This is a genomic window from Rhodospirillaceae bacterium (genome assembly GCA_040219235.1).
Classification (GTDB): Bacteria; Pseudomonadota; Alphaproteobacteria; order Rhodospirillales; family Rhodospirillaceae; genus WLXB01.
Genome location: JAVJSV010000008.1, coordinates 1 through 57,299, shown reverse-complemented (window position 1 = coordinate 57,299; position 57,299 = coordinate 1). Strand labels below are relative to the sequence as shown.

General features: G+C 49.3%; 57 protein-coding genes. 24 read left to right on the top strand and 33 right to left on the bottom strand.

Going from position 1 to position 57,299, the window contains the following annotated elements:
• Positions 1–52: 52 nt before the first annotated feature.
• On the bottom strand, positions 53–640 hold the full coding sequence (locus RIC29_03465; protein MEQ8733956.1) for a glutathione S-transferase family protein: 588 nt from the start codon (positions 638–640) through the stop codon (positions 53–55).
• Between the two features lie 318 nt (positions 641–958).
• Here RIC29_03465 and RIC29_03460 point away from each other — a divergent pair, with 318 nt between their 5' ends.
• Entirely contained in the window at positions 959–2,032 is a 1,074-nt protein-coding gene (locus tag RIC29_03460) for a VOC family protein (GenBank protein ID MEQ8733955.1), read from the top strand.
• A gap of 122 nt (positions 2,033–2,154) precedes the next feature.
• Positions 2,155–3,180 (top strand): amidohydrolase family protein, encoded by a 1,026-nt coding sequence (locus RIC29_03455; GenBank protein MEQ8733954.1) that lies wholly within the window; start codon positions 2,155–2,157, stop codon positions 3,178–3,180.
• A 3-nt stretch (positions 3,181–3,183) separates the two neighbouring features.
• On the opposite strand, the gene RIC29_03450 is transcribed toward RIC29_03455, so the two are convergent.
• The gene (locus RIC29_03450) at positions 3,184–3,954 is read right to left on the bottom strand and encodes a helix-turn-helix domain-containing protein (GenBank protein MEQ8733953.1); all 771 of its coding nucleotides are present in this window, start codon (positions 3,952–3,954) and stop codon (positions 3,184–3,186) included.
• 207 nt (positions 3,955–4,161) lie between these two features.
• Between RIC29_03450 and RIC29_03445 the strand changes: the two genes are divergently transcribed.
• Complete coding sequence (locus RIC29_03445) at positions 4,162–5,685, top strand: ABC transporter substrate-binding protein (GenBank protein MEQ8733952.1); 1,524 nt, start codon at positions 4,162–4,164, stop codon at positions 5,683–5,685.
• Positions 5,686–5,717: 32 nt separating this feature from the next.
• Positions 5,718–6,746 (top strand): nitrilase-related carbon-nitrogen hydrolase, encoded by a 1,029-nt coding sequence (locus RIC29_03440; protein MEQ8733951.1) that lies wholly within the window; start codon positions 5,718–5,720, stop codon positions 6,744–6,746.
• A gap of 90 nt (positions 6,747–6,836) precedes the next feature.
• Here RIC29_03440 and RIC29_03435 read toward each other — a convergent pair whose 3' ends face one another.
• Positions 6,837–7,673, bottom strand: coding sequence for an isocitrate lyase/phosphoenolpyruvate mutase family protein (locus RIC29_03435; protein MEQ8733950.1), 837 nt, complete (start codon positions 7,671–7,673; stop codon positions 6,837–6,839).
• Between the two features lie 278 nt (positions 7,674–7,951).
• On the opposite strand from RIC29_03435, the gene RIC29_03430 reads away from it, so the two are divergent.
• The gene (locus RIC29_03430) at positions 7,952–8,266 is read left to right on the top strand and encodes a MarR family transcriptional regulator (protein MEQ8733949.1); all 315 of its coding nucleotides are present in this window, start codon (positions 7,952–7,954) and stop codon (positions 8,264–8,266) included.
• Between the two features lie 172 nt (positions 8,267–8,438).
• On the opposite strand, the gene RIC29_03425 is transcribed toward RIC29_03430, so the two are convergent.
• From RIC29_03425 to RIC29_03410, 4 genes are all read right to left on the bottom strand, one after another.
• Entirely contained in the window at positions 8,439–8,756 is a 318-nt protein-coding gene (locus tag RIC29_03425) for a transcriptional regulator (protein MEQ8733948.1), read from the bottom strand.
• Positions 8,734–9,084 (bottom strand): type II toxin-antitoxin system RelE/ParE family toxin, encoded by a 351-nt coding sequence (locus tag RIC29_03420; protein MEQ8733947.1) that lies wholly within the window; start codon positions 9,082–9,084, stop codon positions 8,734–8,736. The genes RIC29_03425 and RIC29_03420 overlap by 23 nt, the downstream gene beginning before the upstream one ends.
• Positions 9,085–9,170: 86 nt before the next feature.
• Positions 9,171–9,884, bottom strand: coding sequence for a CpcT/CpeT family chromophore lyase (locus tag RIC29_03415; GenBank protein ID MEQ8733946.1), 714 nt, complete (start codon positions 9,882–9,884; stop codon positions 9,171–9,173).
• Positions 9,885–9,956: 72 nt separating this feature from the next.
• Complete coding sequence (locus RIC29_03410) at positions 9,957–10,511, bottom strand: DinB family protein (protein ID MEQ8733945.1); 555 nt, start codon at positions 10,509–10,511, stop codon at positions 9,957–9,959.
• Between the two features lie 73 nt (positions 10,512–10,584).
• Here RIC29_03410 and RIC29_03405 point away from each other — a divergent pair, with 73 nt between their 5' ends.
• Positions 10,585–11,460 (top strand): IS1595 family transposase, encoded by an 876-nt coding sequence (locus RIC29_03405; protein ID MEQ8733944.1) that lies wholly within the window; start codon positions 10,585–10,587, stop codon positions 11,458–11,460.
• Positions 11,461–11,862: 402 nt separating this feature from the next.
• Here RIC29_03405 and RIC29_03400 read toward each other — a convergent pair whose 3' ends face one another.
• Positions 11,863–12,714 carry a hypothetical protein gene (locus RIC29_03400; GenBank protein ID MEQ8733943.1) on the bottom strand — a complete coding sequence of 284 codons (852 nt, stop codon included), beginning with the start codon at positions 12,712–12,714 and terminating at the stop codon, positions 11,863–11,865.
• 348 nt (positions 12,715–13,062) lie between these two features.
• Between RIC29_03400 and RIC29_03395 the strand changes: the two genes are divergently transcribed.
• Together RIC29_03395 and RIC29_03390 are read left to right on the top strand one after the other, a co-directional pair.
• Complete coding sequence (locus RIC29_03395; protein ID MEQ8733942.1) at positions 13,063–13,479, top strand: ACT domain-containing protein; 417 nt, start codon at positions 13,063–13,065, stop codon at positions 13,477–13,479.
• 232 nt (positions 13,480–13,711) lie between these two features.
• Positions 13,712–16,066, top strand: a complete 2,355-nt coding sequence (locus tag RIC29_03390; GenBank protein ID MEQ8733941.1) for a TonB-dependent receptor — start codon at positions 13,712–13,714, stop codon at positions 16,064–16,066.
• A gap of 59 nt (positions 16,067–16,125) precedes the next feature.
• Here the strand turns inward: RIC29_03390 and RIC29_03385 are convergent, their stop codons facing one another.
• Positions 16,126–17,712 carry a sulfotransferase gene (locus tag RIC29_03385; protein ID MEQ8733940.1) on the bottom strand — a complete coding sequence of 529 codons (1,587 nt, stop codon included), beginning with the start codon at positions 17,710–17,712 and terminating at the stop codon, positions 16,126–16,128.
• Positions 17,713–17,750: 38 nt separating this feature from the next.
• Positions 17,751–18,182 (bottom strand): nuclear transport factor 2 family protein, encoded by a 432-nt coding sequence (locus RIC29_03380; GenBank protein ID MEQ8733939.1) that lies wholly within the window; start codon positions 18,180–18,182, stop codon positions 17,751–17,753.
• Between the two features lie 209 nt (positions 18,183–18,391).
• On the opposite strand from RIC29_03380, the gene RIC29_03375 reads away from it, so the two are divergent.
• The 3 genes from RIC29_03375 (at position 18,392) to RIC29_03365 (ending at position 21,523) form a co-directional block, all read left to right on the top strand.
• The gene (locus tag RIC29_03375; GenBank protein MEQ8733938.1) at positions 18,392–19,141 is read left to right on the top strand and encodes an arylmalonate decarboxylase; all 750 of its coding nucleotides are present in this window, start codon (positions 18,392–18,394) and stop codon (positions 19,139–19,141) included.
• A 42-nt stretch (positions 19,142–19,183) separates the two neighbouring features.
• Positions 19,184–20,038, top strand: coding sequence for an NmrA family NAD(P)-binding protein (locus RIC29_03370; GenBank protein ID MEQ8733937.1), 855 nt, complete (start codon positions 19,184–19,186; stop codon positions 20,036–20,038).
• Positions 20,039–20,323: 285 nt separating this feature from the next.
• A complete protein-coding gene (locus tag RIC29_03365) occupies positions 20,324–21,523 on the top strand; it encodes a hypothetical protein (GenBank protein MEQ8733936.1) in 1,200 nt (399 codons plus the stop codon).
• A gap of 28 nt (positions 21,524–21,551) precedes the next feature.
• Here RIC29_03365 and RIC29_03360 read toward each other — a convergent pair whose 3' ends face one another.
• A complete protein-coding gene (locus RIC29_03360) occupies positions 21,552–22,046 on the bottom strand; it encodes a limonene-1,2-epoxide hydrolase family protein (GenBank protein ID MEQ8733935.1) in 495 nt (164 codons plus the stop codon).
• Positions 22,047–22,226: 180 nt separating this feature from the next.
• Between RIC29_03360 and RIC29_03355 the strand changes: the two genes are divergently transcribed.
• Entirely contained in the window at positions 22,227–22,913 is a 687-nt protein-coding gene (locus RIC29_03355) for an isochorismatase family cysteine hydrolase (GenBank protein MEQ8733934.1), read from the top strand.
• 94 nt (positions 22,914–23,007) lie between these two features.
• Positions 23,008–23,658, top strand: coding sequence for a peptide-methionine (S)-S-oxide reductase MsrA (gene msrA, locus RIC29_03350; GenBank protein MEQ8733933.1), 651 nt, complete (start codon positions 23,008–23,010; stop codon positions 23,656–23,658).
• A 5-nt stretch (positions 23,659–23,663) separates the two neighbouring features.
• Here msrA and RIC29_03345 read toward each other — a convergent pair whose 3' ends face one another.
• On the bottom strand, positions 23,664–24,434 hold the full coding sequence (locus RIC29_03345; GenBank protein MEQ8733932.1) for a GntR family transcriptional regulator: 771 nt from the start codon (positions 24,432–24,434) through the stop codon (positions 23,664–23,666).
• Positions 24,435–24,605: 171 nt separating this feature from the next.
• Here RIC29_03345 and RIC29_03340 point away from each other — a divergent pair, with 171 nt between their 5' ends.
• The 3 genes from RIC29_03340 to RIC29_03330 are packed head-to-tail and all read left to right on the top strand — an operon-like array spanning position 24,606 to position 28,071.
• On the top strand, positions 24,606–25,772 hold the full coding sequence (locus RIC29_03340) for an acyl-CoA dehydrogenase family protein (GenBank protein MEQ8733931.1): 1,167 nt from the start codon (positions 24,606–24,608) through the stop codon (positions 25,770–25,772).
• Positions 25,772–26,962: a CoA transferase gene (locus RIC29_03335; protein ID MEQ8733930.1), complete on the top strand. Its 1,191-nt coding sequence runs from the start codon at positions 25,772–25,774 to the stop codon at positions 26,960–26,962. The genes RIC29_03340 and RIC29_03335 overlap by 1 nt, the downstream gene beginning before the upstream one ends.
• Positions 26,963–26,991: 29 nt before the next feature.
• On the top strand, positions 26,992–28,071 hold the full coding sequence (locus RIC29_03330; GenBank protein ID MEQ8733929.1) for a CoA transferase: 1,080 nt from the start codon (positions 26,992–26,994) through the stop codon (positions 28,069–28,071).
• 16 nt (positions 28,072–28,087) lie between these two features.
• On the opposite strand, the gene RIC29_03325 is transcribed toward RIC29_03330, so the two are convergent.
• The 15 genes from RIC29_03325 to RIC29_03255 form a co-directional block, all read right to left on the bottom strand.
• Positions 28,088–29,143 carry a transketolase C-terminal domain-containing protein gene (locus tag RIC29_03325; GenBank protein MEQ8733928.1) on the bottom strand — a complete coding sequence of 352 codons (1,056 nt, stop codon included), beginning with the start codon at positions 29,141–29,143 and terminating at the stop codon, positions 28,088–28,090.
• Positions 29,140–30,132, bottom strand: coding sequence for a thiamine pyrophosphate-dependent dehydrogenase E1 component subunit alpha (locus tag RIC29_03320; GenBank protein ID MEQ8733927.1), 993 nt, complete (start codon positions 30,130–30,132; stop codon positions 29,140–29,142). The genes RIC29_03325 and RIC29_03320 overlap by 4 nt, the downstream gene beginning before the upstream one ends.
• Positions 30,129–30,788, bottom strand: a complete 660-nt coding sequence (locus tag RIC29_03315; protein ID MEQ8733926.1) for a class I SAM-dependent methyltransferase — start codon at positions 30,786–30,788, stop codon at positions 30,129–30,131. The genes RIC29_03320 and RIC29_03315 overlap by 4 nt, the downstream gene beginning before the upstream one ends.
• Before the next feature lie 11 nt (positions 30,789–30,799).
• Positions 30,800–31,789 (bottom strand): GDP-mannose 4,6-dehydratase, encoded by a 990-nt coding sequence (locus tag RIC29_03310; GenBank protein MEQ8733925.1) that lies wholly within the window; start codon positions 31,787–31,789, stop codon positions 30,800–30,802.
• A 40-nt stretch (positions 31,790–31,829) separates the two neighbouring features.
• Positions 31,830–32,891, bottom strand: a complete 1,062-nt coding sequence (locus tag RIC29_03305; GenBank protein ID MEQ8733924.1) for a zinc-binding dehydrogenase — start codon at positions 32,889–32,891, stop codon at positions 31,830–31,832.
• 63 nt (positions 32,892–32,954) lie between these two features.
• The gene (locus RIC29_03300) at positions 32,955–33,893 is read right to left on the bottom strand and encodes an SDR family oxidoreductase (GenBank protein MEQ8733923.1); all 939 of its coding nucleotides are present in this window, start codon (positions 33,891–33,893) and stop codon (positions 32,955–32,957) included.
• On the bottom strand, positions 33,890–34,615 hold the full coding sequence (locus tag RIC29_03295) for a nucleotidyltransferase family protein (GenBank protein ID MEQ8733922.1): 726 nt from the start codon (positions 34,613–34,615) through the stop codon (positions 33,890–33,892). The genes RIC29_03300 and RIC29_03295 overlap by 4 nt, the downstream gene beginning before the upstream one ends.
• The gene (locus RIC29_03290) at positions 34,612–36,039 is read right to left on the bottom strand and encodes a PfkB family carbohydrate kinase (GenBank protein MEQ8733921.1); all 1,428 of its coding nucleotides are present in this window, start codon (positions 36,037–36,039) and stop codon (positions 34,612–34,614) included. The genes RIC29_03295 and RIC29_03290 overlap by 4 nt, the downstream gene beginning before the upstream one ends.
• A 105-nt stretch (positions 36,040–36,144) precedes the next feature.
• On the bottom strand, positions 36,145–37,074 hold the full coding sequence (locus RIC29_03285) for a transketolase C-terminal domain-containing protein (protein ID MEQ8733920.1): 930 nt from the start codon (positions 37,072–37,074) through the stop codon (positions 36,145–36,147).
• Positions 37,071–37,865 (bottom strand): transketolase, encoded by a 795-nt coding sequence (locus RIC29_03280; protein MEQ8733919.1) that lies wholly within the window; start codon positions 37,863–37,865, stop codon positions 37,071–37,073. The genes RIC29_03285 and RIC29_03280 overlap by 4 nt, the downstream gene beginning before the upstream one ends.
• Complete coding sequence (locus tag RIC29_03275) at positions 37,862–38,641, bottom strand: SDR family oxidoreductase (GenBank protein MEQ8733918.1); 780 nt, start codon at positions 38,639–38,641, stop codon at positions 37,862–37,864. The genes RIC29_03280 and RIC29_03275 overlap by 4 nt, the downstream gene beginning before the upstream one ends.
• A 98-nt stretch (positions 38,642–38,739) precedes the next feature.
• Positions 38,740–39,429, bottom strand: coding sequence for a class I SAM-dependent methyltransferase (locus RIC29_03270; GenBank protein ID MEQ8733917.1), 690 nt, complete (start codon positions 39,427–39,429; stop codon positions 38,740–38,742).
• 36 nt (positions 39,430–39,465) lie between these two features.
• The gene (locus tag RIC29_03265; protein MEQ8733916.1) at positions 39,466–40,716 is read right to left on the bottom strand and encodes a methyltransferase domain-containing protein; all 1,251 of its coding nucleotides are present in this window, start codon (positions 40,714–40,716) and stop codon (positions 39,466–39,468) included.
• A gap of 103 nt (positions 40,717–40,819) precedes the next feature.
• Positions 40,820–41,794 (bottom strand): phytanoyl-CoA dioxygenase family protein, encoded by a 975-nt coding sequence (locus tag RIC29_03260; protein MEQ8733915.1) that lies wholly within the window; start codon positions 41,792–41,794, stop codon positions 40,820–40,822.
• Positions 41,795–41,796: 2 nt separating this feature from the next.
• The gene (locus RIC29_03255; protein MEQ8733914.1) at positions 41,797–42,852 is read right to left on the bottom strand and encodes a hypothetical protein; all 1,056 of its coding nucleotides are present in this window, start codon (positions 42,850–42,852) and stop codon (positions 41,797–41,799) included.
• Positions 42,853–42,977: 125 nt separating this feature from the next.
• Here RIC29_03255 and RIC29_03250 point away from each other — a divergent pair, with 125 nt between their 5' ends.
• From RIC29_03250 to RIC29_03225, 6 genes are all read left to right on the top strand, one after another.
• Complete coding sequence (locus tag RIC29_03250) at positions 42,978–43,907, top strand: hypothetical protein (protein MEQ8733913.1); 930 nt, start codon at positions 42,978–42,980, stop codon at positions 43,905–43,907.
• A 171-nt stretch (positions 43,908–44,078) separates the two neighbouring features.
• A complete protein-coding gene (asnB, locus tag RIC29_03245) occupies positions 44,079–45,881 on the top strand; it encodes an asparagine synthase (glutamine-hydrolyzing) (protein ID MEQ8733912.1) in 1,803 nt (600 codons plus the stop codon).
• A gap of 2 nt (positions 45,882–45,883) precedes the next feature.
• Positions 45,884–46,870: a hypothetical protein gene (locus RIC29_03240; GenBank protein MEQ8733911.1), complete on the top strand. Its 987-nt coding sequence runs from the start codon at positions 45,884–45,886 to the stop codon at positions 46,868–46,870.
• A gap of 237 nt (positions 46,871–47,107) precedes the next feature.
• Positions 47,108–47,755: a hypothetical protein gene (locus tag RIC29_03235; GenBank protein ID MEQ8733910.1), complete on the top strand. Its 648-nt coding sequence runs from the start codon at positions 47,108–47,110 to the stop codon at positions 47,753–47,755.
• A gap of 9 nt (positions 47,756–47,764) precedes the next feature.
• Complete coding sequence (locus RIC29_03230; GenBank protein ID MEQ8733909.1) at positions 47,765–48,520, top strand: hypothetical protein; 756 nt, start codon at positions 47,765–47,767, stop codon at positions 48,518–48,520.
• Positions 48,513–49,322: a class I SAM-dependent methyltransferase gene (locus tag RIC29_03225; protein MEQ8733908.1), complete on the top strand. Its 810-nt coding sequence runs from the start codon at positions 48,513–48,515 to the stop codon at positions 49,320–49,322. The genes RIC29_03230 and RIC29_03225 overlap by 8 nt, the downstream gene beginning before the upstream one ends.
• Positions 49,323–49,399: 77 nt before the next feature.
• On the opposite strand, the gene RIC29_03220 is transcribed toward RIC29_03225, so the two are convergent.
• The 5 genes from RIC29_03220 to RIC29_03200 all read right to left on the bottom strand — a co-directional run bounded on the left by RIC29_03220 (position 49,400) and on the right by RIC29_03200 (position 54,511).
• Positions 49,400–49,999: an SIS domain-containing protein gene (locus RIC29_03220; protein MEQ8733907.1), complete on the bottom strand. Its 600-nt coding sequence runs from the start codon at positions 49,997–49,999 to the stop codon at positions 49,400–49,402.
• 158 nt (positions 50,000–50,157) lie between these two features.
• Positions 50,158–51,837, bottom strand: a complete 1,680-nt coding sequence (locus RIC29_03215) for a CRTAC1 family protein (GenBank protein MEQ8733906.1) — start codon at positions 51,835–51,837, stop codon at positions 50,158–50,160.
• Between the two features lie 116 nt (positions 51,838–51,953).
• Positions 51,954–52,691 (bottom strand): hypothetical protein, encoded by a 738-nt coding sequence (locus RIC29_03210; protein MEQ8733905.1) that lies wholly within the window; start codon positions 52,689–52,691, stop codon positions 51,954–51,956.
• 2 nt (positions 52,692–52,693) lie between these two features.
• Positions 52,694–53,794: a pseudaminic acid synthase gene (gene pseI, locus RIC29_03205; protein ID MEQ8733904.1), complete on the bottom strand. Its 1,101-nt coding sequence runs from the start codon at positions 53,792–53,794 to the stop codon at positions 52,694–52,696.
• Positions 53,795–53,812: 18 nt separating this feature from the next.
• Positions 53,813–54,511 carry an acylneuraminate cytidylyltransferase family protein gene (locus tag RIC29_03200; GenBank protein ID MEQ8733903.1) on the bottom strand — a complete coding sequence of 233 codons (699 nt, stop codon included), beginning with the start codon at positions 54,509–54,511 and terminating at the stop codon, positions 53,813–53,815.
• A 156-nt stretch (positions 54,512–54,667) separates the two neighbouring features.
• Between RIC29_03200 and pseB the strand changes: the two genes are divergently transcribed.
• Positions 54,668–55,714: a UDP-N-acetylglucosamine 4,6-dehydratase (inverting) gene (pseB, locus tag RIC29_03195; protein MEQ8733902.1), complete on the top strand. Its 1,047-nt coding sequence runs from the start codon at positions 54,668–54,670 to the stop codon at positions 55,712–55,714.
• A gap of 8 nt (positions 55,715–55,722) precedes the next feature.
• The gene (gene pseC, locus RIC29_03190) at positions 55,723–56,904 is read left to right on the top strand and encodes a UDP-4-amino-4,6-dideoxy-N-acetyl-beta-L-altrosamine transaminase (GenBank protein MEQ8733901.1); all 1,182 of its coding nucleotides are present in this window, start codon (positions 55,723–55,725) and stop codon (positions 56,902–56,904) included.
• A 106-nt stretch (positions 56,905–57,010) separates the two neighbouring features.
• Here pseC and RIC29_03185 read toward each other — a convergent pair.
• On the bottom strand, positions 57,011–57,299 hold a 289-nt coding region (locus tag RIC29_03185), incomplete at its 5' end, for a hypothetical protein (protein ID MEQ8733900.1).

The following is a 57,299-nucleotide window of genomic DNA, read 5'->3' as shown; positions in this document are numbered from 1 at the left end:
AATCACTCCGCCAAGAACATCTTGGCCAATGCAGCTTAACAATGTGCACAGGTCACGTGTTGAGTCCCAACATCTGTTCACATCTTGCAATCCACGCCCGCACATTGGGGCGCGAGGTCAGGTCAAAGCCACCCTCGTCGGCCACGCGTGTATAGGCCACTAACGCGATGTCGGCGAGAGTGATGTGGTCACCCACAAACCAGCTTTTACCGTCTAAAACTTGCTCCATATGGTCCAGAGCCTGTTCGCCCCGCTCCACCCGCAGGGGATCGCGGGATTCCTTGTTCTGGCCCAGATACACCATGTGAAACCGGCACCCCGCCACGAAAAACTCGTGGCTGTTCTGTTCCCAAAACAGCCAGCTGTTGATTTGGGCGCGCACATAGGGGTCCGTTGGGAAGAGGGGCGTGCCCTCGGCCAGATACGAGGTAATGGCATTGGATTGCGTTAGCGCCCGGCCATCGTCCAGCAGCACCGTCGGCACCTGGCCTGCGGGGTTCATGGCGAGAAAATCCGCCGTGCGGCTTTCGCCCGCCATGATGTCCACGTCAATCCACGCATAGGGCAATTTTAAATACTCCGCCGCCCATTTTACTTTCAGGCAGTTGCCCGAGCCCAGGTCGCCGTAAATTTTCATCATGACGCTTACTCCATGTCAGCAATCACCGGCCGTTAAACCGTTGATCTGTTGAATATGGGCGACCTGGAAAAAGCGATGCTGTGAAATGCGCATAAAAAAAGGCCGCCCGATTTCGGCGGCCTGGGATCAGACACGATGACCCGCACCCGCCAATTAGGCAGTCTTCCACTTCGCTGTTCGTGTTGTGTGCGTGTGTGTCATAGCGCAGTCTCTTTCTCATAAGTTGAGTTGATTGGCAAGTGGGGTTGGGAGTTTAATATGCTCTAAAGAAGCAACTGCGACGACGACGTCCAAGGTCATACAGCGCGAGGATTAAACATGATCAGACCGAACACCCTGTTTTCTTTAACTTCGATGTGCGCCGTTATATTCATATTTGGCGGACCTCTGCGCGCCCAAACGACCAACCCCGAAACCATCGATCTCTCCCAGCGGCGCGGCATGCAGGAGATGGTGGTCAGCGTGAAGTTCCTGGACCGCGCGGTTGAGATGTATCAACAAATCGCCGGTTGGGAGGTCGCGTATCGCGGCACCGCGCCTGCGGCCCAGGCCATCCACTGGGACCTGCCCGCCGATACGGTGATCGAGCAGGCAGTGTTGCGTGTGCCCGGCACCGAGAAAGGCTACCTGCGTCTGGTCAAGTTTGTAGATGTTGCGCAGGTGCGCATTCGCTCCAGTGCGCGGCCGTTTGATACTGGCGCTATTTTCAACTTCAACACCCTGGTCAAAGATCTCGACGGTACCTTTGAGGAGATGCGCGACCATGGCTTTGTCGGCTTTGCCGATCCCACCTATTACACGATCTTTGGCAAGGAATACGGCGGTGCCATGCTGCGCGGCCACGATGGTGTGGTGATTAATCTGCTGTACCGCGTGAATGACCCTTACGCCGACATCCCGCCGTTCACAAAAATGAGTCATGTGGTCAACGCCACCCAGATGGTTGATGACTACGAGAAAAACCTCGATTTCTTCCAAAACAAACTGGGCTGGCACACGCGCTGGGAAGCGGCCCCAAAATGGCCCGAAGACGGCTCCAACAACATGAGCATCCCCAACAATTTATTGCTCGATGGCACGGTCACGGAAATGGCCGCGAGTTTTCTGTTTGAGGAGGGGGCTGATGGCGGCAGCATCGAGATTTTCAAATTCACCGGCGCATCCGGGGCCGACTATTCACACCGCGCCCATCCGCCCAATCTGGGCGTGCTGATGTATCGCATCCATGTGCCGGATCTCGACGCTTACGCGGACAAAATCATCGCCAACGGGGTTGAGGTCATCCGCCCCATAACAATGTTATCCATCGCGCTTTATGAAGATGCTAAATCGATGATCATCAAAGCCCCCAGCGGCGCTTGGATTGAGTTGTTCGAACAGCAAGACCGGTAAGCCGCCCACATTGTGGGCAAGGGGAGGCCAGCCGGTTTGTTCTTTGGCGGCGGTGGTTTAGGCACAACACATCTCCGCTGCTGTTCGGCGTTTGTGCGCCGACCCAAAAAAGGACTACCCTCATGTCTAGCCTCGTCATTGATGCCGATACCCATGTTGTTGAAAACGATTTCATCTGGGATCACCTCACCGAGGCCGATAAAGCCCATCGCCCGGCCGTCGTAAAGAACGAGACCACCGGCAAAGAATTCTCGGTCATCGATGGCGTTCTTTACCCAAAAGGGGGGCAGAAGCTGATCGCTTATCCCGATGGCACCCGCGATCTGGCCGATGTCGACACCCGCATTCAACAGATGCGCAGCTTCGGCGTTGACGTTCAGATCATCTATCCCAGTCTGTTTCTCGGCCTGCGTGCCAAGAAGCCCGAGACCGAGCTTGCCTTGGTGCGCTGCTACAACCGCTGGCTGGCCGAAACCTGTGCCACTCAGGGCGAGGCCATGAAATGGGTCGCGGTGCCGTCGACCATGAACATCGCTCAATCTGTTTCAGATATGGAAGAGTGGGCAAAGCTCGGTGCTTGCGGCCTGCTCATCAAAGGCTTCGAAGGCGAGCGCACCGTCAATCATACAGACTTCTGGCCGCTGTATGCCAAAGCCTCCGACCTCGGGTTGCCCATTTGCGTGCACATCGGCCACAGCAGCAGCGGCCTGGCCGGGATTGACGGCATGGCGGGAAACCCGGTGGGCTTGGTCATGTCAAACCTGGTTGCCTTCAGCTCCCTCGTTTGCAGTGAAATCCCGGCGGCGTTTCCAGCCCTCAAATGGGGCTTCATCGAAAGCGGCTCCGAATGGCTGGAGTTCGCCATTTCACGGTCCGAGCGCTACCAGGCGCGCTACGATATTCAGAACCACACCGAAACCATGCTGGCGGGCAAGCGCCTGTTCGTCACCTGTGAATTCCATGAGAACATCACCCGCACCATTGACCGGGTGGGAGAACATTGCCTGATGATCGGCACCGACTACGGCCACTCCGACACCAGCACAGAACTGGAAGCGCTCAAACTGCTGGAACAGCGAGAGGACATTGACGCGGGGCTCGCCTCAAAAATCACGCGCGAAAACCCCGCTGCGTTTTACAAACTTTAGGCGTTAGGGCTCAGGTGTTCTGTCAACAAGGATCAGCCGCAAACGCTCGGCGACCTGTTGCAGTTTGGGCAGGTAGTCGGCCTTCAGTGTTTTGCTGTCCAGGGCTGAGGCAAAAAAGCGCATCGACAGGCAGGCTTCGACCTTTTTGTTCAACAGGATCGGTATAGAAATTGCGGCGCTTCGGTAGTCTCCCCGGTAATAAGCATAACCCTGTTTCTGAATTTTAGGAATGCTGCTGTTCAGCAGGGCAAGGCGCTGTTTCAACACATCATCCGCCAGGGGGAATTGCTCCAGACTCTGTTTAATCAGAGCATCGCGCTTTCTTTTTGGGCAGTGGGCCAGATAGGCAAACCCGGCTGCACTGCCCAGCAGCTGAATGGCGATGCCTGTGACATTTGGGATTTCTGTATAAGGGCTGGCCAGGTCCGTGGTGATGCGTGACACCAGCGCCGCGCCGCGCGGCGTGGTCAGGGTCACCGGCCACAGCACGTCTTCCGCCAGGTCGAACATCAACGGCTTGGCTTTTTCCGCCAGCCAGTCCACATCGGCAAAGCCGACGCTCAGGTGTTTGACCCGGGACGTCAGCCACAGCGTTCCGGTTTCTGTGTCGCGCACCGCATACCCGCCTTCCACCAAGGTCTCCAGCAGGCGAAACACCGTGCCTCTTGGAAAACCAGTTTCGGCGGCGATTGCTGTCACGGTCGCGCCATTGTTCCGGTTCAGCGCTTCAAGCACGTTCAGAGTTTTGAGAACAGATCGAACAGTTTTCGTCATGGGTCTGATGTGCCTGGGTTACTCGCGTCAACTGTGTCAGCAGATTTAGCTTCGGCGTCGTAGCTTTATATATAAACCATCAGGCGCCTGCCCACAATGTGGGCAACACCCCTATGCCCCCTATAGTTTGAACCGCGAGGACGCGACAGTTATGCTTTGGTAATCGCTGAAGAGTCCAATCCATGGTCCGGGGGCAGAGCACGCAACATGAAGAAGATGTCCCGCCAAGTGATCCAGGTCGCCACGCACGTCCTGCTCTTGCTCGGACCGGCGTTTGCCCCGGTCACTTCTGTCCTGGCGGAGACCACCCTTCGCTATGGCAGTGGGGCGGCCCTGACTGCCAACTGGACCCATCCCTACAGTTCAACGTCTATTGCCTTTTTGCCCATTTGGTCGGGCCTCTACGATCCGCTGACCTTCGTTTCTGCGGACGGCACGTTGGAGCCCTGGCTGGCCACCGCGTGGCAGCAAACCTCACCAACCACCTGGACCTTCACGCTCAGAGATAATGTGGAGTTCTCCAACGGCGTGCCTTTTAACGCCGACGCCGTCGTCTTCGCGGTGGACTTTCTCACCAGCGCCGAGGGCCGTGCCACACCGGTCGGGCGTGATCTGGAGATCCTGACGGGAGCCCGGACGCTAAGTCCGTCGCGCGTTGAGCTGACAACCCATACCCCGGACCCTCTGCTGCCGCGCCGCCTGTGGCTGTTGCGCATTGTCGAGCCGGTCCAGTGGCGTGCCAAGGGCCCCGATGAATTTGGCCGCGATCCTGTTGGCACCGGCCCCTTTACCTTGGCAGAGGCGGGGGCGGCCACTGGCGTCCTCCGCAAAGCCGCGCGCTCCTGGCGTCAGGTGTCCTTTGACGGGGTTGATATTGTTGCGATTTCTGAGGCGTCGTCGCGCCGCTTTGCCCTGGAGACCGGCCGTGTCGATGTGGCCATGAATGCGCTCAGCCCCGATGAGTTTGCCGCGCTTGAACTGGCCGGCGGATCTATCTCTACGGAAAAAATCCCAGCCGTCGTGTCGATGATTCTCAACACCGTCCGGGATACCCCGTTTCGGGATGAGCGGGTCCGTCAGGCTGTCACCCTGGCGGTAGACCGTGAAACCCTGGTTGCTGTTTTGCTCGGCGGCAAAACCATCGTGCCCGGCCAGCCCGCAACGCGCGGCATGTTTGGCTACGATCCAGACATCCAGCCCTTGCCCTATGACCCGGACAAAGCCAAAGCGCTTTTGACGGAGGCCGGTTACCCAGACGGCTTTGCCTTCGACATGGAAATGCCCGCCGCGACAGTGCTCTATGTTGATGCCTTTCAGAAAGTTGCGTCGGATTTGCGGGCCATCGGTGTCGACATGACCGTGCGTCAGTTGCCGCCGGTGGTTTTTCTCGACCGCATTCAAACCGGGGCCTGGGAGGCCGACGCGTTTGCCTATCCGTTTTTCTCACCGATTACGGATGCTCTGTACCCCATGCGCTACCACTCGTGTTTGTGGCACGCGCCGTGGTATTGCGATCAACAGACCACGTATGAAATTGAATTGGCTCTGGCGGAGTCTGATCTGGAAAAGCGGGAAGCCCTGACCCGTCAGGTCATGCAGCGCGCCCACGAGTCCGCACAGGCGCTTTATATGTATGAGTCCGTGTCTTTCATTGGGCTTGGGCCACGGGTCAAGAATTTCAGATCAGACTATGGCTTCATCCGCTACGAAGAGATGCAGCTGAGCGACTAACGTAAACCGAGCCGATGAAAAAGGAATTGAACATGACACAGCTAGGACGGCGTGAGCTTTTAAAGGCCGGGGCAGCGCTTGGATCGCTGGCGCTTGGGTCGTTAACACTTGGCAGCAAAGCCTACGCGCAAGGCAGTCCTCAGGAAACCGCGAGGCCGTCCTTTCCGGCCGCGGTCATGCGCATCCCCGTCTTGGTGCCGCCGAGCAAAGATGCTCTGGAAGATGTGCGCCGCCGCAATGCCGAGGCCATGGTCGAGTCCATAGAAAACCTCATGCGATCTACACCGGCGAAGCCCCGCGTTATCGTGTTTCCGGTGCTGCAATACACTTCGGCCCGCCGTGCGGTCTCGGGTGTGCCGATGGAAACAGTTGCCGTCGATCTGGTCTCCGCACATCTCGACCAGGGTATTTTTGCGCCAGTCATCGAAGCCTGCCGCCGTCATAACTGTTATGTCGCCACCAGCACGCAGGAGAAAGTGCCGCAGTTGCCCGGCACATATTTTCACACCGGCTTCATCATGGGGCCAGACGGCTTGGTGTTGCGCTCGCCAAAAACCCAGGCGCAAAGCGCGCCCAATGTCAGCTATCTGCGCGATATCGAAGCGGACTATTTGAAAGTCTTTGGGCCAGACTCCGTCATGCCGGTGGTCGAGACCCCGCTCGGCAAACTGGCTTGTTTTGTGGAAGGCGAAGCGGAAGTGCTGGAAGCCTCACGCCTGCTGACCTCCAAGGGGGCAGACCTCATTTTGCATACCAGCCTGGAAGAGGGGGAAATTCCCTGGCAGGCACTGAAACAAGCCATTGGGTTTCAATGTCATGTGTTCCTGCTCACCGGGGCCACCTCCCGCGTCATCATGGCCGATGACCCCGCCGGAGAATGGATGGACGGTGCGTCCACCATTATCGGTCCCGATGGTCGTATTCTCGCATCCATCGGCGGCCAGGACGAAGGCTTTGCCGTGGCGGAGATCAACCTGGCGGACATCGACGCCGCCAAACAGAAATACGCCCGCAACACCGTCCCGGCCTGGGGGCTGTATAAGGATTTATATCGGGATTAGGAGAGGGTGATTGCGAACCAAGACTTTCGCTACCTCACCCTGCGGTCCAGTCGGTACGGACTGTCTTTGGGAGTGCCGTCCAGCACGTCGTCAGTTCATACTGGACATGAGCTTGTTGAGTTCTGCTCCACTGGCAGCGTGACGTAAGTTCTCGAAAGTTCCGTTATTGGCAATTTCCTGTGCTGCCGACATAAAACCACCCCAGGCGGTGCGCGCTAATGCACCACCGACACTAATTCGCCGCACACCAAGGGCGGCGAGGCCGGCGGCTGTAAATCCCGGTTGCCCGACCAGCACGTTCACTGGCTTCGGTGCGACTGCGCGAACGACTGCTGCGACTTGATCGTCTGTCGTTAGACCGGGCGCGTATAGGCAATCAGCACCCGCCTCCGCGAAAGCAGCGAGGCGACGCAGCACATCGTCTAGGTCCGGGCAACCAGCGATGAATCCCTCGGCGCGTCCGGTCAGGAGAACGCCACCACCATCCGCATCAATGGCTTTGCGCGCCGCACGTATGCGGGCCACGCTGTCGTCAAAGCTGCGCAACGTGCGGGCCCACCCCGACTGACTGTCCTTGTCCTCGATTGAAAGTCCAGCGATTCCCATTTGGCAGGCCCGACGCACGTTTGTGATCAATCCCTCTATGTCGTCCGCGTACCCGTCCTCGAAATCCGCATTCACCGGCAGGTCGACCACCTGTGCCATTGTTGCGAGATGAGAAATAATGCGGTCCACATCGGCGTATTCATCTGCTTGCCCCGCACTCCATGCCGAGCCAGAACTCGTTGTTGCGATCGCTTTGAAACCGAGATGTGCGAGATAGCGGGCGCTCCCCACATCCCAGGGATTGGGAATAATGAAGCAACCAGTGCGATGCAAATCTCTGAAGGACTGGCGCTTCGCTTCCGTCGAAATTGATGCTGTCATTTCAAATGCCTTCCGCCTCGGACAAACTGACTTTCAATTTCTTGCGATATTGATGGCGCACACCAACTCAAAGACGCCTCAAAATTCAATAACTTGCGTACTTTTTTACTGCCGACCACAAAAGGACCGGCGCAAGTTTCATTGACATCGCACCATCTATGTATATACATAGTAAGATGGGATTTAAGCAAGAAGATTATCCGTGCCTGTGTATAAGCCTCCGTCGCTCGGAGCGTATCATCACGGAAATTTACAACGAGAGTCTCAAGGAGACGGGTTTGCTCATTACGCAGTTCTCGCTTTTGTATGAAATCCGGAAGCTTGAACGCCCCACTATGAAGCAATTGGCCGCCGCCGTTGGTCTGGATCGCTCGACTTTAGTAAGGAATTTGAAGTTGCTGGAAAAGGCATCTTTTGTGCGCCTCCGAGACGGAGATCAGCGCCACAAAACTGCAGAGCTAACTGCTTCTGGACGAAAAGCCGTCGAACGCGGTATTCCAAAATGGCGCGAAGCTAAAGCAGAAATACAAAGACGGTTAGGGCCGCTCGCGGATAAAATACCTAAGATGCATTATCTTCTTGAAAAGCGCTGAGAAGGGATGTTTCTTGACCTCGATAGCCGGACCTTAACGCCTGGGTCGAGTTGTTTGAGCAACGGGGTTAGGGAAGCAGCACCTTCGCCATTAAGGTTGGGAGGTCATCAGAAGTTGCTACCCTGTGGCTAAGATCTTTCTTCACATCCGTTACGCCCGGATCACTCCCCACCTACTCCGCCGCTTGGACATGCAAAGAAACGCCCTCGCGTTGTTGCAGTTTGGCGAGGAGGTCAAACAGATTGTCGGCGCGCGGGTTGCCCTTGCTGCTGAGCATACGCATCAGGCTTTCCGGTTTCTTGTGGGTCACTCTGGCCAGTTCGTCAAAGCCGAGGGTGGCGTTGACATAATCGCGCAGGATTGTTTTGCCGGCCTCAAGCTCGCCGCCCAAAAAAGCCTCCACCGCTTCTTGCAGCAACCCAACCCGAAACGCCGGGTCGCGTTGTGCGCGGGCTTGAATGGTGTCTTTAAACTCTCGGGTCAACGCCATGGTTTGCTCCTCCTTTCTTGCGTTTTTTGTAACTGGTCCATAGCGACCAGGCACGTTCGACCTCTTTTTGCTGTCGGCTTTTGGAGCCACCGGTCAGCAAGATCACCAGTGTGTCGCCGTCGCGTCCAAAATATACCCGGTAACCTGGGCCAAAATTGATCCGGCATTCCAAAACGCCTTTTGCGACAGACTTTACATTGGATAGATTACCCGTCTCTATGCGCGCCAGAGCCGTGCGGATTTTCAATGCCGCTTGTGTATTTAATCCGTCAAACCACTTTTGGAATGGGCAGGTGCCGTCTTCAGCTTCATAAAGTTCTATCCTCATGACGCAAGATCATAACACATACGTTATTAGAAAAGAAAGCCCTACCATAAAGGTTAGACCCTACCGATTGGGGCCTGAGACCTAACCTATCTCATCACGCGGTCTAAGCGGTCCAACCGATACGGGCTGTCTTTGGGGGTGCCGTCCAGCACGTCGCCGTTTTCATCAAGGCCTTCAAAGGAAATCCATAGGGCCTCCGGCGTCAGTTCGTAGCTCCAGACCCAGTTGAGCATTTTGTTTTTTGTGGTCGACATCACATAGCACGGTTGGCTGCGGCCGGAAAAACCATCCCCGTTTGGCGTCCACACCAGCACACAGTTCGCGCCGCTGACCGCTGTTTCCAGATCATCGTCGGTAAAGCCGCCGAGCTTTTCGCCATCGCGGGCGAAGGGCATGCGGCGCGCCTGGTCTTTAAACCGGCGCGGCGACATCACCACCGCGCTGCCGTTGTCTGTGGTCTCTTCCGTCAGGGTCCAGACCAGAAACTCTCCGCTGTCGAAGTGCCACGGATTACCAGCGTAAGCCGTGGTGCTGACCACAACCGGGTCACCCACGGCGGGGGCGTCGGTGATCACAAAGCTGCGGTTGATCCGGGCGTGCGCCATGTCTTTTGGAACACCGTTGGTCTTGTCCTCCTGCATTTGCCGCACGCTGTCGTATTCCCCAACCAGCATCTGCGCCAATTGGTGAGAGAGGGAAGCGGACGTGTCTGCCTCAGCGGCCAATGTAGCGTTACGCGGGGCAACGGTGAAAAGAAGCGCAAGACAACTGAGCGCGGCGATGGTCCGGATGGTGTTCATGGAAGCCTCTTTCATTATTTTGCCGTTACGTCTGATCAAGACGCGACCTGAGCAGCATACGTGATTTTACACTCACCCGTCTTGCGGCATGGCAATCATATCTGTGAGGCCGGGGTCGATGTTCAATTGTGAGAGCAGGGTGGTCACCTGTCCCCGATGGTGGGTTTGGTGATTGAAAAAATGGGTGACGCACAGCCCCATGTCCAAGGTGGTTTGGCGTTGCCGTAAAATGTTGAAGTAGTTCAGGTCATCGGCCAGCACGGCTTCGGTCAGATCGGTGTCGGCCCATTCACGAATGGCGGCGTCGACCACCTGCCGTTCGTCCGTCAGCGCGGCGAAATCGTCGTGAAGTTGCATGTCCAGGCCGGTGATGGCCATCACCGGTTCAAAGGACAAACCCTCGAGGGCCGGGAAGTCCCAGTCCGCGGTGGCGAAGCGCTGCAGCCAGATCAAATCAGCCAGCAGAATGTGGTTCAGGGTGCCGTGGATAGAGCCAAAAAATGCGCCGCGGTCCGCTTTGCGCTCGCTGTCCGGCACCTTGGCTGCTGCTGTGTATAGCCGCTCATTTATCCACGCGTTGTAGCGCGCCATGGTGCGATAGTGGCTGAGGGCGAGGGATGAACTCATGCTGTATGATAACAAATTAAATGGTGATTATCCCCTTGACGCACGGTAGGTATTTTTGTAATATCTAACCATCATGAAAACACAGACACTCAGAGACTTTTTCAAGCAGTTCCCAAGTGATCAAGCCTGTTTAGATCATCTATTCGAGGCCCGTTATGGTTCTGATTACGTTTGCCCCAAGTGTGAGAAACAAGGAAAGTGGTACCCGCTCACCAATCGGCGGGCTTATTCCTGCCAGTGGTGTGGGCATCATGAATATCCTTGCGTAGATACGCCGTTTCACCGATCGCGCACGTCCCTACAGCTTTGGTTCTATGCGATCTGGATGTTTACCACGTCCCGCCACGGTGTTGCTGCCAAGGAACTAGAGCGCCAGCTAGGTGTTACCTACAAAGCGGCTTGGCGTATGGCTAAGGTTATCCGTGAGCATATGTCCAAGGTGGACGGTGACGAGCCGTTGTCAGGCACAGTCGAGATCGACGAAAGCATGTTTGGTGGCCGTAGAAAGGGCATCGGCGGCGGGTTTAAGGTTGTGGGCAACAAAGCAATCGTCCTAGGCATGGTACAGCGTGACGGTGACGTTCAAACCCAAGTCGTCCCTAACTCCCAAGCCAAGACGCTTTTGCCGATTATTGAGGCCAACGTGGTTAAGGGCTCAACCATCAACACAGACGAAGCACACGCTTACAAGAGTTTGTCTAAGCGTGGCTATAAACACGAAAAGGTTGACCATGGCCGCAAGGAATATGCTCGGGGTGACGTGACTACCAATTCAATGGAGTCATATTGGGCAAGGCTGAAAAACAGCATCCGTGGAACACACGTCCACGTCTCGTCTAAGTATCTTGATCTTTATGCGGACGAGTTTGAGTTTCGTCACAATCGCCGGAAGTGTCCTGAGACGATGTTCCCTGAGTTACTTTCGACTTTTGAACCATTGAAGAAATAGCAGCGTCGAACTCGTCAACGTCCCCGTCACCGTCCTTGTCATGTTCGGCGATGAATTGTTCAAGTTTGCCTTCTTTAAGGGCTTTTTTTAGCGTAATCTTATTGCTCTCCAGCACAGGATACCCCATATGAATCAATAGGTTATAAGATTTCTTACGTTGCTAGAAATCTACTGTTATGCTATCATTTATGTTGTGAAATTCATAGGACTCCCCTGCAAGGCAATGTCAAGTCGAGAAGAATCAAAACGTCAATGGTTGTCTGGGTTAGCGATAACCCTCACGGCACTTGTTTGCCTCTTTGGATTTTGGCGCTTGTCGCCAGGGACGACCTTTGCAATTGCTGTAGTGGCATTGATAGGTCTGATTGCGTTCTTTTGGCTCGAAGGCGGGAAGAAAAACCCTTAGCCGATTTCTGGTGAAATAACTTTAAGAACTTTTCTTCCCTTGCTTTTTACTTTCCACTCACCTCGAACTTTTTGCTCTTTAATTTCTAGTTTTATCTTCATTGTAATTCCGTTCCGCAGGCTTTCATGGACATGAGCATCATCTAAGGCGGCTAAGAAATTTGCGTCGCCCATTATTGCCGTAAATTCTGGTAATCCTTCCATCCGAAAGGTCCATGCACGCGGAGTATTAAGTAAAACAGGACTAACTAGAGTTACTTCGAGGGTAGAGTAAATGACTCTTTCGTCTTCATCTTCTTGCAATGCAAATAAGCCACCGCGCTCAGGGAATTGGTCTGAGGGTACGAGTATCAACGGAGGGTCTTTTCTGGATTCTGAAACACCAATCGCTGTAATCGAGCTATCACGCTCTAGGACTCTGTAAAAACGGCGTGTGTTATCCTGAACCTCTGGAGCCTCACCAATTTTTTCTAAGAGTTCTTGAAGCAACTGGCGATCAGCGTCTTCGAGTTGCAACGTCTCGTTTCCGAAGATCAATTCCGTTGCTGTAGCCGAGGCGACAAAAGCCGCAAGGGCAATCGCTAGGTTTCTGAGCCTTCTATGACGCCCTGAACCAGTCTCTATCCTTTCTAACTGCTCCTCAAGCCAATCGAGAACAGTGTTTAGTCTCAGGCTTCCTGGCTCTGCGTCCAGCAATTCAATGCGGATTTTCGCATTAGGTTCAATTAGACGCGCCGCCAATTTTACAGTTTCTGCCCACTTTAGAGCAGCCTCAGCTACTATTTCTAAATCAGCCTTCTCACCGGGCTTTAAATCGAAATAAAGAGAAATACTGTTTCCGTCAGCCATAACAACTCCCCCACAACCTTAAGGCTATGAGATTGGCCTACTACTCGCCTCACGTCAACACCGTGCGTCAAGGGGATAAACCTGAATTAAATTGTAATTCGCAAGGTGAATCTTAGATTTTGTCATCCAAGAGTAGGGCAAGGTTTCGTGCATGGGCTCGTTCCACGGGGGCGCGCTCACCCGCGTCCATGGGCTCGTTCCCGCAATCATACGTGCATGGGCTCGTTTGCGCGGAACCAGTCGTGCATGGGGTCGTTCCAAGGTCGAGCTCAATAAAGAAAACCACAAACCAAAAAGCCTGCTAAATTTTGTCTTGAGTAAATTAGGCAATCACGGAGACCACGTCGCATGTCGACCGGAGAGAAAAACCTGGAGGTGTTGCTGGCGTCGCTCGACCCGGCGCTCGATCCAGAACTGTATGTGTTTGGCTCTCTTCCCGTGTCCGAGGGCGCGCGTCTGGCCGGTTTAAATCCACTCGCCTCGTTCCAGGAAGATGAGGGGCTTTCCGTCATTCTGAGCCAGGCCGATGCTGTCAAAGCTGGCCTGCCAGATGCGCCGGTTTTTCAGCGCATTACGGTGCGTGTGCAGTCCAGTTTGGAAGCGGTTGGGCTGACCGCCGCTGTTGCGGCTTGTCTCGCGGGGCAGGGACTCCCAGCCAATATCGTTGCTGCGACCTTCCATGATCATGTTTTCGTCCCAGCCGCGCGCGCCGAAGAAGCTCTTGAGGCGCTGAGAACATTATCGGCCTCGCAGGCTGAAACCTGATGTCGTAAAGCTCCGAACCAAAGAGTTTTTATAGGGTTTTAGCCGCTCAATCTCAGCGATTGCTGGGTCACTTCTCGCGTCAGAAGTGTTGCGAGAATGTCCCAGGCGGCAAGAGAATCCGGATTTACCGGATTCACGTTTGTATCGTTTGCATTGCAGCAATAACATTTCCGTCATAAATCCAAAAACATGCCGTTCATCGCAATAATCAATAATTCAAGAGGAAAACAACATGCGGCGACCTTACAAGCTTCTCTCGACAGCCCTTCTGACTACCACCGCCATGACTGGCGTGACCATGGTGCCGAACACAGCGGTTCAGGCCCAGCAGTCGGCGATGGCTTTGGAAGAGATCGTCGTGACGGCCACCCGCCGCGCCGAAAGCGTGCAGGATATTCCCATCAACATCACAGCCGTTGCCGCGGGTGATATCGAGAAACTGCGCCTCAACAATGTTGCTGAACTGGCGCGTTGGGTCCCTGGTTTGAACCTGACCGATCAAGGCCCACGCGGCGGCAACCAACTGTCGGTGCGCGGTCTGAATACAGACTCCTTGAACGCCTCAGAATTTCTCGACAACGGCAACGGCGACACAGTCGCCACCTACATCGGTGAGATTCCGCTGTACCTCGATCTCAAGCTCTACGATATGGAGCGTGTGGAAGTCCTGATTGGCCCACAAGGCACCCTGTATGGGGCCGGCACCCTGGGCGGTGCGGTGCGGTATATTCCCAACAAGGCAGACCCCTCTGAATTATCCGGTTCTGTGCATGTCAGCAGCTATGATCTGGGTGAGTCGAGCAGTCTTGGCTTCGAGGGTGATATCGTTCTCAACGTACCCCTGATCGAAGACAAAGTGGCCGCGCGCTTGGTTGTGGGGTACCTGGATGATCCAGGTTTCATTGACTATGACTTCCTGGTGCAAAACCCGGGTGTGTCACTTCCCCAGCCTGACTTCACCGACCCCGCTGCGGTCGCAGCCAACCTCACCAGTGTCGAAGATGCCAACGACGAGCAGACGCTCTCAGCGCGTTTGAACCTGCTGTTCAACGTCACGGAGAACTTCGAAGCCAGCTTGAGCTACTACTATCAGGATCAAAAGGCCGGTGGTCGCCAGATTACCCACCGTCGCGCCCTGGGCACGGATGAATATGTTTCCGCGCACCGCTACCTGGAACCCAGTGATCGTAAGAACCAGTTGATCAGCGCAGAGCTGAATTGGGATTTGGGGTGGGCCACGTTGACCTCGGCCACCGGTTACTCCGAATACGATGAACTCGGCCAGCGCGATCAAAGTGATCTGCTGATTGCCTTTGAATATGGCTATGAGTCGTTCCCAGCGTTTGCTGCCTTTACCCGCGAGCAAGCTGACGAAAAGCGCTTCAACCAAGAACTGCGCTTGGTGTCGTCCAATGACGGCCCGTTCAGCTGGATCGTCGGCGCGTTCTACAACGACTTTGAAGGCGATGCGACCAGTGAAGAATTTACACCGGGTATTGCCGAATTCTTCGGGATCGACCGTCCTGATAACCTCGAGTACATCCAGCGCACCCTTCAGAATCTGGAGGAAAAAGCAGTTTTCGGTGAAGTCGGGTACGAGATCACCGATGCCTTCCAAATCACCGTCGGTGGCCGCTATTACGATTACAGTGTGGATGATTCTGTTGGTTTTGACTTACCGCTTCTCAGCGGCGACCCAACGGCCATCAATATTAATTTGGCCCAGAACGTCGTCAGTGATGACGGGTTCCTCTATAAGGTTAACGCGTCCTACCAAATCAACGATGATGTGCTGGTTTACGGCACCGTCAGCGAAGGCTACCGTATTGGCGGCGTCAATGCGGTTCCCGCGTGTCCAACCCCCATTCCTCCAGGACAGAATGTGTGCGCGCTGCCGGATGAAGAGCTGATCAAGCCTGATCAAACTCTGAACAAAGAAATCGGCATCAAGAGTGCTTTTGATGACGGTCGCATCGTTCTCAACGCGTCTCTCTACCACATCGACTGGGATGATATTCAAGTTCAGAGCATCACACAAAATGGCGGCGTACCCATCACTGTGAACGGCGGTAAAGCCGTGAGTAAGGGCTTCGAAGTTTCAGGGCGTGCGGTTCTTAACGATAACTTCGCTGTTACTGGCACCTGGGCCTATGTCGACGCAAAATTGACGGAAGATGCGCCTGGCTTGGTTGATAGTAATGATGCTTTTGATGGCGACCGTCTGGCTGGTACACCGAAGCATTCCGCCAGTGCCTCTCTGGATTATTATCGCACGCTCGGCAATGACTACGAGCTGAACTTCAATTACGGCATGACCTACATCAGCAGCGTTTATACGAAGACCGGTCTGAGAAATAACGGCCAAGTGTTGGCTGGCTTCGCAGTTCACAACACGTCTTTAACGTTGTCCAAAGATCAATGGGAACTCTCGTTGTTTGCAGACAACCTGTTCGATGAGTTTGCAGTGACCTCGGTTCGTCAGGATCTGTCGCTGGTGCGGGACGTTAATGGAGTGGCTCTGCGGCGTTACTTCGAGAACGTGATCCGGCCACGGGTTGTAGGCGTTGAAGCGCGCTATCGCTTCTAATTTCACGCACTACAAAACACAGAAGGGCGCTTCCGTTGGGGGCGCCCTTTTTGTTTGGATCAGCTATATTCTAAGCCGTTGTTGGCAAAGATCTCTGCCGCTTCGCTGAGGTGCTTTTCGAACCGCTTCCATTTGCCTACAGACCCGGCATATATGGGGCTTCTGACCTGCACCGAGCTTGGCGTAGCGACGGCAGCGTCGTTTTCATGGAAAGTTAAACACGCATCCGCCCACTTCAAGTCCAGGTGCGCAATGACGCGCCGTACTTCGAGCTCAAAACCTGACACCAGATTTTCATAGTGAATGTGATGGATTTTGCCTGGGAGCACGGCATCCCAATGATCCATCAGTTTAGTGAACATGACGATGTAGTTCGCGGCGTCTTTCACGTCGTACGAATAGTTGTAATAGGAAAACTCTGTGGCGAAGAGGTGCTTAAAATTGCTCCACAAGGTGTCCATCGGGTTACGGCGTAAGGCTATGATTTTTGCTTTTGGCAAGGCTTTGGCGATATAGCCGATGTTCAGGAAGTTCAACGGCAGCTTATCCGTGAAGAACGGCAGGTCGCCCCGGTGGGCCGCGCTGTCGAACAGGTATCTCTGGCCCAGCGTTTTGAAATCAATAGCTTTGGCGCGCTCTATCGTCTCTGGGTCTAACACGACAGTCGATCTGGTGCCGCTCATCATTTTCAGCAGCACCGGAAAGGTTTGCAACTCACCGGCTGTGTCCACTTCGGGGTGAGAGGTTATAATCCGGTCCACGAGCGTCGTGCCGCTGCGCGGCATACCAACGATGAAGATGGCTTCATCCGTTGGGCCAAACTCTGGCGCAGCCCCTGTGTTCTCTGCCACGTCGTCTGACGTGAAGGCGTCTATCAATCCGTTGAAGATAGCTCTGTCCCGTGCAATGTCGTAGCCTAGGGCTTGCTTATGGGCTGTGTTGGCTGCTTTCAAATGCTCGAAAGCCTCATCATCGCGTCCGACATCTTCACACTCTTTGGCCAGCGCATAACGCAGGTAAAGCGCAGATTTTGGATCACGCGTCGCCGTTAGTATCTGCTCCAGACGTTCAATGTGGTTGCTATCTGCTGTTTGAGTGCGGAGTGACGATAACGCCGTGTGCGCTTTCACAAAGCTAGGGGCCACTTTGATAATATGCTCGTAGTCTTGTTCAGCCGTATCAAAGTCCCCTGTGAACTGGCGGGACGATGCGAGATTAAATCTAAACTGCGGGTGATCTGGCTGTTGGGCGACCGCTGTCTCAAAAATGGGAATTGCAGCCTCATGCTTGCCCACCCGGCTGAAGACGCATCCAATCGTGTCCAGGGTCAAAGCATCTTGAGGGTTGAGCGCCATAGCCTGGCTGGCTGCTTTTAGGGCAGGTTCCATGCGCTTCACGCGGCTGAGAATACGGGCGTAATGGGCCAAGTATTCTGCTGTTTTTCCCAGCTCCAGCGCCGTTTGCACGGCCACAAGCGCATCTGCGACATTGTTTTGGGCATCTTGCACCATGCCCATGAGGAAGAAGCCATCTGGATCAGCCGGTTTTAGCTCTGTTAGCCGCTGACAATAACCCAGTGCCTGGTCCAATTTGCCTTGGTTCAGGCTGGACATGGCTAAGTCACGGGTGCGAGTAAAATCATCCATTGGGGCAGCGCTTTCTGAAGCGATGAGTTAGGCGTGGCTTAGGTCGTCTCGGTGATCGGCGGGATGCCTGATGGAACTGTGCCTTCATGGTGGTGTACGATCAACCACTTGTTCTCAATACGCCGAAATACATCAGTGATGCGCACGCGGCCTTCAGCGGCATTTGGCGGCTGATACGCATAGTGCAGGTAATACATGGCGATGGCCGTATTCTCCCAGACACTTACCTCTGGCGCTTCAAGGCTCAAGCTGAGGGGGCCACGGGCTTGCATTTGCTTTTGATCTTCAGCGTGAAAGGCATCACGTTCTTTTCTGCCGCGAATGAGGTGAGGCGTGAAAACGTCCCAAACGGTTGCATCAGGGTGCATATGCCCTTCAATGCCGTCAGGGTCGTGATCTTCAAAAGCGGTAAAGATGCTACGAATAATACCAGATATTTTCTCAGCTTCGGTTTCGCTGTCGTTTGCCACGCCTAGGCTCTCCCTTAAGGTCTAATCTCATCTACATTACTCATCTATCAGCTTGAAGCGTTCTCTCGTCATTTGGTCATCGCATGAATGACCCTTGCCTTTCTCTCTTGCCCATAAGCGGCTCATATGTCTCTTTGGAACAACAAATATATGAGAGATGATCTGGATATATCACCTCTGTCTTCTTATTTAACATAATGAGGTTTCACATGACTGATGTTCAAGGTTGGAGAAAAAAGTTCGGCGTTCTTGGTCCATCCACCAATACGATCGTCCAGCCAGATTTTGATGGTATGCGCCCCGCCGGGGTTACCAACCACTACAGCCGGATTTTCACGCCGAACTCCCAGGCCATCAGCAATGAGACATTTCTTGCCGGGACCACAAAGATTTCAGAAGGCGTAATCGACGCCGTAAAAAGTGTAATGACCTGTTCGCCCGACTATCTGGTTATGGGGATGTCGGCGATCACCTTTTATGATGGCATAGAGGGGGCCAATGCTTTTGAAAAAAAGGTCATAGAGCAATCCGGCGTTAAAATCAGTATCGGGTCTCACGCAACGTCTGCGGCGCTCAACGCCTATGGAAACATAAAAAAGATATCGTTTGTGTCGCCTTACTACCCGGTCGCGAATGCCGAAGTGAAACGTTACTTCGAAGAGTGCGGCTTTGAGGTGGTGCGTGATATTTGCCTGCAATGTCCAAGCTGGACGGCGATTGCTGAAGTGCCAGAAGATCATCTCCGCGGTCTTATCCGTGATGAATTAGACGGCGATGACGTGGATGCCATTGTGCAAGTGGGAACCAACCTCAGCATGGTGCGTTTGGCAGCTGAAGCAGAGACCTGGCTGGGCAAGCCGGTCATTGCGATTAATACGGCGACGTATTGGCATGCGCTGCGCGCCAATGGCATTAAAGACCAAATGGATGGCTTCGGACGTTTGTTGTCGGACTTCTAAAGCGAAATAATGACTAAGTATTAGGCAGGACGGAGCAAAAGCATGAAGGTTCTGGTCACAGGGGCGCATGGGCGAACGGGCAAGCCCGTTGTTAAAGCGCTCAGTGCGAAAGGGGCGTCTGTAATCGCTTTCGTGCGGGACTCGGCGCAAGAAGCTGAAATGACGGCGCTCGGCGCGAGCGGCATTGCGGTCGGAGATATGGATGATCCAACAACAATTGCACCTGCTGTTGCAGGGTGTGACGCTATTGTTCATATCGGCCCACCCATGCACCCAGACGAAAAAACCATGACGTCGCACTTTATTCAGGCTGCGAAGGACGCCGGACTTTCTAAATTTGTCTATTACTCGGTCATGCACCCCTTACGCCGGGAAGTTCGCCACCACAGTTTAAAGCTGGATACGGAAGAACTGCTGATCGAATCCGGCATGCCTTATTCCATCGTGCAACCCATGCGCTATATGCAGCACTTAGAGCCTATTTGGAAAAGGGTGATGGAAGAGGGCATACATGCAATGCCTTTTAATACAGAAGTCAAATTCAGCGTTGTGGATCTTCTTGACCTTGCCGAGGCAACCGCCAACGTCACGCTGGATGATGGCTGGCTGTATGGAACCTATGAACTGGCCGGACCTGAGGCGCTCAGCCAGACAGATATGGCAAGGGTAATTCAAGACGTAACGGGCAAGTCGGTCAAAGCCGAACAGGTGCCAACGTCAACGATGCAAGAGAAGGCCCGCGCCGCTGGGGCTTCTGAAGATCGTGTAAAGCAAATGACGATCATGAATGAGCATTACGATGCTTATGGGTTTTTGGGGAATTCGAGAATCCTAAAACTGATTCTTGGGCGAGCCCCCACTTCATTTGCCGACTATGTGGCCAGACTTACAAAATAAGTCGGGGCGTGTAACGTTTCCGGTTCTCGCGCCGGCAAAAATTACGCAATTATTACAGTATGTTGCTCAGTGCTTTGCCCTGCTGTTTTTTGTCAAAACGTTTGTGCATCGCTACAAAGGCGCGAATAGTTCTGATGTTGCTTCTCATTTCATGGCACAATGCCCCTGTTAAGTCGGTGCTTTAGAAACGATGCCAATGCGCTAATAATTAACAAACATGTTCTTTGCGGTACGCAAGAGCAGAACGTGAAATCACTGCCTGCGAGTAGTAAATAAATTACTGTTATGAAGAAAATCGCTCCTTTAGAAAGTCTCTTTCATAAACTTGGCGACCTCAGGACTACACCGCGCAAAGGTGTGGTGATGGTTGTTATGCGGGCGGCTGGTTGCATCACCGGCGATGGTGAAGTTGATGGCCTGACTCAAAATTTAGATCTTGTTCTTAAGCGCTTAACAGAAAACGCCCGTGGCGAAGTTTATCGTTTGCACACACTCGACTATGCGTTTTTGCTGAATGAAACGGAGGCCGGCGCGCGCGAATTTATTCCAAATCTTCGGGTTGCGCTTTTTAAGATTATGTCGCGCCTTGGGGCGGGGCAGGGGAAAGCAGACGGTGACGGCCTTATCCTTGAGCACTACAAGCTTGAAACCAGTTTTGCCGATGCCGCAAAGCTTGTCATTGGTTATATCAAAGCCGCAAGAGAGTTAAAAAATGCCTCAAACGGTCAAGGCCAGCGTTTGCTGACTCAACAAGATCTGAAAGCTGTCATAGATGCCTATCGCGAACTTGGTTCAGCCAAATTTCTGCAGACTTACGCGCGTGGGCAAAAAATTTGTGTTACGCCAGAAAAAGGGCCAATCAAATCGAAGATGACCGAGTATTTCATCAGTATCGATTTATTGAGCAAGCCGTTCTTTGAGGGAGTTAACTTAAAGGCCAGTGGTGATCGATTTGTCGAACTGACGAAAATCCTTGATAGCATTATGCTGAATTCATTTGAGACGCTGTCAAAGGCCGTCAAAGGGCAGCCGATCTCGATAAATCTCAATATCCCTAGTATTTTCAGTAAGGCGTTCGATAATTTTATTGCCAGAACGCCGCCAGAAATTATGCGCACCGTGGTGGTTGAGTTCACCCAAGAAGACGTTGTTTTAAACTATGACGGCTATGCCATCGCGCGGGACCATCTAAGATCCAAGGGGGCTCAAATTGCCATAGACCAAATTTCGCCATCGGCTATTGGCCTCGTGAACATCGATTTTTTGGAAGCGCAGATGGCCAAATTGCACTGGCAAGAAGACGCAGAAGATGAGCTATACGATAAGCAAGAATTTATAGATAAACTTCGCAGGCTTGGTATCCGTCCAGTCCTCAGTCGCGTTGACCAAGAACGTGCACGGGATGTTGGTGCCGATTTAGGGATCGAAATGTATCAGGGTTTTCTGATCGATAGCATGATCAAGCAAGCGAAAGCTGTCGCCTAGCAGGTGACGAAGTTCTGATCACCAATCCCTAAAGTTCACCGGATAGATTGTAGTCTTTCCAGTAGACGATTTTTCCGCCACGCACCAAAAAGACACCGACCACATGAAAGTGATTGTCAGGAGCGTTGGACCCTTCTGCGCGAATAAAATGATCAATTCGTTCATTTATAACGATGTCACCCATGACACTAGAGCGAAGCATCTCCCAGTCGATTTCGGCCATGCCCGCCATAAACGGTTTGAGTTGGGCGCTGAACTCGGCCACCCCATTGATAGGGGGGCGACCTTCAAACATGTGGTATTCGATGTCGTCTGACAAATAGGATGCCAGCTGATCTGCATCCCGAGTGGCCCAAGCGGCACAGAAATCATTTACGATATTCTCTTTTTCAACCTCTAAGGCAGGAACGGCTTCTGGGCCAGCAGCTTTGGTTTGGGTGCTAAAAGCTAGCGCAAGGCCAGCGCCTATACCTGTAAAGGCAGTGCGGCGATCCAAACGTAGGTTTTCCGTGTCATTGATCATCTTGTTTTCCCCAGTTCTGCATGGCTGTAGTAGCTCTCTTTCTATCCCTAAACTCAACACCACAGCATGACCTGACCGGCAAATGGTTTAGATGAAAACACCTTGTCTTCGTCTCATTTAGATTTGATGCTATAAGATGAATTAAATACACCTACGTACTATCTGTGAATGAGCATCAGGATGCCAGCTGATTACATCAATGCGTTTAACGCGCCGGTTAAGCTAGACCCCAAAACAACCGCACTATTGGTCGTTGATATGCAGTATGCGACGGGAAGTCGCACGCATGGACTTGGTAAAATGCTGCAAGAGCAGGGCCGTCTTGATGAGGCCGACTACCGTTTTAACCGTATTGACGAACTTGTCATTCCCAATAGCCAAAAGTTGTTAAACGCCTTTCGCGGCGCAGGTGCCCGGGTTGTTTACGTGACGTATGGCGCGGAGTTATCGGATTGCTCAGACGTGCCAAATCATATTCGGGCGTTGGTGAAAGCCACAAATAATATTGAAGGTCAAAAAGAACACGAGATCGTTGAGGCTTTAGCGCCACAAGACAATGAAACCGTCTTAAACAAGGTGACCATGGGGGCCTTTGGATCGACAGGAATTGAAAGCCGGTTGCGGGCCATGGGTGTGGCAGAAATCGTTGCGGTCGGGGTGTCGACCAATAACTGCGTGGGGATGACGGCCATGGAAGCCTCAGATCGTGGTTTTGGCGTGGTGCTGGTCTCAGATGCCACCGGCACCTGCGATGATGATGCTCAGGCGGCATTTGAAGCCATGTTCTTACGCCTCTGGGGCCGGGTGATGACAACATCAGACGTCATCGCAGAACTTGGCGGTAAGGTTTCTCAAGCAGCGGAATAACTATTCTGACCGTTACTGGCGGCCAGAAGTCAACTTGAAGAGACGATGCGTTGATCTGATATAAGATTAAAGACAAAGTTTTGGAGTGATAAACATGTTCTTTGCATCTCGTAAAAAGCTAGAGATCCCCAGTCCACAGGACGCTTTACCTGGTCGGGACAAGGCAATGCCAGTCGCGGCTGTGCACTTCGTGAATGGCAACCCACTAAAGGCCCCTTTCCCAGAGGGCCTCGAACAGGTTGTGTTCGGCCTGGGATGCTTTTGGGGGGCAGAGCGTAAGTTTTGGGAAGTCGATGGAGTCTACAGCACCGCTGCTGGCTATACGGCCGGATATACGCCCAATCCCAGTTATGAAGAAGTCTGTTCTGGGCTCACGGGCCATAATGAAGTCGTGCTCGTCGTTTTTGATCCCACCAAGGTAAGTTTCTCAGAGTTATTGAAGGTTTTCTGGGAGTCTCATAATCCGACGCAAGGCATGCGTCAGGGCAATGATACAGGAACACAGTATCGTTCGGGTATTTACACGACGACCCTGCAACAGCGTGAGGCGGCTGAGAAATCTCAAGAGGCTTATGCTAGAGCTTTGGGGAAGGCTGGCTACGGCGCGATTACGACCGAAGTGTTAGAGTTGCAAACATTTTACTATGCTGAGGATTATCATCAGCAATATCTCGCTAAGAATCCTGCTGGCTACTGCGGCCTCGGCGGCACAAATGTGTCATGCCCCGCGTTAGCTGCTGAATAAAGGGCTCAATCGCGCTTAGTATTTCTTAGCAGGTCAATCGAGAAAGTAAACCGGCCAGCCGGATGCTCACTGACGGAGACTTCAAACACACGGCCTGTTTTATCTTTATAACGCCGCACAATAATGAGCGTCGGGCTACCGGCTTCAACACCCATTGCCCAGGCTTTGGATTCTTTTATGGAGCCCGCGTAGAGGTCCATGGTGACTTCCTCGGCAACGATACCGAATTCTTTCTCTATGACCATGAAGACGGGCTTCGTATCCTTGCCAATTTGATCCGCCAAAGACTTATGTTCTGGGCGAACGTAGACGTCTGTCCAGCAGATTGGAGATTTCTCATCAAGATATCGAATGGCTTCAATTTTATGCCATGTCTCTCCAACTTCGCCAGAAATAACGGGGGCGAGTGCTGCATCAAGAACAACCGAAGCCGATGTTTTTAATTGCAGTTGAGTCTCAAACGAGTACTGCAACAGCTCTTCTATGGAATTAAGCTTTTGCACAAACATGATCGTCGGATTCTTTGAGACGACGACCGTACCAGACCCTTGCCGTCTCAACACCATTCCGTTGTCAATCAACCGCCGAAGGGCTTCCCGCACTGTGAAGCGGCTGACATTGAAGCGATTACAGAGTTCCAACTCCGTGGGCATCCTGGTGCCGACGGGATAGGTATCAGCCTCAATTTCTCGCTGGAGGGCTTCAGCTAGTTCTAGGTAAAGCGGTCCCTTAGCGGTTTTTGACGACGTGGGGCTTTTGGGGTCGCGTTTTACCATCGTTCTCTTACAAACAGCGCCAATGAGCAGTTTTAAGTGTCTCAGTATTTTGTCTAGTCGTCCGGACAAATAATAAATTGTCTGTACATCTTATCTTAGATACATTGCCTGACCAGACAAAATGGAAATTTGTCTGCATGTTATGCCCTCAAACCTATACGGAAAGAGCCAATGGCACTGAAAGAGGAGAAGTTTGATGAGTCTGATGACCGCCTGATCTTGGACAGTATTCAGAAATGGCTGGAACGGGACGTCGCACCCCATGCCATGGAACTGGAGCATTCAGACACCTACCCCCAGGAAATGGTTGAGCAAATGAAGGCCATGGGGTTTTTTGGCGCGACGATAGGGCAGGAGTGGGGCGGGTTAGGTTTATCAGCCTCTACCTATGCCAAAGTCGTCACTATGGTGTCTGAGGTCTGGATGTCCCTGACTGGGATTTTCAATTCACATCTTATGATGGCGACTGCGGTTGAGAAATTCGGAACTGATGCACAGAAACAACGCTTTTTGCCCCGCTTCGTCACCGGGGAACTGCGCGGTGGAACCGGTCTGACAGAACCTGATGCAGGAACGGATTTGCAGGGCATTCGCACACGTGCGGTGCGGGACGGTGATGACTACATTATCAACGGCACGAAGACATGGATTACAAACTCTATAGAAGGCAGTTGCTTCGCCTTGCTCACCAAGACAGACCCAAAGGCTGATCCTGCACGCAAGGGCATGAGCTTCTTCATTGTTGAAAAAGGGCCTGGCTTTAAGATCTCCAGACGTCTTGAGAAACTTGGTTATAAAGGCATTGATTCCGGGGAGATGGTTTTTGAAGACTTTCGCGTACCGGCAGATAATCTGATTGGTGGTGTTGAAGGGCAAGGCTTCTATCAGGCGGTTGGTGGTCTTGAACTTGGACGGATCAATGTGGCGGCGCGCTCTGTAGGAATTGCAAAGCGAGCTCTTGATGAATCCGTCAAGTACAGCCAGCAGCGGTCGACTTTTGGCAAGCCGATCAGCCAGCATCAGGCCATTCAGCTCAAGCTGGCTGAGATGGCAACGCGTTACGAAGCTTCACGGCTTCTGGTTGAGCAGGCTGCCACAGCTTATGACGAAGGTCGACGGTGTGATCTTGAAGCTGGGATGGCCAAGTACTTCTCATCTGAATCTGCCATTGAGAACTCCTTAGAAGCGATGCGCATTCATGGCGGATACGGCTACTCCAAGGAGTTTGTGGTCGAGCGGCTGTATCGTGATGCGCCTTTGATGGCGATTGGTGAAGGGACCAACGAGATGCAAAAAATCATCATTGCGCGTCAGCTTGTTGAACGGAATAAAATCTGATGCACCTGCCCTTAGAAGGTATACGCATCCTTGCGATTGAACAGTATGGCGCTGGGCCATATTGCTCGATGTTTCTGGCTGATATGGGTGCCGAGGTTATAAAGATCGAGAACCCATCAACCGGCGGAGATTTTGCCCGGGATACAGGGCCATACTTTCTCGGGGAACATGACAGCCAATACTATCAGGCTTTTAACCTTAACAAACGCAGTTTGACGTTAGATCTTAAGTCAGAAGCAGGCCGCGAAATACTTCATAAACTGGTTAAAGAATCTGACGCGATCATTAATAATATGCGCGGCAATCAGCCGGCTAAGCTTGGCCTAGATTACGCGGCTTTAAAGTCCATAAACCCTAAAATCGTTTGCGGTCATATTTCTGCTTATGGGCGGAATAACAGCCGTGAAGCTTGGCCAGGTTATGACTACCTTATGCAGGCCGAGGCAGGCTTCTTATCCGTGACAGGTGAGCCGGATGGCCCGCCTGCGAGGTTCGGCCTGTCAATTATTGATTTCATGACGGGGATGATGTTGGCCTATGGCGTAACGGCGGCCATAATAAAAGCGCAGAAAGCAGGCGAGGGTGGGGACGTTGACGCCAGTTTACTTGATACGGCCCTGCATCAACTGACCTACCCAGGAATCTGGTACCTAAATGAAGGGCTGAAGACCGGCAGAAGTCCGCGCGGCGCTCATCCCTCTGTAACGCCGAGCCAATTGGTGAAAACCGCGGACGGCTGGCTGTTTATCATGTGTCAGAACCCGCGGTTCTGGAACTTGATGATCGACGGTTTAGGACGATCTGATTTGGGGCGGAACCCAAAGTATGCTGACCTCACTGCGCGCCTCAAGAACCGCGCGCAGTTGACCGACGAGCTAGATGCAATTTTTTCGCAAAAATCGACAGAGGCGTGGGTTGAGCAATTTAAGGGTGTCCTGCCTATCTCACCAGTATATGACATCGCACAGGCGCTGGATAATCCATTTCTTGATGAGATCGATATGATCGCTGAGGTGGATCACCCCGACCGGCCGAATCTGCGTGTGTTACACAATCCAATTAAACTCGACGGCCAACGCCTTCCTGTGAAAAGCGCCCCTAAATTGGGCGCAGATACAGATGCCATTCTGTCCGATCTTGGCTATTCAGCGGATGTCATTGCTGATTTGCGACGCTCGAAAACGATCTAACGCTGACCAAGCACCCCAGGAGAAATACGATGAAACTTGAAGGCCTGCGCGTGATTGATCTTTCGATGTATCTGCCTGGTCCTCATTTAACTCTCATGATGGCGGATCACGGTGCAGATGTTTTGCGTGTCGAGCCGCCGGGTGGGGAGCCCGCACGCAAATACGGCCCTTTTCAAGCGGGACATTCTGTTTGGTTTCGCAATACCCATCGCGGAAAAAAAAGCATCTGTCTTAACTTGAAAGACGACGAAGACCGCGAGGTTTTACTAAAATTATGTGAGACAGCAGACGTGTTTGTTGAAGCGTTCCGCCCTGGCGTCGTTAAGCGTCTCGGCGTTGATTATGAATCTGTCAAAGCGCGCAACCCAAAGATTGTCTATTGCTCTGTATCGGCCTTTGGCCAAACGGGCCCGCTGTCTGGAAAGCCCACGCATGATATGGGCGCACAGGCTCTGACCGGCCTGTTGGCCTTAAATGATAACGGAGATGGCAAGCCGGTGGTTCCTGGCTTGCCAGGCGCGGATATGGGGGCATCTCTGATTGGGCTAGCAGGAATCATGATGGCATTGTACCGTCGCCAGATCACAGGCGAGGGCGACTATGTCGATGCTTCCATGTACGACAGCCTCCTGTCGTGGACAGCGCATTTGTCTGGGTCTGTGCTCGCAGAAAACAAAGCCCCCACGACGCGAGAAGGGCGCTCTATTGGTGGAGCGGCTTTTTATAATGTGTACGAAACGCGAGATGGCCGATTTATTGCGCTTACAGGTCGCGAGCCCAAGTTCGTTAAAAACTTGCTGACTAAAATTAATTTAGAGCACTTGATCGAAGTCTGCAGCGCTGACGATTGTGTTGCACAGAAGACAGCAAAAAAAGAAATTGCCGGGACCTTCAAGACCAAAACACAACAAGAATGGATCGAGATCCTGGAGCCACTGGATCTATCTTGGGCTCCAGTGCTCGATATGGCGGAAGCCTTTCAGCTAGAGCATGCAAAAGCCCGCGGCATGATTATTCAAGATGATGCAGGGATTACGCACGTTGGAAATCCGATCAAATTTAAAGAAGAACCAGCTGTGCTTAGGTTTGATGTGCCTGAGTTAAATTAAAACATACCGTGACCGACTAGAAGGGTCCCGAAAACCAATCACCGGGGACGTCATGTGGGTGAGTCCTTGATTTTGCAAGAGGTGTTGTATCAATCTCAAGCTTCACCATTTCTGAAACTCGGGCAACGATATGTTCTGCTCTTACATGGTAGTTTTCTGTAAGAGCTGGACTCGTCGCTTCTGGGAAGTCCGGCATGGCAAGCCTTTCAGGTGGAGCTTGTAGATCGGTCCAGCAGTCTTTCGTGACTTTGGCAACGATCTCTCCCGAGAGAGAGCCAGTCAAGCTGGCTGTATCCAACACCAGAAGTTTACCCGTTTTCTTAACGGACTTCTCAATACTGTCCCAATCAATTGGCCTCACAGTTCTGAGGTCAATCAAATCACACTTTACGCCGTGATTTTTTAAGAAATCCACAGCGTGCAGCGCCTCAATGGTCATATATGACATCGAGACGATTGTGGCGGCATCACCTTCTCTTAGCGTGCGGGCTTCACCCAGCCTTATAGTTTTGTCGTCATTTAGCGCATTCGTTTTTAAGTTGTGGAGCCAACGATGCTCCAAAAAGATCACGGGATCATTATCAAAGATTGAGGCGAGCAGCAGACCTTTGGCATCCTCTGCTGTTGACGGCATAACCACTTTTAAACCCGGCACCTGTGCAAACATGGACTGAAGGTTTTGAGAATGCGTTGGCCCTTGTCCCCAGCCTCTACCAATAATCATTCTTACTGTTAACGGAACACCGCGCTTGCCACCAAACATGAAGCGCCATTTCGAGGCATTATTGACCAGTTGATCCATGGATAAGAGCGCAAAATCAAGACGTTGATGGGTCATGACAGGCCGTAACCCGTTTAGTGCAGCGCCGATGCCAATTCCAGTCATTGCATTCTCTGAGGTTGGCATGTCAAACACACGTTCTGGACCAAATGCCCCTGGCAGTCCTAATGTTGTTCCAAATATTCCCTTGGGATCATCTGCCCCCAAGCCATAACAAATGACAGTGGGGTCTGTTTCCATCGCTTGGTGCAAAGCCATATTAATAGCTTTTGCAAAGGAGATCGTGCTCATGCCGATGCTCCGTCAGTTATCGCAGGTGCATACAGATCGGTATAGGCTTCACTTGCCTCTGGAAAGTCGGAATCTTCTGCAAATTGGAAGGCAGCTTCAACTTCTAGATGGATTTCTTTGTCTATTTTATTTTCAAGTGAAGAATTCAGTGCTCCATTTTCTTCGAGCGTTGACCTCAGACGAGTCAAAGGATCTTTTGCTTTCCAATCATTGAATTCTTCCTCTGTGCGGTACCCTATGTCGTTATCGTAAAATGGGCCGCAATGTTCCCGCCACCTGTATGTGGAAAATTCGAGAAACTGGGGACCCTGGCCGGCACGAATTTTTCCAATGGCATCTAGGGTAATTTGATAAACAGAACTCGCATCGTTGCCATCGCTAGACTGAGAACTGATACCAAGACCTTTAACCATATCTGCAATTGATCGCCCAGGCGGTTGGCGAACAGATAAAGGCGAGTATACCGAGTAGAGATTGTTCTCACACACAAACAGAACTGGAAGGTTCTTGAGTACAGCAAAATTGACAGACTCAAAGAAAACGCCAGCTTCTACCACAGCGTCTCCATGGAAGACGCAGCTAACCTGTTTGTGTTTTTTTAGTTTGATGCCGTAAGCTAACCCGACACCCACAGGGACTGTTCCTGCGACGATAGCCGTGCTTCCCATGAAACCAACATCTTCGTCGATTAGGTGCATTGAGCCACCTTTTCCGCTGCAGCAACCGGTCGCTTTGCCATAGATTTCGGCTAGCATGGCTTGGAGACTGCCGCCCTTGCCCAAATAGTGTGCATGGGCCCGGTGACCACTGACGGCTAGGTCATCCTTGGAAAGGGCCAATCCGACGGCGGCGGCGACACCTTCTTGACCTATAGATAAATGAGTTGGGCAGCGCATTTTGCCTTCAGGATAGCGCCGCGCGATCTCTTCTTCGACATGCCGTATTCTCTTAATGCGGCGGAGAAGTTCTAGTTGCGTATCTATACTCAAGGGACGAACCAATAGTAGTCGCCTGTATATCCGATTTCATTGAAGAAAGACTTCCATTCGTCAACATGCATAATCGTTTTGGCGGTAAGATTCCAAAGATACATGCGTTCTTTCTCTTCATCATCCCGATAGGCATCTACCGTAATGTAGGATCCAATCCGGCTGACCCGCTCAATTTCTTGCAAGGCTTTTGCACATTCGTCTCTCTCCAAATTATGAACCGTGTTTATGCAAATCGTGACGTCAAAGGCGTTGTTTTTAAAAGGAAGCTCACGCGCGTCTCCCACTTGAGTGAAAGGGCGCATGTCTTCTATTGTGTTTTCTATCGCGTATTCGGAGACATCAACGCCGTGGACTTTTATACCCGGAATAATCTCGGAAAAGTCGTGCAGCATAAAGCCTTTTGCACACCCAACATCTAATACAGAACTGATGTTGGTGAGATTGAAATGTTCTTGAAAGGTTGGAACAACAGGTTGCCAGAAACGTGATTGATAGGAAAAACCACCATAGCCATGCCGTCGATCACCATCAAAGAAGTCCTTACCAAATTTCCTGGCAATGGCTCTGTCTTCTTCACTTTTTTCTGCGCCACGTTCCTTAACGTCTCGTTTAGTTCGAGGATAGTTAACAAGCAGATCTATCTCTTTGCCCATGCGGCAAACTCCTAAGCTTTATGTATGTAGTCATGCGGTTGATGAGTGAGGTCGTCAAGCCATTGCTCTACCCACGCAATTGTCTCAGAGATTCCGTCCTCAAGCAAAATTTCATCTGTCCAATTGAGTTCTGTGCGAAGCTTTGTACTGTTTAATTGATATGACGCATCTTTACCGAGCCGTTCATCTGCGACTTCGACAGCGTCATTAAAATTGATGCCCATTCTCTCACAGATCATCTCAACGAGCGCTCGGATACTAATGATACCGTCTGTGGAGATATGATAGGTTTCGCCGAGAGACCCATTCATCAAAATTTTGAATGTTGCTCTTGCCACATCATTCATATGAATAAAGGAACGCTCGGATGTTCCGCCGCCATGCAACTGAAGTTTTTTTCCTAGTTTACAGAAGAGTATGGTTCGGGGAATAATTCTGTAAAGTTGTTGGCCAGGTCCAAATACATTTGCGGCTCGGGTTGATAAGACCGGAAACTCATAAGCATCATAGAATGATTTGAGGCTCATATCAGCTGCCGCACGTGATACTGCATAAGGTGTGCTTGGATTAAACGGTGTTGTTTCGTCAATGAAGTTTTCTGTGCTTCCGTAAACTTCCGGAGTGGTGACATGAAGGTAACGCTCCAGAAAGTCGAGTTTTCTGATGCAATCGTGGAATTTGATTGTCGAGACAGCATTGGTCATGAACCATTGCTCAGGTTGCCGCCAACTTTCTGCAACCATGCCCTGAGCCGCAAAGTTGATTATGTGAGTGATTTTTTCTTGGCGTATAAGGGCTTCAAAGGCATTGAGGTCGTTGTTTAGGTCGAGCTGATGAAATTGAAAATCACCAGATTTCTTATTCCACTTATAGGGCAGAAATGCATCGTGTGGTTCAGGTGACCGACTTGCACCGAATACGCATAGCCCTTGCTCCAATAGATGGGAAACAAATGTGGCGCCTGAAAATGAATTGCTTCCCAGCACGAGAGCTTTGGTCATCGGTTACACCCTATCGTAAATCGCGAGAGCCAATTTCGATCTACAAGTCAAAATCAACGAGACACCGACCGGCTGACTCACCTGACCTCATCATGCGTATTAAATCATTAATTTCTATAAGAGGCGCAACCTCGGTAATGATATCATTCAAATCAATACCTTTTGATTCTGTGAGGCCCATATAGCGCGGTATGTCCTCATGGGGGATGGCTTCTCCGCCATGGGAGCCTGTGATTGATTTCCCGAAATGGAGGGGGAGTGTGTACAGTAACGCTTGGTCGCCTGCTTTTGGGACTCCGACCAGTACAACACGCCCATGAGGCCCAATGATATTGTAACCTCGACCAACCACCTCAGTGTTTCCCGTGTTATCAATAAATATATCTAGTTGGTCTGCAGACAGGGCTGCTTCTATTTGCTGCCAAGGGTCCTGTTTAGATCCGTCAATCGTATGAGTCGCGCCGCATTTTTTTGCAAGATCCAATCTGTTGCTGTAGCGGTCCACCGCAATGATTTTTTTGGCTCCTGCGAGAGCAGCACCCTGCACGATATTCAGCCCTATCCCGCCGGCGCCAAAGACAACCACGGACTGCCCCAATTTAATACCTGACTTATTGTCAATGACACCAAATCCGGTCGTTACCGCACAGCCATACAGCGCTGCAATTTTCATATCGATCGTGTTTGGAATAACTGTCAGTCTATTTTCTGAAACTATGGCCAGTTCATTAAAAGTTGTCACCCAACCAGCGTTAACTTTTTTGCCGTTAGCTGAATATTTTGCGGGAGTGGCCTGAATGCCAAGTGAGGGCCTCCAGTGAAGAACGACGGCGTCTCCCGCAGCGACCGTTGTTACTCCTGGTCCAATTTGTTCTACATACCCAGCGCCCTCGTGGCCTAGCAAGTGAGGTAGCCAGCGGTCAGGGCCTTTTACTCCATCTATTTCACCAATTTGAGAACCACAGATGCCGCTGTACCTTAGTTTTACGAGAACTTGGCCTACTTCAAGTGTGCCCGGTAGTTCAATGTCTTCAATGACTAAATCAGATTTGAGTTCTGTCAGAACAGCGGCTTTGAAGTTTGAGCGAGAGGAACCTAACATGCGGGATGCTTCCAAAAGAGTTTCGTTGTTGTCAGGGTGCGTTTGTGCTGGTGGTGAAGCAGGTCAGGCCACCAATTTTTTGCTCATCCATTTTAGACAATAAAACCGATCTTCATCTTTAAGCTTTCCAGAGTCAAAAGCGTCTGCGATCTCATTGATCGCGTCGCTGACTGTTTTTTTCGGCTTGAAGCCTGTCGCTAATAGTTTATCTGAATTAACGCGATAGGAGCGAGGATCATTGGAGGGTTGAATGTCAATGCGGGTCTGGATTCTTGCCGCGATCATTTCAGCAATCTCTAGAATGGATAAATTTTCAAATCCCGCGTTATAGACACCTTGAATGTCAGGCCTATCAAGTAAATAAATGTACAGGTCTGTTATATCGTCGATATGAATATTAGGGCGTGTTTGATCCCCGCCCAGCACTGTAATTGCTCCTTTTGTGAGAGCTTGCATCGTTAGCATATTTACAGCGACGTCTAGGCGCATGCGATTTGAGAGGCCACAGACTGTTGCTGGCCGAACAATTTGTATCGCCATATCTTCGGAGTAGCTTAGCAATACGCGTTCTGCGACCATCTTTGTTTTGTTGTACTCAGACAGAGGTACGAGTTCTAAATCCTCAGTGACTTTTTCTTCGTCTTTAAGTCCGTATACACTGCCAGAAGAGGCGTAAATGAATTGCCTTACACCTTGCCTGACAGCTTTGTCTGCGAGCCTCATCGTTGCGAGGCAGGAAATTTCCCAAGTTAACTTAGGATCGAGGTCGCCGCATGGATCGTTGGCCACGGATGAGAGGTGAATTATTGAATCAAAAGATGAAAGATCAAGTTTCTCTGACTCGCGAACATCGAATTCGATCACTTCCAGATTGGGATGCGGCTTTAGGTCATTACCAAACCACATAATATCTAAGCCCGTGACGGAGTGACCCGCGTCCAAGAGTTTGGGAACCAAAACGTTGCCTTTAAAACCGCATGCTCCGGTAACAAGAATATTCATTTTATCGTCCAATAGGGGTCATTTTCGGCCCTTTTCAGGGCTTCTGGATTGCCAATATCTCGGTGGAATTCATCGTTAAAAAATGTGAACCACCTGCTCGCCAGGGGAGGTACCACATCTCTACAGAAATCAGAAGCTTCTGGATGATCTTGTACCCAATCGAGAACCTCTTCTTCCAGCAAAAAAACGGCAGCATTTGCTATGTTTCCAGGAGGGTTCTCAACTTTCTCATGAACTTCGATTACACGCCCCAGATCGTCAAGCGCCAAGATACCGCACTCTCTGGGCGATTCTGTCTGAAAAGTCATAATGGTACCAAGGCATTCCCGATAGCGGGCGTTGTGTGTCTCGATAAATTTGTTCATGTCAAAGACGGAAAGATTGTCTGCATGAGCCACAAAAAACGTACCGTGCCCTCTTAGAAGTCCGGCATTGGCTCTCAGCGTACCAGCCGTACCAAGAATTTCATTTTCGTGGACAAGCTCAATTCTGTTTGACCAAGGACTGTTCCTGCAGAATTCTATTACGAGATCGGGGAGATAATGTGTGTTTACAATTACCTTCTCGATGCCAGAGCCAAGTGTCTTCTCTAGCCAGTGTTGCAGAAGCGGCTTGCCGCGTACTTCGATCAAGCACTTCGGTAAAGTATCAGTCAGTGGGCGGAGACGGGTGCCATAGCCACCTGCTAATAACAATGCTCGATTAGGGGAATTGAGCGTCATTGTAGAGCGTCTAATAGCTCTTCCGCACTTATTGGAATATTGCCCGTACGGGACGTTTGTATGCCAGCGGCGACAGATCCCAGGTATGCGGCCTCCCAGGTGGACGCACCAGATGCCAAAGCCATTGAGCCAACCGTCAACATTGAGTCTCCAGCACCCGATACGTCTCTCGGGTTTTTGTTAAGGGCTGGAATACGATCGGACGTTTGCTCATTCTCTGAGGAAGGGCTCGTTACAACGAATACGCCTGACTCTCCCAACTTTATGAAGGCTGAGTTGCAAGATGACGTTGCGATCAACTGGGTTGCAATTTGTGCCAAACCACTTGTTTGATCTCGTAGTGCCAGCCGAGCTTCAAATTCAGTCGGGGATAATAACTGAGCCTTCTTGAATCGCGAAACGTCACCGATTTGAGAGGATGACTGACTATCTGCCGCTATTATCGCCCCGTTTTTTATGGCTGAAGCGGTGATGCTGTTAACCAAGTCTTGCGGTAGGCACCCGTAGCTGAAATCAGAAAACAAAACTAAGTCAGCATTTTTGCAATCCGCTTCAGCCCTTTCAGCTAAGCTGTGTTGTAATTCTTTTGTAATTTCATGTTGTCTGAGATGGCTGACTCTCAGCATAGTTTTGCCCTGTGCCCGGTAGCGCTGTTTGAGCGTAGTCGGCCTGCTTTGATCTTCGATCAATGTAGCGTTTACATTGAAATCAGATAATTTCTTCGCAGCATCTTGTGCAATTTCATCTCTGCCAACGACTGAAAGAAACCTGACTGATGCACCAAGCATAGCGGCGTGACTGGCGACAATACCTGCCCCGCCAATAAAGCGATCCGTGTGCTGCGGAGTCACGACAAGCGCGGGGTCCTCACGCGACATACCCAACGCTTCACAGGTAACATATTCATCTACGATGAGGTCTCCAACGACCAAGACTTTTAAGCTTGAAAAGGATTTTACTCGCTCAAGCATTGTGCTCGCCGACAAGTTATGACGACTGATATAGTCTGTGGGGTTGAATAGGCGTGTGTTAGACTTTTGATCACTCTCTTTTGAGAGGAGGTCACTGCCGGAATATGTAGCTTCGCCTGCGCTAAAAATAAGCGCCCCACCGTATTTCTCTATCACTTGTTGTTCGATATTATCGGTGTTCTCAAATTCCTTTCCTTTGACGATTACCGCTGGTTTGAGGTCTTCGATAAAAGGAAGGAGTCCATTTTCAAGGATCGCCACCCGGTCAACGATTCCAAGTTCATTAAGAGCGTCTGCTCTCTCCTGCGGGGAAGGGACATCCGTAGAAGGACGATTATTGTATACGCCGACAATAAGCGTATCTCCGCATTCGGCCGCGAATCGCAATAGTCTCACATGGCCGGGATGCAAAGAGTAAAAATTACCTGAGACGAAGACTGTTTTTTTTGTCATTTATTATAGACTTCACGTTAAAAACGCCGAAGACGTAGTTAAAATGTAATTAAAAATACTATAAGCAAGGGTATAGAGGAACTATTCGCAATCCTTGAAAGTAGTCTAAGTGCCGAATTCGGTAAGGACGAGATTTGATATTCCGTCTGCAGTCAACCCAACAGATTCGCAGTGGTCTTCGTAAGATCCGTATGTTCGTAAGAACTTATCTGGAATAGACGCTGAAGCATACTTAGTGCTGGGTATATTTCTGATCGCCCGCAAAACGTCATCTCCAAGGCCGCCTGATGTCATATGCTCCTCTATTACAATGACATGCCGTGTTTTTTCTACGCTAGCTATTATCAGATCAGTATCTAGCGGTCTAACTGTATGGATGTAGATGATCTCTACGTCCCAGCCTTTGCTAGAAAGTATCTCCTTGGCGCCCAATGCACTATTTAGCTGAGGTCCTGTGGCAACAAGTGTAACATCTTTTCCATCAGAGATTTTAATACCTTTGCCAAAAATAATATCTCCGGTTTTAAAGGAAATGCTGTGTTGATTTCCGGGCACGCGAAACACGGTGACCATATCGTTGTCGTACGTTTGCTTAAACAAGCTATCGAATTCGATAGGAGTTGACGGATAGGTTATCTGTACATTTTCTAACGTCTTCAGTAATGCAAAGTCGCCGTAGCAGTGATGTGTGCATCCAAGATAGGCGTAATCGAAAGCACTCCCAACCGTCACAATATTGCCATGCAAGCCATGATAACAGAAGTCTAGTTTGATCTGTTCGAACGCGCGCTCAATGAGGAAGGGGGCTATTGTGTGAATAACGGGAAAGAGACCTGTTCTAGCGAGGCCCGCACCCATGCTCATCATCGTGGGTTCTAGGATACCAGCATTATAGTACCTGCCTGGGCAAGCTTTTGCGAAAGGTTGTAAAATACCATGGCTTATATCTCCGACCATAACGACAAGTTTTTGGTCCGACTGGCCGACATCTAACATCGTGTCGGCGAATTGTTGGCGAACTTGCTTACTGCTCACGATAAGACGTCCATAATAGTCGTGTACTCTTCTTTATTCGGTATACGGTGGTGCCACATACCATGGCCTTCTATCAACGGAACTCCTTTGCCTTTGGTCGTTTTGGCAATAATAGAAGTCGGAATGCCGTCACTTTGGAACGTAACTTGCTCAAATGCGTTCTTCAATTCAGTATTATCATGGCCATCAACAACAATCGTATTCCATCCAAAGGCAGCCCATTTTGCAGGCAGATCATCATGGGGTAGCAACTGCATACCAGATTGGTTCCAATCGACCATCACGCACATTTGCCCCAGCTGTAAATTCCGGGCGACATGGGCGGCTTCCCAAACAGTTCCTTCATGGGACTCACCATCGCCGATTAGAACGAAAATCCTGTTCTCTTGGCCGATAATTCTGTGCCCAAGAGCAATACCGACCGCATAGCAAATGCCGTGTCCAAGTGAGCCTGTTGACGCTTCTGCGCCTGGGACTTTATTAGTATCCGGATGTTCGCCGAGTATTCCATCCTTGCGGCAGAATTGGGCGATATCTTCATCCGTGATAAAACCGTGTTTGTGCAAGTTTACATATAGTGCAAGGCAACCATGCCCCTTGCTGAGAATAAAATAATCCCGCTCGGCCCAGTCAGGATTGCTCGCATCAAAACTGAGGACGTTATCGTAAAGATAGGAAACGATATCCAAGATAGAGAACGCACTGGGAATATGACCGTTATTTCCTCTCACGACCATATTTACAATCTGTCTTCTCAGTTGGAGGTTTAATGCTGTCGTCGCATTTGTCATTGACCGAAGTACCCTCGTCCCTGTCCACCATCAATGGGAACAATACTGCCTGTGTTGAAAGAAGCGAGCTCGGAGCAAAGATATGCAACATAGTTTCCGATCTCTTCGGTTTTACCAAAACGACCTATACGCTGCCGTTCTGTGAGGTATTTTTTGACATGTTCTGGGCGTTCTCTTGATGCTTGATCCCAGTAACCCTTTTCCGTGAAAACGGCACCCGGTAGAATTGCCGAGACGACTACCCCATCGGGGGCTACGACCCCGCCGAAACTTCTGGTGTAAGCTGTTAAAGCCGCCTTCATTGAGCAGTAAGTTACTGGCCCATGATTTTCCATTGCAGAGATTGAAGAAACGTGGACAACGCGACCCCATTTTCTTACCTGCATAGATGGCACTAGAAGCCCATTCAGTTCGACGGCAACTTCAAAGTTAAATCTGTATATTTTTCGCCAGTCCTCCACGGAACAGAATGGATCAGTAATATCAAGAGTCCCGCCCATATTATGGACGATGATATCAACAGGAGCGAAATTATGATTTTCAAGCCGAGTAAAAAGCTCTTGGGGCGCTCCGTCAGGCGTTAAGTCCATTGCTAACCCAAGGTGACCGGATGACGGTCCACCAATACTCTCAACCAAGCTTTCGATGTCTTCTTTTGTTCTCGATACGGCTGCAATCTTAACGCCTTCGCGTGCCAAGCACTCAGCTATTGAGCGACCAAGACCTCTTCCGGCGCCTGTAATAAGTGCCGTTCGGCCTTCAACCATCAAATCCATCAGTGATACCTTGTTTCATTATTACTGGTTGGTCGCGGTTCAGTCAGGCCAAAATCGATCAAATGTTAAGACTAAAACCCGTAATTCAGCCTTAATGACTAATCTTTTAACCCAACTCCAACAGCAAGCAAATAGTGCGCCATAGGGGAAAAGCCCGTATGGACCACTTCGTCATTCATGGAGAAATTAAATACGTTATGAAATCGCCGTGCGATCAAGTCACGAAGCGTATCTGCGCTTTTCAGATTTATGTGCCCTGCTTTACTTCCTGGGGAAGCATAAGCATCAGAAGTGATGTTTGGAGTTCCCAAAATTAATACGGCGTTAGGATTGAGAGCTGAACATATATTGTCAATAAATGTATTTTCATTTGTCGTTGGAATATGCTCAATCACGTCCATTGAAAAGGCAGCGTCAAATTCACCTGGAATGGGTGACTTTGTGACGTCGTGAAGAGCGAAACTCACGCGGTCATTGCCTTCTTTTTTATACCGGGCTTTTGCTTCATCCAACACTAACGGCTCAATATCGACACAGTGAACAGTGCTTGTTGTCTGTAAAACTATAGGTGTTCCAACAGAATCTCCGCAGCCAACCTCAATAACTTTGTCTTTGCCAGCTAGCATTTTTGCAACAAACTTGTATCGAGAAAACAAAAAGCACATGTGACGTGGATCACTTCGCCAAATATGACTCGTCCATGGCCCTAATGTGACGGGACCCAGTTGCTCAAAATCGTCAACTTGGGATTGATTTTGTGGTTCATGTGTCTTGGCTACAATTGTCATTTATACTCCAACACCTAAGATTTAGTCATCGAAGGTTTAGATCAGGTTGAATGGATAAACAATATGTCTTGGCCGGATCTCTAGAAGTTTAGTCATAATAGGCTGAACATTATCTATGGCTGTTATCAGTACTGCCGATTCTTTCATATCGGCTACCTTTGATGATGGAATGATCTTTACCGGAAGATTCCAATACCCTAAACCATCCTTATCAGGATCATCATCAATAATAGCCTCAAAGTTTTTTAAGTCTGTTCCGAGATGATACGCTAATACGGGAAGCATTTGAGCGGCCCCATAACCATAAAGTCGATGACTTTGAGCGATCTCAGCCATTACTAGCTTTGTAGATGATAAATGCTGTTTGAACTGCCTAAAACGTGTTGCTATGACATCATGACTGGGGGGGGTGAATATAAGCTTTTGGTCAGCATTTTCGTTTCCTTTTACAAACGCCATCGCAATAGCACCCCAGTCGTGAAAGTTCTCCCGATGTATAATCAAGCTTGCGCCAACTTGCTTAAGCAGAGCTGTGAAAGATGACAGAGAGAAATAGTGAAGGTGCTGATGGAAAATTTGGTCAAAGCGTCCACGCTCAATCAGATTATCAAAACCAGGAACTTCAAAAATGAAAAGGGCATCTGGGGCCGCAATTTCCATAATACGCGAAAGTACTTTTACGGGCTCAGAAATATGCTCAAGTGTATGCCTGCAAACAATCAAATCTGGTTTGCTAGGGAGCGATTCTGTGGGCAGTTCTTCGAAGTTACAGCCATGCACCTCTATTGATTTATCGGCGTTCTCTGACTCTCTGCCGCGCCAAACAGGATCCACGCCTACGCGATTTTTTGCTGCACCGGCTAATTGAGAAAGTAAAAAGAGATCGTTACAGCCTAAATCTAGTGCACAATTAAATTTGCGTTCCGGTGCTAGAGCATTAAGTACAGAAAGAAAGAATTCCGTACCTCTCCTTGCGGTGGGGCTTGCAGAAGTGCGAAACTTATATTGTGAATCGTATAGTAAGTTTGGTGATAGTTGGACTTGGAGCTGCCCATGACCACAGGTCGCGCAGATTTGCAGTTGTTGATCAATGCCTGGTGGTGTCTGCTTAACTGGCTCTAAGCAATATGTCTCCGTGAGAGGAAGGTTCGGAAGATCAATAGCAACAGTTATATCTCCACCGCATATGGCACAGGACATCATGATCTTTATACTTTCTGCCCCGCGATCAGACGCTGAGGCTATATTTTCTTTGATATCATAGCCTGCGGATAAGGAGGGCTTCATATTCTTGACCAGTGCAGGGTTTTCGGTTGAGGAACAAGGCTTGTCTATCGACTAAAATTAGCGAGGCCTGCCTTCATAATAGTACATCTATAGACTCAAGTGATTAAGCCAAATTTTGTCTATACCAAGCGTACTCAAAACGCCACCTTAGCAATTGCTGCGGTATTTTTATATCTGCAGCAACAGGTAATCGATCAAGAATGTTATTTACAACATCTGACCGAGACGGATGTCTTTCTATTCCCTTGGAATCACCTAAGAAATGTAGGCCATAACAGTGTGATAGATTGATATCCTCGTTGAACTTCATGATTAAATACTGATCTTCTTTGCTTGCTGTATTTAAGTCATCTTTGTGGATTAGGCGAAAATCAAAACTGAGCCTGGTGTCTTTCAGAGCCTTCGTCGAGCCATGAAGGATATTTGAATGAAAAAGATAGGCGGATCCTGCGTCAATGCGCGGGTGAATCAAAGTTTCCGATAAGAGCTGATCTAAAGACGAGCATGCATCGACGTATTTATCGTAATTGTACTTATTTCTATCACCCCAATCTATCTTAAATTCTTTGTCTAACTCATTAGAGTTTTTAAAGAATGCCAAGCCACCAGTTTCTATTGAGGCGTCCCGCAAAGCGACCCAGAAGGTAAATGCAAACACACCAAATGCGCGATCATAATGTGGTTGTCCATCCAATAGGGCTTGGCGCTTAATATTATCTCTAACGTATCCTGGTTTGCTTTGTCTCAGATAGAAAATTGGGTGGACTAAGAAATCATCCCGGCATGCTTCTCGGACATTGTTAGAGTTGTTTAGTGCTGCGACTGCCTTCTCAGCAAGTAAGTCAAATCTGTCAGCTGTTGCCCATCGGTAGGCTAGCGCCTTCATTATCACAGATTCATGAAAAATATAGTCGGCTCCAAATTTTTCGTCTGAAAGGTCATTGAAGTAGTCTTCCTTCATCGACTTTATTTCTTGCTCCGCTGATGCTGCAAATTCTGAAACTTCGTCGATTGACAGTAAATCAACAACTTCAGGAAATTTATCCGATAAAATTAGGTCGCTAGTGATTGAAGCCATTGTCAACTGTTTCGCCTAAGGAATTGATAATATTGCTCATTCTCGATCGCATAAAAGCATGGACCGTGGAAGGTTTCAGAATAATTGCTGGGGACCGTTATTGCCTTAGAATTAGGCTGAGCAGGGTTAGGTGTCTTATAACGTCGATAACCAAAAAGAATGTGCTCTGCTTGATAAAAAGCAAGCTGTTTCTGAATTAGATCATTGGTTACCGCATTTGCCTCACTTAAGCTCCATGTTGCGATGAAGAGATTGGGGGTTGCAATAAAATTCCCTAATTCTTGGGCATGATTAATTGACACAAAGTTTATCAGATTTTCTTGGACGCTCGAATTGCTCGGCGTTACGAAGTTAAGAGTCTGAGGACCAAATAGACGCCCTAGAGTGTAAGCCTGAAAGACGATCATTTCAGGGATGTCAATGATTACATGAGTGTAGCTTGGATTTATCTGACGGATGAGATGCGCCATGCTTCCATAACCACCACCAAATTCTAGACAGATTTTAAAGTTTTCGAGTTCAAGTTCGTTCACGCTTGAAAAGGCCGTTAGGTGGGTGAGGTGGTTAATGCGTGTTTCAGAACTTTCATAGTTTGGGTCAGTTATTAACTGACCAGGAAAACTTCCCTCTTTAAGGAGGCGAGCCAACTCAGATTTATTATAGCGCTCTTCTAGATAAGGAATCTGTTGTCTAGCGTAAATACCACAGGCTGATAGATTAAAGGCATATTGAAGTAATGGGTCACGAAGGCATTTTTCAGGATTGTTCTCGATAACCTCCATGAGTCTGTCAACGTGTTCTTGCCACATTGGCGTGATGTATTCGAGTGTGTTGGAAGTTTTCTTTAAGTCTTTTATGAGGTCTAAATCTATATTTACATCATTGAATGCCGGAGTATTAGAGCTGTGAAAATTATCCGAGATTTCAAGCGTTGATCTTATCCATTCTGCCTGCTGTGTTTCAGTCCGATGGCTTCCTCGCGGTATATAAATTTTCATTTTTTGGCTTTCTGACTTCAAGCAGGCTATTAATTTTGGCTGGGTTATCTTTTCAAACACTAAACTTACGTTTTATGTATTAGATTGCTATTTATTTAGAATACTAATTCCAATCCCTAAAATACTGTTTCAGCAATCATAAATCAGCCATATAGCTAAGTATATAGTCTAAATTCGGATCTATTATGTCAGCTACAGTTGTATACGACCTAAGAGTTTTAGCACCCACTTTTGACTTTATTGGCTTTATGTCCATGGTCTATGGGTTGCTGGTTCTCAACTCGGTTGAGCCTAAAGAGATCGAAGTAATAATAGTTTGTGGCAAAAGTTTGAGGGGGGCTGAATTTAATGCGACAGAGTCCCAGGAAGAGCGGATTTTACAGAGGTTGTATGACGTCATTCTCCCTTTAACGCGGCTCCTCCCCTACATTAAGTCTACGAATGTTATTGATGCTCGAAGCAAGAGCTTGCATGTGCAGATGCGGGATATTTTTTATCCTAATCCGTACTCAGCTACTCAGCCAGAATTATATAAATATTATAAAAATCACATGCTCTATAGCGTGGCAAAAAGGACTGATGTTAGGGTCATTCAATGCCCAACTGAGAGCCTAAATGTGGCTAAAGGCATTCTTAAGCGCCACGTTGGTGTTGAAAACCCAGTTGTTATTACGATCCGGAACAATTTTTTGAGTCACGACCGCTCGCGCGATAATCTTCAAAAACACCTATCTATCGCGGAAAAGCTATCAGAGGATTTTCCAGTGGTATTAATACCAGATACTTCTGATCTCGAAACACCTATGCCAACAACATTACCCGTTGTTTATGAGGCTGCTCTTGATGTGGTAATCAGGGCAGCGGTGTATCAAGTGGCACATGCTAACATATGCGGTCCAACTGGGCCTGGGTCTCTTATGAGTCTCAACAAAGATGTTACTTATCTGCACGCAGAATACGCTACGGGTGAATACTATACAGAAGAGTGGTTCCGCAGAGAGGGATTTGTGCCTGGCTCTAATTTATTCTCTGAGAATAATCCAAAACAGCAAATCGATTTTGGGCCTTTAACCTACGAACGCGCAAAGAACTTTGTGTCCTCTCAGTTGAATTAATATCTCTTGAGAATGTTTGCCGAAATAACCTTTGTTCAATACCGCCAGTGCTCAGTTATCAAGGCATATATAACTGTGTAAAAAACTGATAATAATAAATATTAGAGTATTGACTGTATGCTATGTATGAATTTCAAGTGACTTAATCTACTACAACTAGGTCTAAAAAAGATGTGTGGAATAAACGGTTACCTCAATTTTCGCACACAGAATACACCAGAACGTATTCAGCAGATTATCGCTAAGATGAATACTGCTTTGGTGCACCGCGGACCCGATAATCAAGGGCAATGGCGGGATCCCGAAAATTTTTGCCATTTAGGCCACACACGCTTAAGCATTCTTGACCTTTCGCCCGCCGGCAATCAGCCGATGATGTCCGAAGATGGCAGATTTGTGATATCTTTCAACGGTGAAGTTTATAATTTTAAAGAGTTTCGGCTCATGTATGAGCGCAAGGGCAAGCAATTTAAAACAGGTACTGATACTGAAATACTTCTCCACGCTTTCACGAAATTAGGGCCAATAGTTTTCCAAGCCCTTGATGGGCAATTTGCTGTAGCTATCTATGACCGTCAGAAAGGGGTTGTAACTTTAGCGCGGGATCGTATTGGAGAGAAGCCTCTATACTATGCTTTGGACTCTGGGTTTTGTGCCTTTAGTTCTGAACTCAGAGCTCTATTGGCGGTTGATCAACTTGACGTACAGCTTTCTGAAGAAGCGCTTGTGCAGTATCTAACTCTGCGTTATGTGCCGCCACCCAAAACGATTTTAGACCCTATTAAAAAACTCCCTCCTGGCTTTTACCTTCAGATAGATAGAAACGGTAATAGTCGCGTTGAAAGGTATTATTCCTTTGAAATAGATCAGGATAACGCTCCAGGTCTGGGTGACTTGGACACATACTGTGATGAAGTTGAAGAAGCTTTAATTGACTCCTTAAAGGTCCGGCTAAATAGTGATGTCCCAGTAGGGGTTTTCTTGTCGAGCGGGGTCGACTCCTCGCTGGTCTGTGCGCTGCTTTCAAAAAAGCTTAATCAAAACATTAAGACTTACACAGTCGGTTTTTTTGGCGACGAAAATTCAGAGCATCATGTTGCTGAGAGTATATCTAAAGAGCTAGGCACAGATCATAGCACGCACATTTTTTCTGCGTCGAATTTTGACGTTATATGCGACAAAATCGGAGATATTTTAGACGAGCCTAATGGTGATAGAAGCTGTGTGCCGACTTACCTCTTATCAGAGTTTACACGTCAGCATGTAAAAGTGGCCATATCAGGGGATGCCGGAGATGAGCTATTTGGCGGGTATGGTAGATACCCCGGGGTTGCTAAGTCATTCGATGGTATGGCGCCTGGAAATGCGCGACAAAAGGTAAAGGCTTATATTGAGCAAGGGTTGCCCGTATTTCCTCCCCAAGCTGTTCAAGCCGCGTTTCCAGATGCATTTGAAAAGCTGAATGACTTTTATGAGGGATACGCACCCGCATTTGCGCATATTAGAAGGCCTTCAATTCATGCACTGCGACAGTTGGATCTCCATACATACCTGCCTGGAGCTGTTTTAGCGAAAGTAGACAGAATGAGTATGCAACACTCCTTGGAAGTGCGGACACCCTTCTTGTCACCAAAGATGCTAGCGCTAGCAAGTAAGGCTAGCGAGAAGGCGTGCTGGTCTGACGGCATACAAAAGGTTGTCCTCCGCAGAATTTTGTCAAAATACTTACCTGACCAACATGTTTATGCGCCAAAGCAAGGGTTTGGTATGCCCTCAAGCGTCTTCTTCAATAATAAACAACGGATAGAGGCTGAACTTAGGACGGCGTACCATGTTTTACGTGCGACAAATTTCTTTCAATCGCGTCATCAGGCTCTGGACGCAATGTTTGGTTCTGTGACAGCGAATATGAATTCTATTTGGGCAGTTGTGGTTTTATCGAAATGGACTCAGTCTATCGGTAGGGCGCTTTAGCAATGGATACTCGTCCGCCTCCTGAAGTGTTGTATCGGATGATGCGCGGCCTTATGAACAGCGCCATCAATAGCGCGAGCAATACTTTAGCGAAAGAGACCAAAGAGCGAGTCGATGTACTCGCTCAAAGGTTTGATGATGCCTGTGAAGGAAGTAATGATTCTGATTTAACAATCATCGTTTTCCATCTGGAACTCGAAGATGCCTACAAGAAAGTAGACTACGTTGACATTAGTTTTGATCAAAGCTTGGTCAACTATAAAGTCATTCTAGAGTATCACTTTCAAGCGTCTAGGATGTTTAATCCAAGCGCCAGAATCATTTTTATTTGCGGTCAAGGTGACGATGTCTCATTCGTGCCGGATGATGTTGTAATTGTTCGGCTACCTTTGAAGTCAGAATGGCTAATGTATGAGCGCGTTGTATCATTAACAGCTTATGCTCGGTCTAAATCGTTCACGTCAAACACGGTCATGCTCGACAGTGATGCTATACCAAATTATTCATTAAAAACTGTATTTGAACTGAATTTTGACGTCGCCCTGACTTACCGGCAACCATCTACTTTGATGACTCTTAATGAAGGCGTTATATTTGTAGGTTTTGGTGAAGATGGCAGAAAATCTCAAAAATTCTTTGAACGTTATTTGGCGACATATGAGCAGTTGTGTGAAAACGAGTTTGTTATCAAGCAGTATAAAGAAATTCGTCGTTGGAGAGGAGGTCAGCTCGCATTGAATGGCGCGGGTAAAGCGATAGGTTTTATGAGCGAGTTTGACCAAACCTATGCGAATGAAGCGTTGGTGCGCTACCTGCAAGGAGAAGACTATAATTTCTCTGTAATAGTGGGTGAATCGTATGATTTGGAAAGACTAAGACGTAAGTATATTCTACATTTAAAGGGGCCAATGAAGCCTGACCTCAAGGTTATAGTTGAGTTTCAGCGCTTGTGGCACGGTGAGCTTTTGGCTTCAGGTTTAATCCGTTAACCAGATCACTTTCGAAATTCTCGAATTAGGGAGCTTAAGCATTTACTTCGGCGTTGTGATTAGACATGACACACGCGTATAACAAACCACCTTAACGAGTTCCTATGATAGAGGGATCTTGGTTAGTGATTTATAATCCCATTCCAAGTATTGAATGGCTAATACCAACGGAAACCACGCATGAACGAACTGCACTTATCCACGAGTATGATAGCGAGATCGTTTTGGACTGAGTTAATGTCTTCTACGCGCGCTGAGGAAGCTCGTGAGTCCGCAGATGAAATATTCCGATATACGGATAGTATTCAGCCACTTTATGGTCAGCAAACGGGTTCAATTTCGCGCAAGTCAGCTGAACTCATCTGGCTCTTGGCGAGATATTTTGGGCCAAAGCAAGTTGCTGAGATTGGTACATATATTGGCCGTTCAACCCTGGCTTTAAGGTATGGTGCTGATCCGACACTAGAGTTCCTCGCGACGTGTGATGGCAGTTTTGATTGTTGGCAAGCGCCGCCTGACTTGGATGATTCCAAGGTGCAGTATTTCGGTAAGACGAATAGTGTCGATATGTTTCAAAAACTCATTAAGGACGGAAGAAAGATTGATCTCTTTTTGCTTGACGGTCGTATATCTGCAGCAGACTTAGAGGCGATTGAATCCTTAAAGACGGATAACTCTATATTTGTCATTGATGACTTTGAAGGGGTGGAAAAGGGGGTGACGAACGCCATTCTGCTGCGTGAGAAGTTTCCCAATTTACTACTATTATCCCCAGAATATAAGTTGTCGAATGGATGGAACGATGCTCATTGTCTGGCTGTTATGCTCCCAGCATCAAATATTAGACTGTCGTCTCAGCAACGACTTCCCTTATCTCTAATGTAGTCTTGAAGAATGAGCCAAATCGACAACGCCCTACATAAGGTTATCGAACCTTGGATCGTGTTAGCCAACAGTGTGTTGATTACGTGTTCCTGTACGCGAAACTTTACGCCGATTGAGCTTCTTAAAGCGCCAATGCGGTTTCGGGGTGAGAATTCTGATGGTGTCGTTAAGATTGCGGTGCCTAAAGGCTTTCCCACGATGGACGCCATTTTAGTATCTAGTGGTAGAGAGTTTTTATCGAAGATCAAAGACCTAAACTTACCCATGTCGACGCAAAGTCTGAATGAACAAACTGATATTTTCGCGATAAAACTCACCGGGGTTAAAGCTCTTGAATCCCTGTCTTACCTCGATCTCACATATTATCCCCTTTATAGATTTCATTCAGAGCATTTATTTTTTTATGCAGATAATCAGGTGGCTGCGTATGTTGGGGACTGTATTCGATTTATTATGCTGCGCAGTGGCTATCAGCCGATTATACAAAATGACGGCGATCAGTCTGTGATTACAGTTGGCTCAGGAATGAAGATCACTGTATTTGGAATGAGATCGCTAGAAAGAATACAAATATCCGACTCTGGACGTACTACTGTGTTCGACATCAAAGAAAAAAGTATAGACGTCGACTCACTCATGTACCCGTCTGTCTATACGGCTGGTGCTGAAATGCTGAAGACGGAAGGAAAACTCGAAAATATGTCTTTTTCTTTGTCGGACACGACGTTTTCACTAAAGGATTCGCCGGAGACTGTCAGTGTTTAGACGAGAAGTAGTCCCAAGCTCAGAAGACCCCGAAGTATTTATAGACTCAAAACTTGGAGATTCAGGTTACGTAGACTCTTTTGGGTTCGAGTGGACACAGATTGATGGCTTTGTTGGGAAAGAAGTCATGTCCCATGGTCATGTGTTCGGGCGGTTTATGCTTCCTAGGGAATTTTTTAAAGGAAAAACTGTTGTAGACGTGGGGTGTGGCAACGGTCGTATAGGCCGCCTCATAGCTCCGCTTTGCGCGTCTTATTGTGGTTTCGATTTATCAAAGGCTGTTTACGCGTTTCCAAAATATATTAGTAAGCCACCTCAATTCCAGTTATTGCAGGCATCAGGAACAGATACGCCAATAGCAAATGAGGTTGCTGACGTAACAATATGTTGGGGCGTACTCCATCATATGGATGAACCAGAGGCAGCCTTTCGAGAACTCTTCAGAATGACGAAGCCGGGTGGAACGATATTGATATTTATTTACTCAAAAGCGTTCGATGCCAGGAAAAACTTGAATACCTTTATTCGGGGACTGCCAGATGCAGAAGCTTACGACATCGTTCGGTCATTGTCGGATGGCTTAGATGGTTGGCGCGAAGTCGACCAGTTTTACGGTAGCATGCTTGGAAATCTTATGTCACTGAGTGTTAAGCACTCCCGAGAATGGCAAATTTTTCAGTGGTTCGATGGTATAACTCCCAGATATCATTGGTCATTAGAGAGTGATATTCCTAAATGGGCAAAGAAGTATGCTAAAAATTTTATTTCTTATAGACCGGGTTGTTTTGTGATCACAACTTAGTGCAAAGACTTAGTAAATATGAGTGATTCGCCTCTGGTATTCAGAGCATTTTACTCTTAGCGTTTGAATGCCAGGAACTAAACATCTCCTCTATGTTTATAAAGCCACTGCATTAGCAAGTGACCAACGACCATCTGTATGTCTTCAGAGATCTGCATGTCATCTATGGCTACGTGTATGGAATGTTTTGCAAGCTTAAGTGACTTACCTCCTGAATACCCCAGAATAGCGAAGCTCTCTAAATCTGCCTCATTGCAATACTCTAATGCCTTCAGAATGTTGGGTGAGTTGCCGCTGCCAGAGAGCGCAATGGCAATGTCACCTGGTTGCGCAAGAACCGCCAGTTGATAAGAGAATATATTCTCATACCCTTCATCATTCGCAAGACACGTTGTCACTGATCCGTTTGCAGGAAGGGCTGTTACGCGCAGACCACTTCCAAACGTTTTGGAAATTCCATAAATCCAATCATTGGCTAGGTGCATGGCGTTGCCTGCAGACCCACCGTTGCCGAACAAGAAAACCTGTCGCCCTTCTTTCCAGGCGGCCAATAAAGACTGTGCAAGCGTCTCTATGGTCTGAATTTGCAGTTCCTTAGTCGCCGCAGAAAGACGCTCAAAATAGCTATTTGTGAATGTCTCAAAATCGCTGCTGGCGGTATGCGCCTGATCTTCCATTTTAGGTCCTCAACTTAGCAATTCATTTGTATTTTTCAGGAATAGCATGTCCTGAGCTAAGCGACATCAAAAGATGGCGATTAAACATCAAGAGTGATTACTAACCTTGCTAATAATAAAGTAAAACGAGCCTAACAATCTTTGAAATTTAATATGAGTTAGGCTTCAGGCTCTAAGATTTCAATGATTTGGCGCGCTTTCACGTTTTTCAGAACCTGTTTAATCCCGCTTGGCCAATCAATCTCGATATGTTGCACAATCTCACTTCCGCCTAGGCCAAACATCAGCACTGGATCGTTGCTTGAGTTGTACCCATGTGCGCTGGTTTGCTCCCGCATCTGTGTCAGTGAGTCGGTGGTGACACGCACTTTTGCACCATAGCCGTTCGTGTTGCTTTTGGTGCCTGTTAATCTCACCTTGAGCCACGCATTGTCGTTGCTTTGGTTGATTAATAGATGGTTCTGCTGTGGGATATTCACCCGTTCGCCATCGCTGTAGTAAGTTCTGTTGGTTACCACGAGATCGGGAAACCCATCCATGTTGATGTCGGCGGATCCAACACCACTGCCGATCCCAAAGCCCTCAGCGCCAGACCCGACGGTCACGTCCGTAAAAGTACGGTCTCCATTATTCATGTAGAGTTTATTCTCAGCCGGTTCCCAAGCAATGTAAAACTGCACAAATGAAGGCATCTGGCTGATGACATCATTAATCAGCACGTTCGAGAGGCCACCATTATTGACGTAAATATCGATCCATCCATCGTTGTTAAAGTCTGCCATTGTGCAACCACGTGCACCACCGGCATCTCCAGTGCCACTGCTCAACGTAATATCTTGAAAATTAACTTCACCGGTGTCTGATAATTGACTCACAATCAGTCTGTTGGCTTGGTCGGCCGTCGGCAAATAGAAATCAAGATCGCTGTCATTGTCGATGTCCCCAATGCAAGCACCATTTGCGTTTCCAGGGTTCAAGAAGGCAAATCCGTTTGGACCTCTTCTGTTTGTCGTGATGTCACTGAACGTTCCATCCTTATTGTTCAATAAAAGAACATTGGCATCGCCTTCATTTGTAATAAGAAGATCAATCCAGCCATCGTTATTAATATCGGTCCAGTTGGGTGAGCCCTGTGAATTGGCTTCTAAGACCTTACCTTGTATAGCAACGCCGGACTTCGCTGTGACGTCCTGAAACGTGCCGTCGCCTAAGTTCTCGAAAAGCGCGTTTTCGACGTCATAGTCAGCACACTTCCAGAAGAGATCTAAGTCGCCATCGTTATCATAATCTCCCCAGGCCAATCCTGCACCGGTGTTTCCTATGCCTCCAATACGTTGATCTTCTGCATTCCCCTTTCTCATAATTCTTGCAGCTCGTGTCACGTTTTCAAAGTCAGCTACGCCTGTTTCCACCAGTAGGTTTCTATAAACAGTGGTTGGGACATGATTGCTCCGGTCTTGTCCTGGAGGCATGTTAGAGACCGCGAGGTCCTGGTCTCCATCTCCGTCGAAGTCGCCCCATGATGCGCCTCTGCTAAAACTTCCATGGTTCGCAACACCACGTTGCTCTGCGACATTTGTGAAGCGACCCGTTCCGTCATTTTCCCAAAGTCGGTTATTGATCCCAGCGGCGAGGGCTTCTGCCGGAATGTAGATATCGAGATCACCATCATTGTCGTAATCGGCAAACGCGGGGCCAGTGCTGTTGACGGCAAAGTCAGAAAGTCCAGCCTGTTCACTGTTGTCTACAAACTGAATGGGCTGTGTTTGGGCAAATGCCGAGCTTGTTAAACTTAGGAGAACGAGAGCGGCATAAGACAGCAGAATTCTATAGGCCATATCCGGGCATACCTTTTATAGTTACAGGCCATATTGACTGTAGAATGAAGCGCACCCAATACATCGAATAAAGCTATCCACTATGAGAACAGCTCAGAACACCCTGAGTGCATTGATTAAATCTCCAATTCCATCAATGAGAGCGCTTTCAAAATCACGTTGGTACTTCTTGATAAGTTGCTTGCTACGTCTTTCATGAATTGACAAATCTGAGACGCTGGCACGACGCACAGGCTGCTATATTCGTCGCTGGGGCGGTTGGAAAAGTAACCTTCTATCTCGCGTTGTCTGGCGTCTAACTCTATACCGATGACGAGGTCCAGCGCCCCCGTTTTCTCGTTCGCTATGCCTCCTTTGAGTTGTTGCGTGCTGATTCTGCTTTCTGGAATGCCAAGTTCTTCGCGCATCTCGGTTTCAATCAGAACGGTCGAGGATAAGTGTGCACCGTCAACAATGCAGGAGTCATCAAAAGTCCCAGAAGGGGCGAGTTCCCAAAGCCCTTTGTCTAAAGTCACTTTTGAGGAGCGTTGGGCAAAGATGATACCATCCTTACAGGTCAACACGCCGCTGCAGGCGAGGGGGCGCACATATAGTGAATCGGATGTCCACGCATTATTAATCTGAGCATGAAAATACTTAAATTCCGTTGGCCTGACTGTAATGGTTTGTTCATTGTAATCTTGAATAGAAAAGAGCCGACCGTTAAACAGCGCGTCCTGGTCGTTCTGCACAGTAGATTGCCAGAATTGTTCAGCCTTGACCCGTGCGGCAGTGGGTATAACTAGATCTTCATGATCAATGTTGATACGAACGTCAGGGGCAAAAGAATGCCAGGTGATGAGCGTGTTTGTCATCACTAAGTGCTAGACGAGTTCTGGAGAGTAATCATTTTCCAATCTAGGGCTTCGCCGCGTTTTAAGTCTCTGGCGGCGTTTGCACTGAGCACAGTTTTGAGGTGCTTGGGCGCCAAGCCATGGCCTGGGCGAATCGATTTGACGTTCTCTCGCGTGAATAATGATCCAGCAGGAATATCTGAGACAACGTAAAGCGATCTTCTAAAAGCGAGACTGCTTGCTTCTAAAGCCGTTGGGCCTTCTCTGACCACTCCGCGCGCGCGCCAGGCTGAGTGGCAGTCAGTCACAAGTGCTTTAAGCTGATCTGGCGTGAGCGAGAAGTCTGAATCTGGCGTTGTGGGCGTAACGCTATCGATAACATGTTTCTCAATAACGCAGGCCCCAAGGGCACAAGCCGCGATTGAAGATACGTTGTTTACTGTATGATCAGAGTAGCCTACGGGAACGTCAAACCTCTGACTCAACGCCGGAATCGAATGTAAGTTTGCTTCTGTTGTGTTCGCGGGATAGGCGCTATTGCACTGCAGAAGAATAATTTTGTGAGCACCGGCTGTATAAGCGGCATCAAGGGCTTCTGAGATCTCTTCACTGGTGCATAGTCCCACCGAAATGATGAGGGGCTTACCGGTCTGTGCGCAAGCAGCAATAAGCTCGTGATCAACAGCCTCAAAGGATGCGATTTTATAAGCTGGCGCCTCTAAGTCCTCCAGCATATCAACCGCTGCTTTATCAAATGGGCTTGCGAACGCAATGATTCCGCGCTGTTTGCACGCTGCAAAAAGCTCTGGAAACCATTCAAAGGGTGTGGCGGCTTCTTGATAGAGTTCGAAGAGCTTACGGCCCTGCCAAGGGCCCTGGGCGGTGATCCTAAAGTCCTCTAGGTCTATATCCAGGGTCAATGACTCAGCTGTGTAAGCCTGAAATTTTACAGCATCAACGCCTGCTTTAGCGGCTGCATTTATAATTCTAATCGCGCGGTCGAAGTCACCTCCATGATTGGCGGATAGCTCAGCAATAATAAATGGCGGGTGGCCAGAGCCGATGGTCCGATCGGCAAGGCTCACGGTTTTCGTGGAGAGGATATTCGAAGGCGCAGCTGTCAAAACGTATCCTGCCGTTTGCTAGGGCGTGATTTCGGCATAATAGCGCACCAATGCCAGATCGTCTTCCGTGTCGATATCGACTGATCGACACCGGGGCATCATGTGGCCCCGTAAACCTGGGCCATAGAGCGTTTTATGCTCCAAGAAAGCTGGTACGTTGACAGCGTAGGTCGAACCGTTGCCAAACAGGTAAATTGGTGCGTCCTGAGAGTTTTTAGAGATGGCGTCCGGCCATACGGGCTTCAGTATGCCGTGTTCATCAACAGCTAATGCTTGGTGTATGGGGCGGTCGGATGCACTGACGGCCATGGCAAAGTCACATGTTCCTGGAACGATGAGGTTTACAACAGCTTTAATGTCCTCTGCTTGGCGCAGGGGCGCGGTTGCATAAAGACAGGCGAGAATATCCCAGCGCTGAGGTATGCGCTTCTCGTGATCAAGCACGTCTATCAAAACTGGTGCCGTTGCGACAGAGTCTCCTGCTAAGTCGTCTGCCCGAAGATACGGTGTTGCGCCAAAATTCTCGGCAATATCCAATATTTCTTGATCTTCAGATGATACCAGAACCTTTTCAAAGCAACCGGAGTCAAACGCCGCTTCAATAGTATGGGCAAGCAATGGTTTTCCACCCAACTCTATGAGATTCTTACGAGGAAGCCGTTTGCTGCCGCCTCTCGCCGGTATAACGGCGATGGCACGATACCCTAATGATGACATGGACGTATAATCCGTATGATCGCTATTTGATTTTCGCTGCCACACTAGGCGTATTTTAGAATATGCTGAAGTCTATAGTGCGATAGTTGCGATCAATAGATTTGTCGTTCTTGCCCATTAACTCGTGCTTTTTCTAAAAAAGTGAGGCCATACGGAATGCTAGCGTCGTTTGCACCAACTGGGCCATCTCTGGAGGCTCTTAAGTCTGAGTTGAATGGCCGTAGTGTGCTGGTTACAGGGGGGACGGGGTCATTTGGCCATGCCTTTGTAAATGCGTTGCTCAAAGTGGTGACACCACGACGTTTGATTGTGTTCTCAAGGGATGAATTTAAGCAGTCAGAGATGCAAAGTGCGATTGATTCGAAGCACAGTAAAACGCTAAGGTTTTTCATCGGTGATGTCCGCGACCAGCAACGTTTAGAGCTTGCTTTCCGTGATGTTGATGTTGTGATCCATGCCGCAGCTATGAAGCAGGTTGCCACGGCTGAATACAATCCGTTCGAATGTATTCACACCAATGTCATAGGTGCAGAAAACATCGTGCGAGCCTCTCTTAATACCGGGGTGAAGAAGGTCCTGGCTCTGTCCACAGACAAAGCTGTGAATCCTATAAACTTGTATGGGGCCAGTAAATTGGCCGCAGACAAGATATTTACGGCCGCCAACCACCTCAGCGCAAAATCTGGCACCCGTTTCTCAGTTGTGCGTTACGGCAACGTTGCCGGGTCTCGTGGCAGCGTCGTTCCCGTTTTTCAGCGCCTTGCGGCGGAAAAGGCGGCTACTATTCCTATCACGGACCCAAGGATGACGCGGTTTTGGGTGACGTTGGCACAAGTATGTGACTTCGTCATGGCTTCACTTGTGCGCATGGAAGGTGGTGAGATTTTTGTTCCCAAGATCCCCAGCATAAAGATTACGGACCTCGCCAAGGTATTGGCACCGATGATTGATCAAGAAATCACAGGAATTCGGCCAGGTGAAAAGCTCCATGAAGTGCTCATCTCAGGCGATGAAAGCTATCTGACTTTCGACTGCGGGGATCACTATTTAATCGCGCCTGCTTTTGACAACATGTTCGGCGGCAAAAGGCAGGCCCCGATAGCAGGTACGCCAGTGGCAGAGCGTTTTTCATATACAAGCGATGATAACACCGACTGGATGGACGTCGCGTTCTTAGAAGCGCTGCACCCAAAGGCTAGTTAGCGCTTCAAATGCCAAAGAACCGCATTCCTCCGCTGCCCTATGGCCATCAAAGCATCGATGAACAGGATATTGCTGCGGTTGAACGTGTCCTTCGTAGTGATTGGATCACGCAAGGGCCGGTTATAGAAGCCTTCGAATCTGCAATTTCTGAATACACAGGTGCCAGAAATGCGGTTGCTGTGTCATCCGGCACAGCTGCCTTGCACAGTGCATGTATGGCGCTAGGGATCGGTGTTGGGGATGAAGTCATCGTCCCCACGCTGACGTTTGGGGCTACAGCGGCTGCTGTACGCTTGTGCGGTGCCGAAGTACGCTTTGCTGATGTTAATCCGCAAACGTTAGGACTGAGTGCTGAGACAGTTTCGGTTAAGACAACGGCCAAGTCTAAGGCTCTGATTGCGGTCGATTTTGCCGGACAGCCGTGCGATTGGCAGGGGGTAAGTGATGTTGCTTCTGAGATGAAGTTGGCCACTGTCGCAGATGCCGCTCATTCTCTGGGGGCTATCTATCGCGAGAAATCTGTCGGCACACTCGCTGATGCGACGTGCTTCTCTTTCCATCCTGTCAAAGCGATAACCTCTGGTGAGGGCGGGATGATTGTTGTGCAATCAACTGAGCTTTGTGAGCGGCTACGCAAGGCGCGGCATCATGGCGTGGAACGTGACGCGGACAGGTTTGTGTCGTCAGAGGATGAACACATCGGACCGTGGTATTACGAAATACAGGAATTGGGCCTCAACTATCGCACTTCAGATATACACGCGGCTCTTGGTCTCAGTCAGCTTAGTAAACTTGATGCTTTTTTGGCGCGCCGGCGGACACTGGCTGCTCGTTACAACACCGTTTTTTCTAAGTCCGATTTGCTTGACGCGCCCCATGTTTTCTCTGATAGGCAAAGTGCTTGGCATCTCTACGTCATAAGGCTGAGGCTTGAGGCCTTATCCTGGGGCCGTCGTCGCGTGTTTGAGGAGCTCCGGACGCAGGGTATTGGTGTGCAGGTCCACTATATGCCCCTTCATCTCCAGCCATACTACAGTATGCGTTATGGGCATAAACGCGGGGATTTTCCCGTGGCAGAGGCCTATTACGCCGCCGCGATGACCTTGCCGCTTTACCCCGCAATGACAGATCAGGACGCCGATGATGTTATACAAATCGTGCTTGAGACCCTACAGCGCGCTAAACGGTAATTTGCACCTTAAGACTTGGCGTTGAATAAGGCTGTTTGCGCAAGCACGAAAAAGCCCACCATGTTTCCATGGTGGGCTTTCTACGAACTGATAAAAGCTAGAAGGTCTAGCGCTTCCGAGCGGCCGGACGACGTTTGGCTGCCGCTTTAGCCTTAGGAGCTGCTTTTTTCTTAGCGGCTGCTTTACGCTTAGGAGCTGCTTTTTTCTTAGCGGCTGCTTTTTTCTTAGGAGCTGCTTTTTTCTTAGCGGCTGCTTTTTTCTTAGGAGCTGCTTTTTTCTTAGCGGCTGCTTTACGCTTAGGAGCTGCTTTTTTCTTAGCGGCTGCTTTTTTCTTAGGAGCTGCTTTTTTCTTAGCGGCTGCTTTACGCTTAGGAGCCGCTAAGAAAAAAGCAGCT

Excerpts from the sequence above, each read along its gene's own strand:
- RIC29_03305 (MEQ8733924.1), bottom strand. The coding sequence starts at position 32,891 with ATGTTAGGTTCCTCTCGCTCAAACTTCAAAGCCGCTGTTCTGACAGAA.
- RIC29_03400 (MEQ8733943.1), bottom strand. The coding sequence starts at position 12,714 with ATGGCTGACGGAAACAGTATTTCTCTTTATTTCGATTTAAAGCCCGGT.
- RIC29_03420 (MEQ8733947.1), bottom strand. The coding sequence starts at position 9,084 with ATGAGGATAGAACTTTATGAAGCTGAAGACGGCACCTGCCCATTCCAA.
- pseB (MEQ8733902.1), top strand. The coding sequence starts at position 54,668 with ATGCTAGCGTCGTTTGCACCAACTGGGCCATCTCTGGAGGCTCTTAAG.
- RIC29_03330 (MEQ8733929.1), top strand. The coding sequence starts at position 26,992 with ATGAAACTTGAAGGCCTGCGCGTGATTGATCTTTCGATGTATCTGCCT.
- RIC29_03375 (MEQ8733938.1), top strand. The coding sequence starts at position 18,392 with ATGACTGATGTTCAAGGTTGGAGAAAAAAGTTCGGCGTTCTTGGTCCA.
- asnB (MEQ8733912.1), top strand. The coding sequence starts at position 44,079 with ATGTGTGGAATAAACGGTTACCTCAATTTTCGCACACAGAATACACCA.
- RIC29_03210 (MEQ8733905.1), bottom strand. The coding sequence starts at position 52,691 with ATGACAAACACGCTCATCACCTGGCATTCTTTTGCCCCTGACGTTCGT.
- RIC29_03280 (MEQ8733919.1), bottom strand. The coding sequence starts at position 37,865 with ATGACAAATGCGACGACAGCATTAAACCTCCAACTGAGAAGACAGATT.
- RIC29_03275 (MEQ8733918.1), bottom strand. The coding sequence starts at position 38,641 with ATGGATTTGATGGTTGAAGGCCGAACGGCACTTATTACAGGCGCCGGA.
- RIC29_03425 (MEQ8733948.1), bottom strand. The coding sequence starts at position 8,756 with ATGGCGTTGACCCGAGAGTTTAAAGACACCATTCAAGCCCGCGCACAA.
- RIC29_03460 (MEQ8733955.1), top strand. The coding sequence starts at position 959 with ATGATCAGACCGAACACCCTGTTTTCTTTAACTTCGATGTGCGCCGTT.
- RIC29_03220 (MEQ8733907.1), bottom strand. The coding sequence starts at position 49,999 with ATGGAAGATCAGGCGCATACCGCCAGCAGCGATTTTGAGACATTCACA.
- RIC29_03250 (MEQ8733913.1), top strand. The coding sequence starts at position 42,978 with ATGTCAGCTACAGTTGTATACGACCTAAGAGTTTTAGCACCCACTTTT.
- RIC29_03365 (MEQ8733936.1), top strand. The coding sequence starts at position 20,324 with ATGAAGAAAATCGCTCCTTTAGAAAGTCTCTTTCATAAACTTGGCGAC.
- RIC29_03315 (MEQ8733926.1), bottom strand. The coding sequence starts at position 30,788 with ATGGGCAAAGAGATAGATCTGCTTGTTAACTATCCTCGAACTAAACGA.
- RIC29_03345 (MEQ8733932.1), bottom strand. The coding sequence starts at position 24,434 with ATGGTAAAACGCGACCCCAAAAGCCCCACGTCGTCAAAAACCGCTAAG.
- RIC29_03230 (MEQ8733909.1), top strand. The coding sequence starts at position 47,765 with ATGAGCCAAATCGACAACGCCCTACATAAGGTTATCGAACCTTGGATC.
- RIC29_03410 (MEQ8733945.1), bottom strand. The coding sequence starts at position 10,511 with ATGAGTTCATCCCTCGCCCTCAGCCACTATCGCACCATGGCGCGCTAC.
- RIC29_03265 (MEQ8733916.1), bottom strand. The coding sequence starts at position 40,716 with ATGAAGCCCTCCTTATCCGCAGGCTATGATATCAAAGAAAATATAGCC.
- RIC29_03440 (MEQ8733951.1), top strand. The coding sequence starts at position 5,718 with ATGACACAGCTAGGACGGCGTGAGCTTTTAAAGGCCGGGGCAGCGCTT.
- RIC29_03260 (MEQ8733915.1), bottom strand. The coding sequence starts at position 41,794 with ATGGCTTCAATCACTAGCGACCTAATTTTATCGGATAAATTTCCTGAA.
- RIC29_03235 (MEQ8733910.1), top strand. The coding sequence starts at position 47,108 with ATGTCTTCTACGCGCGCTGAGGAAGCTCGTGAGTCCGCAGATGAAATA.
- RIC29_03300 (MEQ8733923.1), bottom strand. The coding sequence starts at position 33,893 with ATGAATATTCTTGTTACCGGAGCATGCGGTTTTAAAGGCAACGTTTTG.
- RIC29_03445 (MEQ8733952.1), top strand. The coding sequence starts at position 4,162 with ATGAAGAAGATGTCCCGCCAAGTGATCCAGGTCGCCACGCACGTCCTG.
- RIC29_03290 (MEQ8733921.1), bottom strand. The coding sequence starts at position 36,039 with ATGACAAAAAAAACAGTCTTCGTCTCAGGTAATTTTTACTCTTTGCAT.
- RIC29_03360 (MEQ8733935.1), bottom strand. The coding sequence starts at position 22,046 with ATGATCAATGACACGGAAAACCTACGTTTGGATCGCCGCACTGCCTTT.
- RIC29_03310 (MEQ8733925.1), bottom strand. The coding sequence starts at position 31,789 with ATGACCAAAGCTCTCGTGCTGGGAAGCAATTCATTTTCAGGCGCCACA.
- RIC29_03455 (MEQ8733954.1), top strand. The coding sequence starts at position 2,155 with ATGTCTAGCCTCGTCATTGATGCCGATACCCATGTTGTTGAAAACGAT.
- RIC29_03200 (MEQ8733903.1), bottom strand. The coding sequence starts at position 54,511 with ATGTCATCATTAGGGTATCGTGCCATCGCCGTTATACCGGCGAGAGGC.
- RIC29_03395 (MEQ8733942.1), top strand. The coding sequence starts at position 13,063 with ATGTCGACCGGAGAGAAAAACCTGGAGGTGTTGCTGGCGTCGCTCGAC.
- RIC29_03215 (MEQ8733906.1), bottom strand. The coding sequence starts at position 51,837 with ATGGCCTATAGAATTCTGCTGTCTTATGCCGCTCTCGTTCTCCTAAGT.
- RIC29_03405 (MEQ8733944.1), top strand. The coding sequence starts at position 10,585 with ATGAAAACACAGACACTCAGAGACTTTTTCAAGCAGTTCCCAAGTGAT.
- RIC29_03450 (MEQ8733953.1), bottom strand. The coding sequence starts at position 3,954 with ATGACGAAAACTGTTCGATCTGTTCTCAAAACTCTGAACGTGCTTGAA.
- RIC29_03370 (MEQ8733937.1), top strand. The coding sequence starts at position 19,184 with ATGAAGGTTCTGGTCACAGGGGCGCATGGGCGAACGGGCAAGCCCGTT.
- RIC29_03295 (MEQ8733922.1), bottom strand. The coding sequence starts at position 34,615 with ATGACGCTCAATTCCCCTAATCGAGCATTGTTATTAGCAGGTGGCTAT.
- RIC29_03335 (MEQ8733930.1), top strand. The coding sequence starts at position 25,772 with ATGCACCTGCCCTTAGAAGGTATACGCATCCTTGCGATTGAACAGTAT.
- RIC29_03435 (MEQ8733950.1), bottom strand. The coding sequence starts at position 7,673 with ATGACAGCATCAATTTCGACGGAAGCGAAGCGCCAGTCCTTCAGAGAT.
- msrA (MEQ8733933.1), top strand. The coding sequence starts at position 23,008 with ATGTTCTTTGCATCTCGTAAAAAGCTAGAGATCCCCAGTCCACAGGAC.
- pseC (MEQ8733901.1), top strand. The coding sequence starts at position 55,723 with ATGCCAAAGAACCGCATTCCTCCGCTGCCCTATGGCCATCAAAGCATC.
- RIC29_03340 (MEQ8733931.1), top strand. The coding sequence starts at position 24,606 with ATGGCACTGAAAGAGGAGAAGTTTGATGAGTCTGATGACCGCCTGATC.
- RIC29_03465 (MEQ8733956.1), bottom strand. The coding sequence starts at position 640 with ATGATGAAAATTTACGGCGACCTGGGCTCGGGCAACTGCCTGAAAGTA.
- RIC29_03355 (MEQ8733934.1), top strand. The coding sequence starts at position 22,227 with ATGCCAGCTGATTACATCAATGCGTTTAACGCGCCGGTTAAGCTAGAC.
- RIC29_03385 (MEQ8733940.1), bottom strand. The coding sequence starts at position 17,712 with ATGGATGATTTTACTCGCACCCGTGACTTAGCCATGTCCAGCCTGAAC.
- RIC29_03270 (MEQ8733917.1), bottom strand. The coding sequence starts at position 39,429 with ATGACAATTGTAGCCAAGACACATGAACCACAAAATCAATCCCAAGTT.
- RIC29_03390 (MEQ8733941.1), top strand. The coding sequence starts at position 13,712 with ATGCGGCGACCTTACAAGCTTCTCTCGACAGCCCTTCTGACTACCACC.
- RIC29_03240 (MEQ8733911.1), top strand. The coding sequence starts at position 45,884 with ATGGATACTCGTCCGCCTCCTGAAGTGTTGTATCGGATGATGCGCGGC.
- RIC29_03415 (MEQ8733946.1), bottom strand. The coding sequence starts at position 9,884 with ATGAACACCATCCGGACCATCGCCGCGCTCAGTTGTCTTGCGCTTCTT.
- RIC29_03325 (MEQ8733928.1), bottom strand. The coding sequence starts at position 29,143 with ATGAGCACGATCTCCTTTGCAAAAGCTATTAATATGGCTTTGCACCAA.